40 protein-coding genes and 3 pseudogenes are annotated in these 46,077 nt (G+C 45.8%); 21 read left to right on the top strand and 22 right to left on the bottom strand.

Annotated elements, in window-relative coordinates:
* The first annotated feature begins 153 nt into the window (after nt 1-153).
* Nucleotides 154-760, top strand: a pseudogene (locus tag CIK04_RS13375) (chromosome partitioning protein ParA).
* Nucleotides 753-2,276 carry a hypothetical protein gene (locus CIK04_RS13370; RefSeq protein ID WP_176463335.1) on the top strand — a complete coding sequence of 508 codons (1,524 nt, stop codon included), beginning with the start codon at nt 753-755 and terminating at the stop codon, nt 2,274-2,276. The pseudogene CIK04_RS13375 and the gene CIK04_RS13370 overlap by 8 nt, the downstream one beginning before the upstream one ends.
* A gap of 51 nt (nt 2,277-2,327) precedes the next feature.
* Here CIK04_RS13370 and CIK04_RS13365 read toward each other — a convergent pair whose 3' ends face one another.
* The 9 genes and pseudogenes from CIK04_RS13365 to CIK04_RS13325 all read right to left on the bottom strand — a co-directional run bounded on the left by CIK04_RS13365 (nt 2,328) and on the right by CIK04_RS13325 (nt 11,159).
* Nucleotides 2,328-2,756: a hypothetical protein gene (locus CIK04_RS13365; RefSeq protein WP_097352718.1), complete on the bottom strand. Its 429-nt coding sequence runs from the start codon at nt 2,754-2,756 to the stop codon at nt 2,328-2,330.
* Nucleotides 2,740-3,717 (bottom strand): annotated as a pseudogene (locus CIK04_RS13360) (formate dehydrogenase subunit gamma); the annotation flags it as partial. The pseudogene CIK04_RS13360 and the gene CIK04_RS13365, both read right to left, overlap by 17 nt.
* A 95-nt stretch (nt 3,718-3,812) precedes the next feature.
* Nucleotides 3,813-4,421 (bottom strand): formate dehydrogenase FDH3 subunit beta, encoded by a 609-nt coding sequence (gene fdh3B / locus CIK04_RS13355; protein ID WP_011150292.1) that lies wholly within the window; start codon nt 4,419-4,421, stop codon nt 3,813-3,815.
* 11 nt (nt 4,422-4,432) lie between these two features.
* On the bottom strand, nt 4,433-7,288 hold the full coding sequence (locus CIK04_RS13350; RefSeq protein ID WP_053542030.1) for a formate dehydrogenase subunit alpha: 2,856 nt from the start codon (nt 7,286-7,288) through the stop codon (nt 4,433-4,435).
* A 12-nt stretch (nt 7,289-7,300) separates the two neighbouring features.
* Complete coding sequence (locus CIK04_RS13345) at nt 7,301-7,501, bottom strand: twin-arginine translocation signal domain-containing protein (RefSeq protein ID WP_011080438.1); 201 nt, start codon at nt 7,499-7,501, stop codon at nt 7,301-7,303.
* Between the two features lie 62 nt (nt 7,502-7,563).
* Entirely contained in the window at nt 7,564-8,184 is a 621-nt protein-coding gene (locus CIK04_RS13340) for a molecular chaperone (protein ID WP_017790398.1), read from the bottom strand.
* Nucleotides 8,185-8,193: 9 nt separating this feature from the next.
* Nucleotides 8,194-9,852, bottom strand: a complete 1,659-nt coding sequence (locus tag CIK04_RS13335; protein WP_097352719.1) for a 4Fe-4S dicluster domain-containing protein — start codon at nt 9,850-9,852, stop codon at nt 8,194-8,196.
* 229 nt (nt 9,853-10,081) lie between these two features.
* Nucleotides 10,082-10,705: a DUF3306 domain-containing protein gene (locus tag CIK04_RS13330; protein ID WP_097352720.1), complete on the bottom strand. Its 624-nt coding sequence runs from the start codon at nt 10,703-10,705 to the stop codon at nt 10,082-10,084.
* Entirely contained in the window at nt 10,695-11,159 is a 465-nt protein-coding gene (locus tag CIK04_RS13325) for a DUF3305 domain-containing protein (protein ID WP_038940843.1), read from the bottom strand. The genes CIK04_RS13330 and CIK04_RS13325 overlap by 11 nt, the downstream gene beginning before the upstream one ends.
* A 282-nt stretch (nt 11,160-11,441) precedes the next feature.
* On the opposite strand from CIK04_RS13325, the gene CIK04_RS13320 reads away from it, so the two are divergent.
* Both CIK04_RS13320 and CIK04_RS13315 read left to right on the top strand, forming a co-directional pair.
* On the top strand, nt 11,442-12,269 hold the full coding sequence (locus tag CIK04_RS13320) for a formate dehydrogenase accessory sulfurtransferase FdhD (protein ID WP_038969470.1): 828 nt from the start codon (nt 11,442-11,444) through the stop codon (nt 12,267-12,269).
* 126 nt (nt 12,270-12,395) lie between these two features.
* Entirely contained in the window at nt 12,396-14,258 is a 1,863-nt protein-coding gene (locus CIK04_RS13315; RefSeq protein WP_097352721.1) for a methyl-accepting chemotaxis protein, read from the top strand.
* A 112-nt stretch (nt 14,259-14,370) separates the two neighbouring features.
* On the opposite strand, the gene CIK04_RS13310 is transcribed toward CIK04_RS13315, so the two are convergent.
* A complete protein-coding gene (locus CIK04_RS13310) occupies nt 14,371-15,963 on the bottom strand; it encodes an ABC-F family ATPase (protein WP_080532848.1) in 1,593 nt (530 codons plus the stop codon).
* Between the two features lie 223 nt (nt 15,964-16,186).
* On the opposite strand from CIK04_RS13310, the gene CIK04_RS13305 reads away from it, so the two are divergent.
* The gene (locus CIK04_RS13305) at nt 16,187-18,532 is read left to right on the top strand and encodes an ATP-binding protein (protein WP_097352722.1); all 2,346 of its coding nucleotides are present in this window, start codon (nt 16,187-16,189) and stop codon (nt 18,530-18,532) included.
* A 1-nt stretch (nt 18,533) separates the two neighbouring features.
* Nucleotides 18,534-19,415: a mechanosensitive ion channel family protein gene (locus CIK04_RS13300; RefSeq protein ID WP_039448628.1), complete on the top strand. Its 882-nt coding sequence runs from the start codon at nt 18,534-18,536 to the stop codon at nt 19,413-19,415.
* A gap of 76 nt (nt 19,416-19,491) precedes the next feature.
* Here the strand turns inward: CIK04_RS13300 and CIK04_RS13295 are convergent, their stop codons facing one another.
* On the bottom strand, nt 19,492-21,525 hold the full coding sequence (locus CIK04_RS13295) for a cache domain-containing protein (RefSeq protein ID WP_097352723.1): 2,034 nt from the start codon (nt 21,523-21,525) through the stop codon (nt 19,492-19,494).
* Nucleotides 21,515-22,969, bottom strand: a complete 1,455-nt coding sequence (locus tag CIK04_RS13290) for a sigma-54 dependent transcriptional regulator (RefSeq protein ID WP_017420127.1) — start codon at nt 22,967-22,969, stop codon at nt 21,515-21,517. Before CIK04_RS13290 ends, CIK04_RS13295 begins: the two co-directional genes overlap by 11 nt.
* A 302-nt stretch (nt 22,970-23,271) precedes the next feature.
* On the opposite strand from CIK04_RS13290, the gene CIK04_RS13285 reads away from it, so the two are divergent.
* From CIK04_RS13285 to CIK04_RS13260, 6 genes are all read left to right on the top strand, one after another.
* Entirely contained in the window at nt 23,272-24,090 is an 819-nt protein-coding gene (locus CIK04_RS13285) for a substrate-binding domain-containing protein (protein ID WP_039547199.1), read from the top strand.
* Nucleotides 24,091-24,096: 6 nt separating this feature from the next.
* On the top strand, nt 24,097-24,795 hold the full coding sequence (locus tag CIK04_RS13280; protein WP_011150304.1) for an ABC transporter permease: 699 nt from the start codon (nt 24,097-24,099) through the stop codon (nt 24,793-24,795).
* An 8-nt stretch (nt 24,796-24,803) separates the two neighbouring features.
* Nucleotides 24,804-25,523: an energy-coupling factor ABC transporter ATP-binding protein gene (locus CIK04_RS13275; protein ID WP_017790387.1), complete on the top strand. Its 720-nt coding sequence runs from the start codon at nt 24,804-24,806 to the stop codon at nt 25,521-25,523.
* Nucleotides 25,501-26,088: a molybdenum cofactor guanylyltransferase MobA gene (gene mobA, locus CIK04_RS13270; RefSeq protein ID WP_045590157.1), complete on the top strand. Its 588-nt coding sequence runs from the start codon at nt 25,501-25,503 to the stop codon at nt 26,086-26,088. The genes CIK04_RS13275 and mobA overlap by 23 nt, the downstream gene beginning before the upstream one ends.
* Complete coding sequence (locus CIK04_RS13265) at nt 26,085-27,863, top strand: bifunctional molybdopterin-guanine dinucleotide biosynthesis adaptor protein MobB/molybdopterin molybdotransferase MoeA (RefSeq protein ID WP_097352724.1); 1,779 nt, start codon at nt 26,085-26,087, stop codon at nt 27,861-27,863. Before mobA ends, CIK04_RS13265 begins: the two co-directional genes overlap by 4 nt.
* A 63-nt stretch (nt 27,864-27,926) precedes the next feature.
* The gene (locus tag CIK04_RS13260) at nt 27,927-28,193 is read left to right on the top strand and encodes a DUF2960 family protein (protein ID WP_011080421.1); all 267 of its coding nucleotides are present in this window, start codon (nt 27,927-27,929) and stop codon (nt 28,191-28,193) included.
* A gap of 95 nt (nt 28,194-28,288) precedes the next feature.
* Here the strand turns inward: CIK04_RS13260 and nagK are convergent, their stop codons facing one another.
* Both nagK and CIK04_RS13250 read right to left on the bottom strand, forming a co-directional pair.
* Complete coding sequence (gene nagK, locus CIK04_RS13255) at nt 28,289-29,200, bottom strand: N-acetylglucosamine kinase (protein WP_038940853.1); 912 nt, start codon at nt 29,198-29,200, stop codon at nt 28,289-28,291.
* A 175-nt stretch (nt 29,201-29,375) separates the two neighbouring features.
* Nucleotides 29,376-30,131 (bottom strand): tRNA-uridine aminocarboxypropyltransferase, encoded by a 756-nt coding sequence (locus tag CIK04_RS13250; RefSeq protein WP_176463334.1) that lies wholly within the window; start codon nt 30,129-30,131, stop codon nt 29,376-29,378.
* A 117-nt stretch (nt 30,132-30,248) separates the two neighbouring features.
* Between CIK04_RS13250 and CIK04_RS13245 the strand changes: the two genes are divergently transcribed.
* Nucleotides 30,249-31,055, top strand: coding sequence for a sterol desaturase family protein (locus CIK04_RS13245; protein ID WP_097352726.1), 807 nt, complete (start codon nt 30,249-30,251; stop codon nt 31,053-31,055).
* Nucleotides 31,056-31,081: 26 nt separating this feature from the next.
* On the opposite strand, the gene CIK04_RS13240 is transcribed toward CIK04_RS13245, so the two are convergent.
* Nucleotides 31,082-33,109, bottom strand: a complete 2,028-nt coding sequence (locus CIK04_RS13240) for a methyl-accepting chemotaxis protein (RefSeq protein WP_097352727.1) — start codon at nt 33,107-33,109, stop codon at nt 31,082-31,084.
* 105 nt (nt 33,110-33,214) lie between these two features.
* Between CIK04_RS13240 and CIK04_RS13235 the strand changes: the two genes are divergently transcribed.
* A complete protein-coding gene (locus CIK04_RS13235; protein WP_013571749.1) occupies nt 33,215-33,682 on the top strand; it encodes a C40 family peptidase in 468 nt (155 codons plus the stop codon).
* Nucleotides 33,683-33,732: 50 nt separating this feature from the next.
* Here the strand turns inward: CIK04_RS13235 and CIK04_RS13230 are convergent, their stop codons facing one another.
* From CIK04_RS13230 to CIK04_RS13220, 3 genes are all read right to left on the bottom strand, one after another.
* Nucleotides 33,733-34,077, bottom strand: a complete 345-nt coding sequence (locus tag CIK04_RS13230; protein WP_011080415.1) for a DUF3802 family protein — start codon at nt 34,075-34,077, stop codon at nt 33,733-33,735.
* Nucleotides 34,078-34,234: 157 nt separating this feature from the next.
* Nucleotides 34,235-35,197: a diguanylate cyclase gene (locus CIK04_RS13225; protein ID WP_038940858.1), complete on the bottom strand. Its 963-nt coding sequence runs from the start codon at nt 35,195-35,197 to the stop codon at nt 34,235-34,237.
* Nucleotides 35,194-36,159 (bottom strand): response regulator, encoded by a 966-nt coding sequence (locus tag CIK04_RS13220; protein WP_038969485.1) that lies wholly within the window; start codon nt 36,157-36,159, stop codon nt 35,194-35,196. Before CIK04_RS13220 ends, CIK04_RS13225 begins: the two co-directional genes overlap by 4 nt.
* A gap of 227 nt (nt 36,160-36,386) precedes the next feature.
* Between CIK04_RS13220 and CIK04_RS13215 the strand changes: the two genes are divergently transcribed.
* Nucleotides 36,387-37,253: a fructosamine kinase family protein gene (locus tag CIK04_RS13215; RefSeq protein ID WP_026130772.1), complete on the top strand. Its 867-nt coding sequence runs from the start codon at nt 36,387-36,389 to the stop codon at nt 37,251-37,253.
* Nucleotides 37,254-37,486: 233 nt separating this feature from the next.
* Nucleotides 37,487-37,690 (top strand): CPXCG motif-containing cysteine-rich protein, encoded by a 204-nt coding sequence (locus CIK04_RS13210; RefSeq protein WP_011080411.1) that lies wholly within the window; start codon nt 37,487-37,489, stop codon nt 37,688-37,690.
* 27 nt (nt 37,691-37,717) lie between these two features.
* Here the strand turns inward: CIK04_RS13210 and CIK04_RS13205 are convergent, their stop codons facing one another.
* Nucleotides 37,718-38,338: a riboflavin synthase subunit alpha gene (locus tag CIK04_RS13205; RefSeq protein WP_097352728.1), complete on the bottom strand. Its 621-nt coding sequence runs from the start codon at nt 38,336-38,338 to the stop codon at nt 37,718-37,720.
* A gap of 235 nt (nt 38,339-38,573) precedes the next feature.
* Here CIK04_RS13205 and CIK04_RS13200 point away from each other — a divergent pair, with 235 nt between their 5' ends.
* Complete coding sequence (locus tag CIK04_RS13200; RefSeq protein ID WP_097352729.1) at nt 38,574-39,944, top strand: MATE family efflux transporter; 1,371 nt, start codon at nt 38,574-38,576, stop codon at nt 39,942-39,944.
* A gap of 99 nt (nt 39,945-40,043) precedes the next feature.
* Here the strand turns inward: CIK04_RS13200 and CIK04_RS13195 are convergent, their stop codons facing one another.
* Nucleotides 40,044-40,667, bottom strand: coding sequence for a TrbC/VirB2 family protein (locus CIK04_RS13195; RefSeq protein ID WP_097352730.1), 624 nt, complete (start codon nt 40,665-40,667; stop codon nt 40,044-40,046).
* A gap of 16 nt (nt 40,668-40,683) precedes the next feature.
* Complete coding sequence (locus tag CIK04_RS13190) at nt 40,684-41,253, bottom strand: hypothetical protein (protein ID WP_232708656.1); 570 nt, start codon at nt 41,251-41,253, stop codon at nt 40,684-40,686.
* A gap of 1,184 nt (nt 41,254-42,437) precedes the next feature.
* Between CIK04_RS13190 and CIK04_RS33315 the strand changes: the two genes are divergently transcribed.
* From CIK04_RS33315 to CIK04_RS33305, 3 genes and pseudogenes are all read left to right on the top strand, one after another.
* Nucleotides 42,438-43,517, top strand: a complete 1,080-nt coding sequence (locus CIK04_RS33315; RefSeq protein ID WP_232708654.1) for a hypothetical protein — start codon at nt 42,438-42,440, stop codon at nt 43,515-43,517.
* Nucleotides 43,518-43,681: 164 nt separating this feature from the next.
* Complete coding sequence (locus tag CIK04_RS33310) at nt 43,682-44,506, top strand: hypothetical protein (RefSeq protein ID WP_232708655.1); 825 nt, start codon at nt 43,682-43,684, stop codon at nt 44,504-44,506.
* 247 nt (nt 44,507-44,753) lie between these two features.
* Nucleotides 44,754-45,050 (top strand): annotated as a pseudogene (locus tag CIK04_RS33305) (IS3 family transposase); the annotation flags it as partial.
* Nucleotides 45,051-45,273: 223 nt separating this feature from the next.
* On the opposite strand, the gene CIK04_RS13175 reads toward CIK04_RS33305, so the two are convergent.
* Nucleotides 45,274-45,642: a VOC family protein gene (locus CIK04_RS13175; protein ID WP_026050325.1), complete on the bottom strand. Its 369-nt coding sequence runs from the start codon at nt 45,640-45,642 to the stop codon at nt 45,274-45,276.
* A 255-nt stretch (nt 45,643-45,897) separates the two neighbouring features.
* Between CIK04_RS13175 and CIK04_RS13170 the strand changes: the two genes are divergently transcribed.
* Nucleotides 45,898-46,077 (top strand): helix-turn-helix domain-containing protein (locus tag CIK04_RS13170; protein ID WP_142994993.1); only part of this gene is annotated, 180 nt, incomplete at its 3' end.

Here is a 46,077-nt window from a genome sequence, read left to right as displayed (position 1 = left end):
CGTGCAACAACAATCGGTTCACGTTAAATGCCATCATTTGGCTTTGATACAAACACGATAACACCTACTAATAACGGTATAGAAAATCATAATTATCATTATTAAAATCATCCACTTACACTGCATGCTTCTTAGTTTACTTGAGGCATAACAATGACACGCACTCTAATKACAATGCTAGTTGTAGCCAGCATTGCTGGTTGTAACTCATCCGGCGATAGCCGCTCTACATCACCTTCCCCAGCTACGGCAACGCCATCCATTCAAATTGATAAAACWGAATGAGCTGATTGCAACACTAAAGAGCCAGAAAACCATTAACGACCAGATAATGGTGATTTATGAGCGCTATGAGCCTTTGTTAGATCGCTCTGATTCGTTGACAGGACCAGATACTAACCAAGATGGCATTCGAGATGACGTCGAAGCGTTTATTGATGCGTTAGAAGTAACAGAGCCTGTTCGTAATGCTCTAAAGCAGGATGCGAGATTTACACAAGAAAACTTATACTATGACTTTAGCGTTCCAAGTGACGAAGCTACTGACCGAGCGCTTAGAATTGCCAAAAAAAATTATAAAGTGTTAGCGTGTAAGGACTATGTAGGAATCCCGGTTAGAGATATAACGAATACATCTAGAACAATTACTGCGCTAACTTACAACACAAAAGCTCGAACTTTAGCCTATCTGTCATACAATCGACTGCTCAATGGCTCTGGTGGAACATTACTTGAGGCAGAGGAAGAACACTGTGAATAAGCTTTTATTAATTTCAATATCTGCGTTTTCTTCTCTGCCACCCGCCTCGGTACTCGCAAATAACTGCCAAGTGGCTGGCTATACTGTTGGTTTTTTTAATGGTGTGGCTACTACGAGAACACAGGCAGAAAATGGTTTACTGGAGCTAAAAAAATCTCTTGCCATCCAACAATATCGAGGTCAACCAGTTGAGTTCACTCTGTTCTACAACGACTCTAATTACGAAGAAAGGGGTATTGATGTACTAGCCGACTTTGCTGAGACCTTCGATCAACGAACCAACGAGCTCGAACAAAAGCAGTTTGAGCGATGGGAAGCTTTTTGGGATGTCGTAAGCGGTAGAAATAACAGCCCAATCATCAAAAAAATTGACTCACTAGTAAAAGGTTTCCTTGCCTTCGTGAATGATACCTTAAGCCGAGGTATCAACGAGATTATTCACGAGTTTTTGGAAGGTTTGGCGTCTTTAGCGGGGAGTGATATCAACACTGACGAGGTTCGAATGAAACATCGTCTTCGTAATGACTCACAGACTTGGCAAGGTAAAAAACTGATTTATTTGGCCCATTCACAGGGCAACCTTTGGGTGAATGAGTCATTTCATTATGTCAATCAGCGTTTGGGCTATGATGAAACGAATATTAAAGTTATCCATATTGCCCCCGCTTCACCGACGCTTAACGGCGACTACATTTTATCGGACAAAGATCATGTCATCAACGGATTGAACTTTACTGGAATTGGTTCAGTACCGTTTCCAAACATAAGTATTCCGACAAGTGATCAAGATAGTTTGGGACATGGATTGGTGGAAATATACCTTACCAATCAACAAACCAAACAGATGATCAAAGACGCGGTAGACAAAGCGCTGGATAGCGTCAAATATCCAGCAATGGAAGATTACCTATTTGATATTCGCTTCGAATACTCAGAAAACTACTTGAAAGCGCATCGTCCACCGAAAATTGCCTTTGTCGACAGTTTAGAAAGCAGGGACTATTGTGGCTTATCGAACGTAGATTATTTTTTCGATTTCTATGGTGCATGTGGTAACTACTATCGAGCGGTTGAAGATGCTGGTAGTCCTTATATCACTAGTGAGAGAGAACTTGTTGTCTCCAAGAAGAATCCTGTACTTATTCCGCTCACCATACCTGATGGCCAACAGCCGTATCACCTTCAAGTGCAAGAATGCCTTGCTATTCCGCCAGCGGGATCTTTTCTGTTGGGTGAAATTGCAGGCATTTACGATCTTGAAGCACCCCTCGATCTTACCGCTAAACTCGTGGTTACTGATCGATTTGGACGAGAGTATGATATTGATGACAGAGATGTCAGCCCGCACATAGAAGGTGGGTACCTTAAGTGTGCTGGTACCGGGTCTTTCAGTGAACTGGTAGCGATACAATCTGGGTATAGCGATGATGAAAAACGGTACCGTAAGACCGAGCAGCTTACTGGTACGTATGAGTTGAGTGCACAAAAAATCTGGCATCATTGCGGAGGACATTGAAAAAATCCCCTCAGTTGAGGGGATTTTGCTATTTCTCTGTTTACTCTTTTTCTATAAGTTTGGGCCCGTCGATGGTCTATGTGGTTGATTGTTGCTTAGCTGAACCATGCCTTGGTACATGCGCAAGAACCAAACCAATATCGCGAGTGCCGCAAACAGCATACCCACGTAGGGAATCGCGTAGGCAACGCTGTTGAGTACGTTGTCCAAAACCGTACTGCTGACCCAGTATTCACTGACGCCGACCAGTACACCGTTCGAGGTTGCTACGGTGACGATCAAGACAACGAAAAACGTGAGATAAAGGAAGAAGGTTCGAATTAATCCATAGTAGTGTGAATTAACAACCTCACCATCTTGGTTTTTATCCAACCGATACCCTGCATAAACAATCGCGATAACGCCAGAGAGTAAGAAAGTAAATGGCGTTAAACAGCTTAGGATGTAAGCAATCCAAATGCCCTTATGAGGTTTGTTCACGATGACCTCCTACCTTCGTTTGCTCGTTGGTGCGAGCGGTTTGAGAGCCGCTCTGCTGCTCTTTCTCCATCATTTCTGCATACCACAGATCATGATGTTCTTTGGCCCATGTTTCATCCACTTCACCGGTGACCATGCCTTCGAGAGCCCCTTCCATCCCAAACAAGCCAATGTAGATATGGAAGATAAATCCGCAGATAAGGATCAACGCCGAAATCATGTGCACAAGGTTAGAAAGCTCCATATCACGGCGTGTTTGACCAAAGATGGGGAAATCTAGGATCAGGCCACTGGCCGCGACAAACACACCAAAGAAAATCAATAACCAGTAGATCGCTTTCTCACCACCGTTAGAAAAACCTGCCGATGGATGGGTGCCTTTGTGTTTGCCTACCATGCCACCGAGCTTCATAAACCAACGTACATCCGTCATTGTTGGAATGGATTTACGCCACCATTTCAGCAAGATAAAGGTCAGCAAAATGAAGAACAATGGCCCCATGTAGTTGTGATATTGCTTGGCAAGCAGAATAACAAAACCCCAAATTTCAGAAGGAACGTAAGGTTTTAAGAAGTGCTTGCCATACACCAACATTAAGCCACTAAACGCAAGGGTGAGAAAGGTAAACGCCATGCTCCAGTGAAGCGCGCGATCCCATCGTGACCAACGTTTGATCTTTTTCCCTGTGCGAGGTTTGCTGAGCATCAAAGGGCCAACAAACACATACGCCATGATCACCATCGCAATGCTGCCAAAAATGGCGATTGCCCCAGCAGGCGACATCCATTTTTCTTTTAACAGATACCAAGTTTGACCTGGAGTACTGATAAGCACGCCATGCTCAGGAAAGGTCGACGTGGTGTAACCCGCCTCACCTGCCCTAACTTGACGCCAAAAATCGGCCCCGGCTAATTGCGTCATTTCCGTTTGATCGACAGAGTTCTCTTTTTCTTGTGCTACCGTGGTAAAGCTTAAGGTCAACAGCAGTACTGTCCAAAAAGACAGTACTGCAAGAGAACCACGTTTAAGCGCTTGTAACATGACTCTCTCCAAACTTAGCTGCGAGTTGCATCGTAGGATAGATCTTCACCGTTGGTCCAACCGGCCTCTTTTGCACCACGTTCTACGACACGTTGACGGAAGATGTCGGAGATTTTCTCAGCATCACCCGCCAAGAGGGCTTTGGTTGAACAAAGCGAAGCGCACATCGGCAGTTTGCCTTCAGCAATACGGTTGGCACCATACTTCTGACGCTCTTCTTCTGAGCCCGGTTCAGTGTTTGGACCACCGGCGCAGAAGGTGCATTTGTCCATTTTGCCACGCTCGCCAAATGAGGCTTGTTTCGGGAACTGAGGCGCGCCAAATGGGCAAGCAAACAGGCAGTAACCACAACCGATACACAGATCTTTGTTGTGGAGCACAATGCCATCTTCGGTGTGTTCAAAGCAGTCTGCAGGACAAACCGCCATACAAGGGGCATCGGTACAGTGCATACAGGCCACTGAGATGGAGTTTTCGCCCGGTTCACCGTCGTTTAAGGTGACAACACGGCGGCGCTGAATGCCCCACTCTAATGCGTCGTCATTTTCATTTTTACAAGCGGTCACACAGCCGTTGCATTCAATGCAGCGTTTGGTGTCGCAGAGGAATTTCATTCTAGCCATTTCAAGACTCCTTACGCTTTACGAATGTTACAGAGGGTGACTTTGGTTTCCTGCATCTGAGTGACAGGATCGTAACCGTAGGTGGTGGCGATGTTTGCTGATTCGCCAATCACGTACGGATCAGTACCTTCTGGGTACTTATTGCGTAAGTCTTCACCTTGGAACTTGCCGCCAAAGTGGAATGGAATGAATGCCATTCCTGGTCTTACACGGCGTGTCACCATGGCTTTAACATGAATACGGCCTTTCTCTGCCCCTTCAACCCAAACCATGTCGCCATCTTTAAAGCCCAAATCGTTGGCGTCTTTCGGGTTTACTTCCACAAACATCTCTTGCTGCAATTCTGCCAACCAAGGGTTCGAACGGGTTTCTTCACCGCCGCCTTCGTATTCCACCAAACGGCCAGAAGTGAGGATGATCGGATACTCTTGCGACTTATCTTGGTCTTGAATCGACTTATACAGCGTTGGCAAACGATAGATTGAAGCGGCGTCATCCCATGTTGGGTAATCGGCAATTAAATCACGACGTGGCGTGTAAAGCGGCTCGCGATGCAGTGGCACACGATCTGGGAACTCCCACACGATAGTACGTGCTTTGCCGTTACCAAAAGGTATACAACCATGCTTGATGGCAACACGCTGGATACCCCCCGAAAGGTCGGTTTTCCAGTTTTTGCCTTCCGCGAGCGCTTTCTCTTCTGCAGTCAGATCGTCCCACCAACCCAGTTGTTTTAGCAGTTTGTCACTGAACTCTGGGTAGCCATCTTGGATTTCACTGTCTTTCGAGTAGCTGCCATCGGCCAGCAGGCTCTTACCTTCAAACTCAACGCCGAAACGTGTACGGAAGGTGCCTCCACCCAGTGCAACAGGTTTCGATGTATCGTAAAGAATGTGGGTTCCCGGGTGCTTCATTTCTGGAGTGCCCCAGCATGGCCAAGGTAAACCGTAGGTTTCACCATTCGCCGGTCCGCCTTCTGCTTCCAACGTGGTTTTGTGGAAGGTGTGCCAGTTTTGTTGGTGTGCTTTTAAGCGCTCAGGGCTTTGGCCAGTGTAACCAATGGTCCACATCCCTTTGTTGAACTCACGCGTGATGTCTTCAATCACTGGTTGATTATTGACAACGCGAACGTTTTTAAACAGTTGATCGGCAAAACCCAGCTTTTTGGTCAACAGATACATGATTTCATGATCAGGTTTGGACTCAAACAACGGTTCGATCACTTGATCGCGCCATTGAATGGAACGGTTTGACGCCGTCACACTGCCATGGGTTTCAAACTGAGTTGTGGCAGGAAGCAAATAGACACCATCGGTGCGATCGTTCATGACGGCAGCGACGGTTGGATATGGGTCGACAATTACCATCATGTCGAGTTTTTCCATCGCCTTTTTCATTTCTACGCCGCGGGTTTGCGAGTTAACCGCGTGGCCCCAATAGAACATGGCGCGAATGTTATCGTTTTGCTCGATACTGTCTTTGTTTTCCAGTACACCATCGATCCAACGAGACACAGGAATGCCCATGTTGAACATTGGTTGTTTGCCGTTGTATTTGTTCTGGTCAAAGCGGTTTTTCAACCATTCGAAATCGATGCCCCACACGTTCGCCCAATGTTTCCATGAGCCTTCTGCCAAACCGTAGTAACCCGGAAGCGTGTGCGATAAAACGCCAAGGTCTGTTGCGCCTTGCACGTTGTCGTGACCACGGAAAATATTCGCACCACCACCAGATTTACCTAAGTTGCCGAGCGCCAGTTCAAGCACGCAATAAGCACGCGTGTTGTTGTTGCCTGTGGTGTGCTGAGTGCCGCCCATACACCAAACGATACAACCTGGACGATGATCAGAAAGCAGTTTCGCTGTTTGGTAAACGTCTTCTTCACTTACGCCGGTAACGCGCTCAACTTCTTTCGGGTTCCACTTCGCCACTTCAGTGCGAATCTCGTCCATGCCAAATACACGTTGGCGAATGAATTCTTTGTCTTCCCATTTGTTGTTGAATACATGCCAAAGTACGCCCCAAATAAACGCGACATCGGTACCTGGGCGCAGAGAAACGTAGTGATCCGCTTTAGCTGCTGTGCGCGTGCGGCGAGGATCCGCAACGACGATCTTACAGCTGTTTTTCTCTTTGGCGATGAGGATGTGCTGCATGGCAACTGGGTGGGCTTCGGCAGGGTTTGAACCAATGAACAACATCGACTTACAATTGTGCATGTCGTTGAAGGAGTTGGTCATCGCGCCGTAACCCCAAGTGTTTGCTACCCCAGCAACCGTGGTGGAGTGACAGATACGCGCTTGGTGATCGACGTTGTTGGTGCCCCACATCGATGCCATTTTACGGAAAGTGTACGCTTGTTCGTTGTTGTGCTTAGCACTGCCCAGCCAGTAGACAGAATCCGGGCCAGATTGCTCACGAATTTCCAACACTTTGTTGCCGATCTCTTCGATCGCTTGATCCCACGAAAGTTTTTTCCACTTACCGTTTTCCAACTTCATTGGGTATTTTAAGCGACGCTCACCATGGCCGTGCTCGCGTAATGCCGCGCCTTTGGCACAGTGACCACCAGCGTTAAATGGGTGATCAAACGCGGGCTCTTGACCTGTCCAAACACCGTTTTGCACTTCTGCGTAAATACCACAGCCTACAGAGCAGTGAGAACAGATGGTGCGTTTCACTTCGATAGGCGCGCTTGCATCGACACTTTTCGCTTCCGCTTTACGGATCATTCCTGGCGCAAATAAGCTTGCGCCGGCAATTGCGCCACCAGCAGCAAGTGAACTATTGCGCATAAATACACGACGGCTAATACCGAGCTGTTTTTGCTCTTTCGTGACGCTGTCTGAGCGTTTAATTAGTTTCATTGAGGACGGCTCCTACAGAGTTTCGTAATAGTCGCGGATATGCTGGGTTTCGTGATATCCCTTTTTCTTCGCCTGTTTTTCTACAGGAGTAACTTCTGAGGCTGAGGCCACTTGTGTGGTGCCAGCAACGACGGCGCCTGCTACTGCTGCCGTGGCGATACCTTTTAAAAGGTCACGACGGCTTTCGTTAATTTCATTTTTTTCTTTCATCATTGCTTCCTTACCTGTCAGGTAGTTTTTTGGAGGCTTAAGCCTCTCTAAAAGAGATCGCTTGGCTAATCCGCCAAGTTTTTAATCTCAATTTTTAATTTGGTTTTGTTGTCCGGCGTGATTTGCGCCAAACGTACTTTTTCCAGATTGAAAAAGGCGCCGAGCAATTGGCTAACCGCCAAGTAAAATCCGGCGTGTTCGGCTTGATCGATTTGTTTGGTGAGGGAAACATACCAAGTTGCGAGGTGGCGGTTGAAAAACGCCTGTTGCAGCGCGTCGGTTTCTTCCATCAGCGCCGCCATCACCTCGCATAAGGCTGAAATATGATCTTCCGGCTCTTTGACATGCTCTTGGCGTTCAAAACCAAGGCGAGCAAGATCTGTACGGATCTCTGCCAGTGGCTTTTCCATCAAAGAACCCGTGAGGTGCCATGAGGCAAATGGCACCACTTCCCCACGGCCAATCCCAATGAAAAGGTGTTGGTACTCTTCTTCAAGCTCTGCGTCGGAGTAACGGCCTGCGGCCGCTTTCAATTGCAACCACGCATTTTGCATTTCACTGTCATCCGCTACGGTGTCTAACAATGTCAATAACTCAAGCAATGCTGGAGAGGGAGCTTGGCGAAATAGAGTCGATAGCAGCAAATAAATATCGGCTCTTAATGACGATTCTGGTTGGATATCCATTCGTTTGCCCTAGTAATTCAGTTGGTTTTCTGGGTTTACCGCCATCGATTCAAAAACGTCGATGACACGGCAGTCTTCACACATTGCAATACGATTAAGCGCTGCATCATTTGCAAAGTGAGAGTGACCACGTAACTTATCTTGTAGCATAGTGATCATGGACTGAGGTGCGAAAGGCTTATGGCAACGCAAACATTCCGCCGCTTTTTCTTGATGGATGACCACCGCTGCTTGACGGCTCTCTTTATCCCAATTCATACGAGGAGTTAGTGTCAGCACTTGCTCAGGACACGCTTTGATACACAAACCGCATTGCACGCAGTCTTGCTCGACAAATTGGAGCGATGGGCTTTCTCCATCCGTGTGCAAAGCGCGAGTTGGACAAACCGCCACACAACTCATGCACAAGGTACAGCCCGTTGTTGCACACGACACGGCGCCATAGGGAGCATGACTGGAAAGTGCGACCGTGTTTTCTACTGGAACACGCGAGGTTGCAAGCGCATCGAGTGCAGTAAATAAGCGTTGACGTTTGTTACCTTGCAAATCGCCAAGAGCAAGATCGAAATGTTCAGTACAGAGGACTGGTGCGCCTTCCATCAATGATTCGAGATAGAGAATATCGATACACTCTTTGGCAATGCCTAATTGACCAAGCAGCTCTTGCGCGATGGCCACTTCGCTGTTCAATACGCGCTGAATCGTTGCGGGCATGCGGCGACTTGCAGCAAACAAGACTTGCGTTGCACCATTAACGAGTGCAGCAAACCAACTATCGATGCCGACAGAGGGCAGATCTTCCACCACAATCGGAATCACATTGTCGGGTAGCGCCTTGAGTGCCATGACGTTGTACATTTCATGACGTTCGCTGCAAATCAGGATAATGGGGTTCACACCACCAACGCTTTCATAGTTTGCCAGCGTTCTTTCAATGAACTTTTGTGTCTCTTGTGGTTTAGGTAATGCGTAATGAATCGCTTCTGTCGGACAACTGGTGGCACACGTCCCCACCCCTTGGCAGAGATACGGATTGATCTCAATTCGATGCCCTGTTTTTTCGGAGCCTTGGCTGCTTAACGCACCAGCCGGACAAGCATCAACACAACGCTCACAACCTTTAACGCCACGGGAACTGTGCGCACACAGATCGGTATCTAAGCGGAAATATTTGGGCTTATCGAACGTGCCCATTAAGGTTGGAATTTCTTGCAGCGCATCCGTTAGCTTCGGATAGCCACGCCCAACAGGATAATAACCAGGGACGGGCACCTCCTCCGACATGAGGCCGTTAAGTGACAAATCCAGTACCACATCAAAAACATCGTGATTGATGGCCACCTTCGCCAGATTCAAACGTTGGCCTTGGTTTTCAACCAGCACCGTAAAGGTGCCCAAAAAACCACTCAACTGAACGGAATCAGCGTAATAGATTTGTGCATCGCCTTTCTCGCCATCGGTTGAAAGCAAAGTTAGCGAAGTCATTTGGCTCAATTGTGCGGCTGCACTTTGAATAATGGCACTAGGGCCGACGATGAGTGTATTACCACCGCTTTCATAGCTCACGGTAGGCGGTATCAGATTCCCCAATTCAACGGTGTTTTCAAACGCATAGAGTCGCGCTTTGCCATTGGTTGAAGTCGATTGTTGTAATAGTTGTTTTATCATTGCTCTGTTCCACACTGGCCAACACTGCGAAGGATTGGCAGGTCATACTGATAATTCAGTTATTGTTGTGGAGCATTAGCAAGTGCTATACCAACTTTTATACGCTTATTATTCAGTCGGTTAGCGTGGGTTTTGTTGAGTATTACGACACTATTGATGACAAGAAATTCAATTGGGACATTTTGTCCCAATGTCATTTTCCCTGCACGCGTCAAAATGTACCTATTTTTTATGTGGGATCTTTTGTCTCATCTCGTGTTTCATTTGGAGGAAGATCGGATGGAGATGAAGTCAGGGCTTGAGTCTCAGATTGCGTTAGAGTGTCACTGTTCGCCTCAATACTTTCATTGTTATCAACGGCTACTGAACCATCCGATGTGCAAGTTGCACTACCAGGCTCTACCTCAGTCAATGCTTCCTCTACTGGCTTCATCCATTCTCTTAACGTCTGCGCCACATTGGGCGCGAGAGCACCAATAGAAGACTTGTAGTCGTGATCGTAATCATTGAGCCTATCCACCACGTTAAACTCTTCACTGTGGAAAAGCTTACGTAGAGCGGCCTTCTTGACTGCTTCGTCAGCATTGCTTGCGAGTAAGGCTGAAATGGGTGCGTTTTCGCTTTTGTTCTCTAGCTCTTTCTCGCCATCTGCTGCAGTTGAGCTTGATTCTAGCCGCGTTGATTCTGCGTGCTTTGGCTCTATTTGCTCTGCTTCTGTGTTCATCGCATCGGGGGCGATGCAGTGAGTCCCCCTAGAGCTCTGCTCTGGCGTCTCTTGAGTGGGTAACGACTCTTGCTCTTCTATTGCAGCGCGCTTTCGCTCAGACCAACGCGAAAAAAAATTAGTTGCCACTGGCTCTTCCCGCTCCTTTGCGCTTCTTACGACGCTCTTCTAACAACTCTCCGTGGCGTCCAATAAACGCTTCCATCCATGCCTGAATTGGCAATGGCATTTCGCAAGAAAGCACTAAGTAGTCGCCATCCATGTACTGGCCAGCCACTGATTGTGATGCCGTGACGGTTGTTATCTTTGGTGTGTCCGTTTCATCAATGTTCTCAAGCACAACGAAGAGTTTCGGATTTTGCGAGCTGAGGTTAAAACGGTAATCGGTTCGCTCGTCACGGAACAGCTGAAGCGTGACGACATGGCGATGTTGGTTTTCTGGCTTTAACTCAAAACCCGTTAACTGCCACTGTGTGGTCACCCAAATACCAGTGGCAATTTCATGGGCAACGAGGTTGCAGCCTATAGGCCAAAGGTATTCATTTTTTTCGATATTACTTTGTGCGTCTATTGAATTTGACATGGTTCACCCATCATGTTGCTATGCGATTGTCTTTTAAACATACATTAGTCCTATTCGAGGCTTTGGTGCATACTTGTTTCGTCGCTTTGTGCCGTTTAATAGCAAATTCTAAGCCAAGGTTATAAAGCGAATGTTTCCATGTGTAACATGTGTTAGATGTGAGACGCCGTACGGTAGATGACTTTGGAACGGTAATTGCTTTTGAATTGTTTTCGTTCCCCGCCTTTGGCAAACGTGTGTCTTCGGTGATTTTGCTATCACCTATTCAAGCAGGAAAAAGAAGTGGTCAAACCCAACATTATTAAAACCAGTGAAAACCCTTTGCAAACCATTGAAGTGGAAGTATTCGATGAATATGGAGAGAAGTTAATTAAGCAAATTGCTTGTGAGCGCCCTTTAACCGTTCTTCTGAACTGGAAAGAAGTGGTAACGCTAATGACACTGGGATCAAGACCCGAAGCACTTGTTTTGGGCTACCTCAAGAACCAAAGCTTCTTGTCGGAAGTTGATTCTCTTGAATCGGTGATCATCGATTGGGAAACCAACAGCGCAGCGGTAGTGACAAAAGAGAATGTAGAACACATTGAACAGGCTTTGAAAAAGAAAACCGTTACCTCAGGGTGTGGCCAAGGCACCATGTACGGCAACGTGATGAAACAACTAGAGCACTATCAAGTGCCCCAAGTGACACTTAAACAGTCGGATATTTACAAGACCTTAGAAGCGCTCACCCACTACAACGATACCTACAAAAAAGCAGGCGCAGTACACGGATGTGCGGTGTGCAAAGGCGATGAAGTGCGTTCATTTGTCGAAGATGTTGGCCGCCACAACGCAGTGGATACGCTTGCCGGTGAAATGTGGCTAAACCAAGAATCAGGCGCGGATAAGATTTTCTACACCACAGGCCGTCTCACTTCAGAAATGGTGATCAAAGTGGCTCAAATGGGTATCCCCGTTTTGCTCTCTCGCTCTGGTGTCACGCAGATGGGTTTAGATTTAGCACGTCAATTTGGTATTACCACTATCGCTCGAGCAAAAGGCTTACGCTTTCAAGTCTTTACCGGCGGTGAAAACATCATTTTTGATGTCAAAGGCCAAGAGAGTTAAATCGCCTTACTTGCAAAACGCCTCCCATGCGCTAATAGTTGAATATTCCCTGCAATAAATTTGAAACATTAATGAAACAAAAGCAGAGATAGGTTAACTACGTCACTGGCTAAATGGGAGGTATCCATGTCCGGATCACCTGTTCAAAAACGTTTTTTCTTTTCATTCTCTATTCGAGCCAAGCTTTTACTCATCAACCTGACATTGCTGTTAGGCGTTGCTGCCTACGCGATTTATGAGAACAACAGCGCAAAGCATTTATCCTCTTTGGAGCACGCCTCAACAGAAAACTTAAGCAGCTCCCTTGATTTATTGATGCTTCGCCGACACGAGAAAGACTATTTGGCACGTCGCAGCGAAAAATACCTGACGAGTTTCGACAATACCTATTCTCAACTGCAACAGCGCATTGAGCACTTATCAGACGTTCTTGCCAGTGAGTCGATTGCCATTGATAGCCAACGTCAGCAAATTGTCTCCACCCTATCTCAGTATCAAACTCAGTTTCATCAATTGGCGAATCATTTAGCAAGTATTGACGCGCTGCAAAGTGAGCTATTTGCAGCCCGCAGCGTGCTCAAAACCAATGTACTTAGCGCCAATGATGGAGAGCTTACCGCGCAGTTCTTGCGGTTACTTGACCATGACTTCACTTTTGTCACCGAACCGACACAAGAATACAGCTCCGCACTTCTCGAAGGGCTTAGCCAGTTTTCCAAGTTTGATACGCGCCTGTCTCCCGCTTTTACTCATTATTCTGACACCTTAACTCGATACGTTAGCGCGATAGAAACGCTTGGTCTGAGCGAAAACGAAGGCCTAAAAGGCGCGTTGCGTAGCAATGTGCACAAAACTGAACAGGCGATTGCCGATCTACAAACCACCATCAAACAGAGTGTTGAGCAAAGTGCAACCGATATTCGCCGTCGCTTACAGTGGATGGGCGTGGCGATCGTCGTGCTGTTGTCGTCCCTGCTCTATGTCATTGGCCGTAGCATTCTGTCGAGAATCAAAGCCATTAACCTCTTGATGGACGACATCGCAAATGGTAGCGGAGATTTGACGGTACGAATGAATGCCAAAGGCAGTGATGAGCTTGCGCAGTTATCCCGTTCATTCGATCTCTTTATCAGCCACCTGCATGACAACATCAAAGAACTGGCCTCTGTGATGAGCGTTCTCGGTGAGAGCTCCTGCAGCTCAGAGCAAGCAGCGCAAAAGAGCATGGAGAACGCGCAACAACAAAAATTGGAATCCGAATCGGTTGCGACCGCTGTGAATGAACTGGTGATGACCACTAATGAGATCACGGCCAATATTGAATCGGCTGCGCAAAATGCACAACGCGTGAATACCGAAGCCGATAAGGCACTGCAACTGACCCATGCGACAGGTAAGCGAATCGATACGTTGGCGATCAGTATCGAAGAATCACAGGCACAGATCCAAGCACTTGAATCACAAAGCCGCGAAATCAATGCCGTTGTCTCTGCCATTCAAAGCATTGCTGAGCAAACCAACCTGTTAGCATTAAATGCCGCCATCGAAGCGGCGCGCGCCGGAGAAAGTGGCCGAGGGTTTGCTGTGGTCGCTGATGAAGTTCGTCAGCTCTCTCGCCTAACCAATGATTCCACCTTGCAAATTGAATCCACCGTACAAGCCCTGACGAAAGGCATCACTCAAACGGTCAACAAAATGGCAGAGAGTGTCGATCAAGCTCGGACGACGAATGTGGATACGCGCCACGTGGTCGAAGCAATTGAAGGTATCAGCACGCAAATCACCGAGATGTTTGATATGAACACGCAGATTGCGACGGCGTCAGAAGAGCAATCAATGGTATCAGCAGAAATTGACCGTAATATTACCCAAATTGCACAGCTTGCGGGGGATACCTACGAGATCGTCTCTGGCTCTGTACGATGCAGCGAACAAGTGTCCGATGTTAGCCACAAGCTGGAAAACATCGTTGCCCAATTTAAGTATTGAACGCCCTAACCTACTTGCCCCCATCGATTGAGTGAAGATAGGTAGCGGCAAAAGCAAAAGAGCCTCACTGAGGCTCTTTGTTGATCTTTTTAGGCATACAGCGCGAAAGAGATTAGCTTTCTACACCGCGTGATTTTAGGTACTCAGAGTAAGTGCCTTTGAAGTCGTTGATTTTGCCATCACGGATTTCAATGATGCGAGTTGCCAGTGAGTCTACAAACACACGATCGTGCGAGACGAAGAACAATGTGCCTTTGTATTGCTCAAGCGCGTTGTTTAACGATTCGATCGATTCCATGTCCATGTGGTTGGTTGGTTCATCCATAAGCAGCATGTTTGGTTTGTGCATCATAAGTTTACCAAGCAGCATACGACCTTGCTCACCACCCGATAGCACTTTCACCGACTTCTTGATGTCGTCTTGACCAAAGAGCATACGCCCTAGGAAACCACGAACCACTTGCTCGTCGTCGCCCTCTTGACGCCATTGGCCCATCCACTCCATTAGGTTTAGGTCTTCTGCAAATTCGTGTGCATGATCTTGCGCGTAGTAGCCGATGTTGGCGTTTTCAGACCATTTGAACTCACCAGTGCGTGGTTCTAGTACACCAGCCAGTGTGTTTAGTAGGGTTGTTTTACCCACACCGTTCTCACCGATGATCGCAACACGCTCACCCACTTCAAAAATGGCGTTGAAGTCTGAGAATAGGTCATCGTCAAAACCTTGGCTTAAGTTTTCAACAATCAAAGCGTTACGGAACAGCTCTTTTGACTGTTCGAAACGAATGAATGGGTTTTGACGGCTAGATGCTTTTACTTCATCCAGTTTGATCTTGTCGATTTGCTTCGCACGCGATGTGGCTTGTTTTGCTTTCGATGCGTTTGCAGAGAAGCGCGCTACGAAGGTTTGTAGCTCAGCAATCTGTGCTTTCTTCTTCGCGTTATCGCTTAGTAGACGTTCACGTGCTTGTGACGCCGCTGTCATGTACTCGTCGTAATTACCTGGGTAAACACGCAGCTCACCGTAATCCAAATCCGCCATGTGGGTACACACAGAGTTTAGGAAGTGACGGTCGTGCGAGATGATGATCATGGTGCAGTTACGCGCATTTAGCGTCTCTTCCAACCAACGGATTGTATCCATATCCAAGTTGTTGGTTGGTTCGTCAAGCAGCATGATGTCTGGGTCGGCGAATAGAATCTGTGCTAGAAGCACACGCAGTTTCCAACCTGGTGCTACGCTGCTCATTAGGCCGTAATGTTGTTCCATTGGAATACCCACAGCAAGAAGAAGCTCACCCGCTTTCGCTTCTGCCATGTAGCCATCCATTTCCGCAAACTCGACTTCAAGATCCGCAACACGCATGCCATCTTCTTCGCTCATTTCTGGCAGCGAGTAAATGCGATCACGCTCTTGCTTTACTTTCCACAGTTCTTTGTGACCCATGATAACGGTGTCGATAACCGTGAACTCTTCGTAAGCAAACTGATCCTGATTCAGTTTTGCAACGCGTTCATTTGGGTCGTAGCTGACGTTACCACTCGTCGGTTCAAGTTCACCACTGAGGATTTTCATAAAGGTTGATTTACCACAACCATTAGCCCCAATTAGACCATAGCGATTGCCTTCGCCAAATTTAACTGAGATGTTTTCAAACAGTGGCTTAGCGCCAAATTGTTGAGTGATATTCGCTGTAGAAATCAAAGCTTTTACCTTAGTGAGTCAGTAACAAATAGAAAAAACTGCGCAACGTTACTTGTTCACGCCTCAGAGTGCAAGCTTTGATTTTTATGACTGAAATCACAAAACATTGACATTTGAAACGTGAATATGGATAAAGTTTCACAGCAAATTTCTATTTGTCTGAATTATGAACAGTTTTTGAGACTACAATCTTTTCGTTATGTCTAAATAATACGACCCACTTATGCAAAAATTATTACGTCTATTCGTTTGTTTTACTCTGGTGTTTGCGCCAGCAACGTTTGCCCAATGGCAATATGCAGCACAGACGCCAGCTCAGGTTAGTGCGCAGGCATTGAGTATCGAAAGTGACTTAAGTGCCCTGCCCGATCCTCTTTTTATGGGGCCCAAGGAACACATTAAGGTCAATCAGTTGCTCTCCGCTGTGCTCGAATTACAAAAAACGGAGGGCGATGCTTTTAAAGCAGCGTTAGCCCAGTATCGTAAGGCCCCTACTGCGCCACAATGGTTGTTGGTCGAGAATCAATATCTCACGCTAAACAGCCTTGGCAGTAGTAAAGCGCGCTTACTCCAGCTTACGGATTCGGCTAGTAGAGAGCAGCTTACCGGCTTTGGCCCTTATGGTGTGACTCAGTTTCGCCAAGAGCTTGCGCTGACCAAACTTAACATTGAGTACCTGGTCCATTTCCAGCTACGCAGTTTCCGTGCTCTGATTAAGAACACGTTTATTTCACCTGTACCGGTGATCTGGACGGGGTTAAAAGTGTTTGCAGTTTACTTACTTTTGGTTTGGTGGATGGCCAATAGTAAACGCATCATTACACTCTTTCGCGAAAGCCAACTTGAAACCAATACGGCACCACCATTATGGGTTAAGTTTATTTGGTACATAAGCCGTGCCAATAAAGCCATAGCTTGGTTGATAGCGATTACCGTGTCGCTGCGTATTCTCGCCTCGCTGCCAAGCTTGCAGCATTTGGTTTATTTGGAGATTTTCACATGGTGGATATTGGGCGGCTCCATTGCCATTAGTTTTATTCTTGAGTTTGCTTATCGTAATAGTCGCAGCTCGAACAAAAAGGTGGTCGCACTGCGTCTATCTACCATTCGACGCTATGTATGGAGTGCGATTGTTGCTGGAGTGATTCTGCAAATTTCAGTGCGCACGTTAGGTAGAGGAACGATTTACTACTGGATCTACAGTGCACTCTATTTTTGGTTTGTGTTGGTCACCATCTCTGTTCTGCGCTTATGGCGTGCGACCGTGTTTGACGTGGTCGATCGGCTTTCCGAACGACCTGTTTGGGTCCAGTGGGCAGTTAAACAGAAAGATGCGCTGATCCTTAGCATTCCTGCCACGGCCATTGCGGCAGTGTGGATCATCGCTCATCACTTCAAACTACGAATCATTGGAGTGTTGTCTAACTACACCATGTTTAGCCAAGCGCTCGCCTATTTATTCCGGATAGAGGTCGCAAAACAGACCAGTAATCGTGATGGCAACGATGCTCTGGTGCGGATCCGAGGCGACGCGGCGTTTCAGTATGTCTTGCCGCCACAGCAAGACAGCGAGTGGATTGACTACGCCAGTGACGAGATTCAAAACCTCTCTCGTTATTTGTTGACCGATAGCCCAGCGATTTGTGTGTTGTCAGGTGAGCGTGGTGTAGGGACCACATCGGTGTTGAAGAAAATTCTTGGCAAAGTGAAAAATGCCACGCCTCTTTACCTCAATTGTCCTTACGACGGTTATCCAGAGCTGTTGAAACAGTTGGCAACAGGATTAGGCTTGTCAGAAGAGTCGACAGAAGTGCAAATTTTAGCGCTCTTGCGTAAAAGTGAAACGCCGTATCTCATCGCAGTTGATAACGCACAGCGCTTGGTGAAGCCGATGGTTGGTGGTTTAGCTGGATTAATGAAACTGACGAACCTGCTACGCCGCTCTAAACAAAATCACCGTGTGGTGATGGCGATTGAAAAAGCGAGCTGGCGTTTTGTCGATCGCGCTCGTGGCGAGCGACTGCTGTTTGACTGGGTCTCCTTTTTGCCTCGTTGGAATGAAAAGCAGATCTCTGCCTTACTCGATAGCCGCGTGAATCAGGATATTGAAAATCCGCTGAGCTTTGATGGCCTTGTGGTACCTAAGCAGTGGGATCAAGAAGAGACTTCAGAGGAAGAAAGAGCCAAGCAAGGCTTCTACCGAATTTTATGGCATTACTCCGATGGTAACCCAACCGTTGCGCTGCGATTCTTCCGTTTGTCGTTAAGACGCAATAAAGAGTCTGAAAGCGTCGTGGTACGCTTGTTCCATGCACCGGAATCCAAGGAGCTGGAGCAGATGCCGAAACCGATGCTGGCGGTGTTACGTTCGATTGTACAACTTGAAGTGGCCTCTCCCGAAGAGCTCTCTGAGTGTACTCAGCTCAGTATCGCTGAAGTGATTGGCACACTGCGTTTCTTTGAAAGCCGCGGTTTTATTGCCTGGAATGAGGATAAAGCTCGCGTCTCGGACCATTGGTTCCGCTACATTACCAACGTTCTCGATCGTCAACATTTGCTGGTGAAGTAATATGAATAAGAAACTCTACGCGCTATTCGCCGCGACATTAATCTCGGCACCGGCTTTCGCAACGGAAGAAATCGCCAATATGGAAAACATCCAGCAGTTTGCCAGCTTGATCCGCTGGAGCGGTGTGTTCTTCTCTGTGATTATCATCGCCGTTACATGGTTGCTGTTGAAGTTCATGAGCTCGATGGTAGAGAGCATTGGCGGCCAGTTTGCGCAGTATCGAATGCTGTTGCAGAAAACCCAATCGTTCCTGCAGTTCTTCATCTACTTAACCGCTGGCCTAGTGGTGTTTATGATGAGCTTTCGTATCAATGACCACATATTGGCATTGATTGGTGGTACGTTGGCGGTGTCGGTTGGTTTCGCGTTAAAAGACTTAGCCGCGTCTTTTATTGCCGGATTGACAGTGATGATTGATCGCCCATTTCAAGTGGGTGACCGCGTCACGTTCGAAGGTAATTATGGTGACATCATCGCGATTGGCCTTCGTTCTGTGCGCATGAGAACACTCACCGATGACATCATCACCATTCCAAACAACAAATTTCTCAATGAAGTGACGGTCAGCGGAAACTATGGCGCACTCGACATGCAGGTGGTGATCCCCTTCTATGTCGGTATGGATGAAGATATTGTGCTTGCGCGTGAGTTGATTCAGGAAGCGGCTTCGTCTAGCCGTTACATCCATCTACCGAAACCAGTGGTGGTGCTGGTGAAGCAGACGATCACGGACAACTATTTGGCTATCCAGTTAACCTGCAAAGCCTACGTGGTGGATACTGCGTATGAAAAACTGTTTGAATCCGACATTACTTTGCGTGTCATGAAAGAGTTTAAGAAACACGGCATCAAACCACCGAGAATTGCATTCAGCGGCCAATAAGCAGTGCATCAATAGACCACTCAAACAAAAAGCTCTGTCGCATCGACAGAGCTTTTCTTTATGCCGATCCATATCGCTACTGAATCAGTAAGGTGTCACGCAGTTTGGCTTCATTTTTTCTCGGGAGGTAAACACTAAACGTGCTGCCAATCCCCAGTTGTGAACGCACTTTGATCTCCCCACCGGATTGGCTAAGCAAACTCTGGCTAACAGAAAGACCAAGGCCAGTTCCATCACGTTTAGTGGTGTAAAACGGGTCAAATATTCGGCTCAGTTTTTCGGGTTTGATGCCGCAACCTTGATCTTCAATGTGGATGACCGCGCCCACGCTTTCCCCATCTTCCAACCAATCTTCACTGGTGATGGTCAATCGGCCCTCGCCGTTCATTGCATGGATGGCATTCATTTGTAAGTTAACCAAAATCTGCAACAGTTGATGGCGATTCACTTCAACCGATGTATGCGCATTGAGCTCAGTGACGAACTCGATGGTGCGTTTTTTAGAGCCGGTTTTCACCAACGTAATGCTCTCTTCGATGATCGGATTGACGTGTTGCCAGATGATTTCATCCTGCACCCCGCCCTGTCGGCTGTATTGCAGCAAACTTCGCGTGATGTTTCGAATACGGTCAATCTGCGCCATCACCGTTTCTATCTCCTCCTCTACGCGTGTGGCATCCTCACCGAGTTCAAAACGAATCAACTCGACGTTGCCCAGTATCACGGCGGTTGGGTTGTTAATCTCATGGGCGATACCAGCGGTTAACTCGCCTAAGGCCGCTAGCTTTTCATTGACGATCAGTTTGTCGCGCGTTTGATTGAGTAATCGAATGTGGTGTTCGAGCTGCTCGGTTTTCTCATTAAGGCTGGCTGTGCGTTCCAACACTTTTTGCTCCAGTTCATTGGCCGCTTGTTTGATCTGCTCTTCACGTGTTTTGAGCAGATCGAGCATGTTGTCGAACTGTTTGGCCAATTGCGCCAGCTCGTGGTTTTCATCTAACCCCAACGCACCAATCCGCTTGTCTTTGCCCAGTTGCACCAATTTTACCACTTTATGAATGCGTTCAATTGGACGGAAAAGATCTCGAGAGCCTCGGTAAACCAAAAGGCCGGAGACCACCAGCAAGGTCAAAGTGATAACGCTGATTTCCACTATGTTGGTGAGGTACGCTTTAACAAATGGCCACATCAGATAGCCGGTATAAAGCATACCGATGGTGTTGTTGTATTGGTCGCGAATGGGTTGATAGGCGGTGATATACCAAGCGTCATACACAAAAGCACGATTCACCCATTGCTTGCCCTCGATGAGAACCGATCTATTTACTTCGCTCGACACTCGTGTACCGATCGCACGGCCAATCTGATCTTCGCTGTCTAGCGGCACATTGGTGCTGACGCGGAGATCTTCCATGAACAGCGTCACGGTGCCGATCGGTCTGAGAGAATCCTCATCTCCGATGTAAATCAAATCTCGGATTTGGTCGACGAGCACGGTGCTGTTGTTAAGCAGTAGCCCACCATCTAGAAAACCAATCAAATCATTACTTTGGTTAAACACTGGAATCACAGTTCGACTGATGAGGCCGCGCGTTTCAATTTTGCCCGTTTTCAAAATCGGCACTTCAGCGCGTTTGGCCAAGTCTGGATCAAGGCGTTGTAACTCCGTTTCGCTCAACACATCAAAAAAGGACTCTCGTTTGGTTAAATCGAGAAAACGAAACTTTTCCTCTATGGTGTCGACACGATGAAAAGCGAGAAAATCGAGCTGATATTGCTTTTTCTGTTTGTGTACCCATTGCTGAAGATCGTCTTGATCCATTGGCTGATTGATACGAGTACGAAACTGATAGCTTTCAGCGAAGGCTTTAACGTAATTAGCCTGCTTCTGTTGCAATAGAGTTATGCTGTTATTGGCGACTCCAAGGCGTTCAGAAACATCAATCAGTGCACTGCTCCAAGTGTAATGAATCGACCAATAGACAGAGATCCCAATCAATGCAATCAAGGTGAGGAAAATCGGCGCAGAGGTTAGAAACAGCAACCGATAGCGCACCATACTTTTAAAGCGATAGCGCCAAGTTGACCAAAGTGTTTGATCACTCTGCATAATCTGTTTCCTCGGTTTCCCACTCTTTGTATTTGCGCTCTAACGTTTTGCGTGCCACTCCAAGATCGCGTGATGCCGCCGATTTATTGCCATCGTAATAATTCACCACTTGTTGGATATGGGCTTTCTCTACATCTCTCAGAGTCCAATTATTAGGATAGCCAGCACCCGAGTACTCAGGTTTGCCTTCTTTAAATGTTGGCACTTCAGCGCTGTGAGAAACGGTGATCGAAACGTTTGGCAGGTTCATAGAGCCATTCAGTTCGCGCCAGTAATGCGCTGGTGGTTTGCCAAGGAGAATACAGCGTTCAATCAGATTGCGTAGCTCACGTACGTTACCTGGCCAGGCGTAATCATGCATGGCTTCGATGTCTTCATGCGCCCATTGCGGGGCAGACATTGCAAGCTCACTTGAGAGCTGTTTTGTGAAAAATGGTACCAGCTCTTGCAAATCAGCCTTTCTTTCTCGCAGCGGCGGTACTTCAATTTTCAGTACGTTGAGTCGGTAATAGAGATCTTTACGAAAACGCCCTTTTTCGACTTCTTGCTGTAAATCGCGATTGGTTGCCGCGACCACGCGGACATCGACGGGAATTTCTTTTTCACTGCCAACAGGACGGATACTACGCTGCTCTAACACTCGCAACAAAGACGATTGCATCGCCAGTGGCATCTCACCTATCTCATCGAGAAATAATGTGCCGCCGATGGCCACGCGGAAAAGCCCTTCACGCGCTTTTTTCGCCCCAGTAAACGCCCCAGATGTGTGACCAAACAGTTCACTTTCCAGCAGTTCTGGCGCAATCGCACCACAGTTTAGTGGCACAAAAGGACCGGTTCTGCCGCTGGCCAAGTGAACACCGCGAGCCACCAGTTCTTTACCCGTGCCAGACTCCCCTTCAATCAGCACACACGCTTTTGATGGGGCAAATTGTGTGACCATGTGCTTTAGCTGGCGAGTTTTGTCGGAGTTCCCGACCATTTCAGAGATATGATTGCGTTGATAATCGCGTTTGAGCGCATATTGCATGCGTGCGTTGAGGCGACGATCCATGCAGCGCTTTACCGCTTGCAGCATCTGCTCGAGATTAAACGGCTTAAGAATAAAATCTGTTGCGCCCAGTTTTAGCGCGGTAATGGCGGTTTCGAGATCGGCATATCCGGTCATAAAGATGACATCGGCTTTTCGCTCGGGATCATTAAACGCTTCTTCCCATTCGATCCCTGAACGACCGGGCAAATTGATGTCGAGCACAATCAGGTCGTAATGGTTGGTCACTCTGAGTTTTTCAGCCTGTTCGATACTGCCTGCTGCATCCACTTTTGAAAACCACTTACCCAACGCTTTTTTCAAAATGGCCTGCATGCCGACTTCATCATCGACAACTAACACGGAAAACGCTTGGTATTGGGATACGGAGTTGGGGTCCAATTGAATAGACATACTTTCCTCGAGACAGAATGACGTATAGGACATAGTGTACCAACGAATCATTTAATCTCCTTATAAAATGTGCGACATTTTGTCTCACATCAAACTATTCGATGTTTAACTGCATGATATAAGGCTTATTTTCTCAATTTAGTACTGGTGTTTTGTTGGCATCTTGTTTGCAATAGGACCATCTGCAATTGCAAACTGGCATTAAACCACGCTGGCCGATGAAGTTTGACCGAGTGGTGACGCGGTTTGTGTAACTGCAATGGCCTATTTGCCCAAGAATGATTTGAAGGAATAAAAATACAATGAACAAAGTAGCTCTTACTTTGGCGGCAACGTCGATTACGCTGGTGAGTTTCTCCTCTTTCTCTGCCGATGATGTTCACCGTGTGCGTTTAGCAACCACAACCAGTACTTATCACTCTGGCCTGCTTGATTACCTACTGCCTGAATTCGAAAAAGACACCGGTTATAAAGTGGATGTGCTGGCCGCAGGAACGGGTAAGTCACTGAAAATGGGTGAAAATGGCGATGTGGATTTAGTGATGACGCATGCTCCGAAAGCCGAAGCGACCTTTGTCGAAAAAGGCTACGGCGTGCTACCTCGCAAGCTCATGTACAACGACTTTATCGTCGTGGGACCAAAAGCAGATCCAGCGAAAGTTGCTCAAGACAGCAGCGTGCTTGAGGTGTTTAAAGCCATCGCGAATAACAATGCCACCTTTATCTCACGTGGTGATGATTCGGGTACGCATAAGAAAGAACTGGGCATTTGGGCACAAACCAAGATGGAACCCAACTTCGGCGGTTATCGCTCTGTTGGTCAAGGTATGGGTCCAACACTGAACATGGCGTCAGAAATGCAAGGTTACACGTTAACAGATCGTGGTACTTGGCTGGCGTACAACAACAAGTTGGATCTTGCCGTACTGTTCGAAGGTGATCAAAAACTCTTCAACCCGTACCAGGTAATTTTGGTCAACCCAGAACGTTACCCGAGCATCAATTATCAGGGCGCCAAAGTATTCAGTGACTGGTTGGTCAATCCTCGTGGTCAAGAGCTGATCAACAGCTTCCGCTTAAATGGCAAGCAACTGTTTGTGGCAAATGCAGATCAGAAGTAGTCATCAATGAGCCTTTGGCAAACAACACAAGAGGCTTTTGCCTTACTGTTTAGCTTAGACAAAGAACTATGGGAGATCGTTGCGGTCTCCTTTAGCGTTTCTCTTACCGCCATATTGTTGGTGCTTTTGCCTGCGACTTTTTTGTCTTTTCTCCTCGCCTACACCAATTTTCGCGGCAAGTGGCTGCTGGTTTCCTTTGTCAATACGCTGCAATCGGTACCCACGGTGGTGATTGGTTTGCTGCTTTACATGTTCCTCTCACGATCCGGTCCGCTCGGTGATTGGCAAATGCTGTTTACTCAAAAAGCGATGATCCTCGGGCAAATGCTAATTTGTTTTCCTGTGCTGGTTTCGATGATGTATGGCGCGTTGCAATCGAGCGATCGCCGCGCGTTAGAAACCGCATTAACCCTTGGAGTGTCTCTGCCAAGACTAAGTGCGACGATGATTTGGGAAACCCGTTTTCCTCTTATGGCGGCCACCATTACCGGTTTTTCTCGAATTGTGACCGAAGTGGGTTGTTCGATGATGGTGGGTGGGAACATTATGGGCTTGACGCGAAACATCCCGACCGCGATTTCGATGGAGAGCCACAAGGGCGCCTTTGCTCAAGGGGTTGCGCTTGGTATTGTGCTGCTCACCTTGGCACTCGTGTTGAACTTTTTGCTGTCGAGTATGCGTGGCAAAGGCTATTTGCGAACTTAGGAAGTGATATGACGATTAAAATTACCGCTCGAGATCTTTCCATGCGCTTTAAAGAGCGAGTGCTGTTTCACATTCCTCAACTTCAAATCGGCCCGAACGATGCTATTTACCTCAAAGGGGACAATGGTGTAGGCAAAACGACCTTGTTGAAGATCTTGGCTGGTTTGGTGCATCCGACGAGCGGTAAAGTGTGTGCGCAAAATAATGGCTGGCTGCGCCGCTGGTTTCCTTCACTTGGCCGTCGTGATGTTGTTTATCTTCATCAGTCCCCTTACCTCTTTGATGGCACCGTCTATGAAAATGTCCTTTACGGCATCAAATATGATGGTGGCAGCACAAAGGAGAAACGAGCGGAAGTGATTCACGCGCTGCGTATGGTAGGCTTAGAAACCTTAGCCGATGAGCATGTGTCAGTGCTGTCTGGTGGAGAGCGTCAACGGGTGGCAATGGCCAGAGCGTGGATCCTAAAACCTTCAATCTTGCTGATGGATGAACCCAGCGCGTCGGTTGATCAAGAGTCGATCGAACGTTTAGTGGTGTTAGCGCAAGATTTATTAGCGAGGGGTTCCAGCATTGTGGTCACGAGCCATCAAACCAACGCGCTTACCGATTTGTGTAAAAAACAGTGGTGGATCAAAAACAATACTCTGGTAGAGTCGCCACTCTTGTATGTCATTACAAAAGAGTTATCCCAAGAGAATACCTATGCTACAACCAACACTCACTAGTTGGGTTATTTTAGCTGGCGGCCAAGCTAGCCGAATGGGCGGTAAAGACAAAGGCTTAATTGCCTTAAATAATAAGCCGTTGATTGAGTACGTCATTGAGCGGCTAACGCCGCAAACTCCAAACATTCTGATCAATGCCAACCGCAATCAGGATGATTACCAACAATATGGTCCCGTGTTTGGCGATCATTTTCAAAATTTCCCAGGTCCTATGGGCGGCATTCATGCCGGATTGATGCACGCGAATACCGATTGGGTTGGGTTTGTCCCTTGTGATTGCCCCCGCATCAATGAAGACTTGGTGGAGCGTTTTTGTCGTGCGGTGACGGATGAAACCGACATTTTGGTTGCCCATGATGGCGATCATCAGCAACCTGTCTTTACCCTGTATCACAAACGCGTCTTGCCTAAACTGACGGCATTTTTAGAACGTGGTGACCGTAAAATCATCCTACTCTACAAAGAGTGTCATACACAGTATGTGGATTTTAGTGATTCTCCAGACTGCTTCGTCAACCTCAATACGCCTGAAGAACTCACCCAATTTGGACAACTAGAATCATGAGAAACACCATCACTTTGCCTTTACTTGGCTTTGCTGCTTATTCAGGAACAGGAAAAACCACCCTATTGGAAGCCTTGTTGCCCAAGTTGACCGAAGCCGGTCTGCGAATTGGGTTACTGAAACACGCTCATCATGATTTTGACGTGGATAAACCAGGTAAAGACAGCTATCGCTTACGTAAAGCGGGGGCCTCACAAATGCTGATTGCTTCTAGAAATCGTTTTGCCTTGATGACAGAAACCCCTGAAGCGGAATCAGAATTTGATTACCTGCTTAGTCGCTTCGACCAGCAAACCATCGACGTCATTTTGGTCGAAGGCTGCAAGAACATCGCGTTTCCCAAAATCGAATTGCATCGTGAAGACGTCGGAAAACCGTGGTTGTACCCTAATGATGAAAACATTATCGCCATCGCTTCAGACAGTGGCCCGTTAGAAAGCGCGCTCCCTCAACTCAACATCAATGATTTGGATGCGATTTGCCAATTTGTCCTCGATTACGTTCATCAACATCAGCACGTTGCCACGCAAAATGCGCCCGCTGCCTGCTGTGATACGCTTTCTCCGGCGTTTCTTTCTGTGGCCCAAGGGCAAGAGAAAATTCTCTCCCTCGTCTCTACTTTGAGTGATATTGAGTCATGCCCGATACAACACGCTTACGGGCGCGTGCTGGCTCACGACGTGATTTCTCCAGTGAATGTGCCGCAATACACCAACTCAGCGATGGATGGATACGCGGTTCGAGGTGATGACTTACAGCGAGAAAGTTACCAGATCGTGGCTGAAGTGCTGGCCGGTTACCACTACGAACATCCGTTAGAATTGGGTCAAGCGGTCAAAATCATGACCGGTGCGCCAACGCCCATCAACGGAGATACAGTGGTGATGCGTGAACAAGCGCAGCAAGATGGTGACAGGGTCACCTTTAATGGTGCCAATATCAAAGCCGGACAAAACGTACGCCAAGCGGGTGAAGACTTAACCATTGGCAGTAGCGTGTTTACCGCGGGGACTCGCTTCGCCTCGCCTGAGATGGGCATGATGGCTTCTCTTGGTTTCGCACAAGCCAATGTATTACGTAAATTGAAAGTAGCGGTCTTCTCCACCGGCGACGAAGTTCAGGCGCCTGGGACAGAACAAAAAGCGAACTCTATCTACGATTCAAATCGTTTTACCATTATGGGCATGCTTGAGAAGCTCGGCTGCGACATCTTGGATTTCGGCATTCTAGAAGATAACGAGCAATCGATGATTGATGCACTGGAAAGCGCCGCGCAACAAGCGGATGTGGTCATCACTTCTGGTGGTGTCTCCGTTGGCGATGCAGACTACATCAAACTGGCTCTCGACAAGCTCGGACAAATTGATTTCTGGCGCATCAATATGCGTCCTGGGCGCCCATTGGCATTCGGTCAGATCAATGAAAAGCCATTTTTTGGCCTTCCGGGCAACCCTGTTGCCGTGATGGTGTCATTCATCAACTTTGTTGAGCCTGCTGTGCGTAAAATGCAAGGCGAGCTAGGCTGGAAGCCATTGAAAGTCAGTGCGATTGCCAAAGAAGATTTGCGTTCTCGCCAAGGCCGCACAGAGTTTAGCCGCGGTATCTATGAATTGGATGAAACTGGCCGTCTAACCGTTCGCACAACTGGGAAACAAGGCTCTGGCATTTTGCGTTCGATGAGTGAAGCCAACTGCTTGATTGAAATTTCTCCCGCGGTTGATAGCGTAAAAACGGGAGAAAGCGTGACAATTATTCCACTTCAAGGCAGAATCTAGCCCTGTTGTTGTTAGAAACAGATACAAGGTCAGCGCGTCTGACCTTTTATTTTGAGAGATTTCATGATTCGTACCATTATTTACACCTATAAGGGTGTTGAAAAAACTTTGCCATTTTCTTACGAAAAACACCGTAATATTCATGAAGCGGTTGCAGAAGCGGAAGGAATTGATATTCGCGACTATCTGAAAATGGAACAGCAAATTGAAGCGATTTCTGATACGAAAGCCGTGCGCAACTACCGCGATAATCACTTTAAAAAGCTTGGCTTTGGCGTGATCACGATGAAACAGAAAGAAAACCTAGGCGTAGGTAAGAAGAATAAGTAATTCGCTTCTGCTTCGAATTTCCCGTGATGGAATGGGTCTAAAAGAAAAGGCTTGCATGATTGCAAGCCTTTTTCATCAATGGGTTTTGCAGCAAATTAGCCTTTGATGTTCAAGAATGCTGCACCACGTACACCGCCTGAATCGCCGTGTTTTGCTTTGATGATCTTCGGACACTTAGCGACAGAAAGCAGATACTTAGGCACACGTTTTGGCATCTCTTCATAAATCAGTTCAAAGTTCGACAAGCCACCACCGAGAGCAACAACGTGTGGGTCATTCGCGGTGAAGATGTTACCAAAACAGATCGCAAGAAGTTCCATAAAACGCTCGACATGCTCTACGGCTTTCTCATCGCCCGCGGCGTTGGCCTTGATGATGTCGATGGCTTTCTTCTCTTCACCGTAGTAATGCGCGTAAAGCAGTTCAAAACCACGGCCAGAAAGATAACTGTCTAGACAGCCTTTTTTACCACAGCCACAACCTAGCAGCGGCGCGTTGTCGCCTAAATGGAACCACGCATCCAATGGCAAGCGCATGTGACCAAGCTCACCAGCAACGTTATTGCGACCTGAGAAGACTTTGCCTTCGTAGATCAAACCGCCACCAAAGCCCGTACCTAAGATCAACCCCATCACTGATGGCGCGTCTTGCAATTCTTCATCCCATGCTTCAGAGAGTGCAAAACAGTTCGCATCGTTTTCAATTTTTACGCTACGACCAATTTTGGCTTCCAGATCCGCACGTAACGGCTTACCTTTTGCCGCGGGTACGTTAACCGTCAGTACCGTTGCATCATCAGCATCTTCCATGCCTGGTAAACCAAGGCCAATTTTGCCTTCACAAGCAAACTCTTGGTCGTATTTTGCGACAAGACCTGCGATGGTTTCTAACAATAACGGATAATCGTTGGTTGGTGTCGGAACACGTTCTGTTGCCACGCGCTCTAGTTTTTCGTTAAACGCACCAAATTCGATTTTAGTGCCACCAACATCAAAGCCGTAATACATGAATTTCTCTCCTGAAATTGCTGCATGGAGCCAAAAATGAGCCCCTAAAATAAGCATAAATTATGAAAACTTGCGCCATTATCCATATCTCTACGCCTGCAAACCGTGACATAGTCGGGATTTATCCGCTCATGACGTCTGTTTGCGCAAGTTGCCAGCAATCAAATAGCAAAGCTTAGAGTGAACTCTCGCTTTTGTAATGGGTGATGAAATGTTGCAAGGCCGGGCGAGAGACATCACCTTTTCCACGACTTTTGCTGAGCAGATAACTTTCTCTAAACGTTTGAAACCACGCTTGTAGGCAATCTGCAGCCTCTTGTTGACCAACTTGCTGCAAGACCAAGGATGCCACTTCCACTGTCGACAAATGCTGTTCATTCTCTGAGCGGCGCATGAGGTATTCTGAGACATGATCTGGAGAAACAGACAGTACAGGGAGAGACTGTAAAAATTCAGAACGTCGGAAGATTTTTCTCGCTTCACGCCAACTGCCATCGAGAAACACAAACAGCCATTTCGCTTTGTCACCATTCGCTGGGGTTTGCTGACTGACTTTGGCAATGTCAATCAGACGTGAAGCATCATCGACATAGTCTGCGGGAAAGACAATCACTGGTCGATAATTGGCATCATTAAGAAGTGCCAGCATTTGGGGATCTGGCTCGGTTCGATTCCATTGATAGACATGGGTTTCTTTTACCGTGTCAGCAATCAGACGCCCAGTATTACTCGGTTTAAACACTTCGTTGTCCGACACAATCAACATGCAGGCTACATCGGTCTCTATATCGGGTTGGAACTCGCACAGGCAATGCGTTTCAACCACTTGGCAATAGACACACCGCTTAATGTTGCATCCACGAGCGTGAAAAGGTTTTGTTGAGATTGACTGACGGTATTGATATAACCGATGAAAAGCGTGAATGCGCATGAAGAGTATCAAGTATAAAAATGGGTGCACGATTTTATCGGCAGTTCTCTTATACGACAAGCTCTCACTGACTTACCCTCTCCGTCACCCGAATCAATAACCAGGTAGGGAAATTCCATGAACCAAACCGCCATGACCGATCCGTCTCTTATCCGCATGGGATTTTTTATTGGAACCTTGCTGCTGTGTTTACTGTGGGAGAATAAACTGCCACGTAAACCATGGACAGTTTCACGTTCGTTTCGCTGGCTGAACAATCTCTCGCTTGTGCTGCTTAATAGTGTTTTAGTTGCGTTGTTGCTTCCAATCGTCGCATTCCAAGCGGCAATCTTGGCCCTGCAGCATCAATTTGGTCTTTTCCATCTGCTCGGTTTGAATGACATCGTCAATATCCTATTGTCGGTGCTGCTGTTGGATCTCATTATCTATTGTCAGCATTTGTTGTTTCATCGCGTAAAACCGCTGTGGCGATTACATCGAATGCATCACGCTGATTTGGATATTGATGTCACCACAGGAACTCGTTTTCATCCAATAGAGATTTTGCTCTCCATGGTGATCAAAATAACGTTTGTCAGCTTACTTGGTGTATCGCCTCTCGCGGTGGTGGTGTTTGAAATCATCCTCAACGTAAGTGCGATGTTTAATCACAGTAACGCCAAGCTGCCTTTGACCGTAGATCATTGGTTAAGAAAGTGGATTGTGACTCCAGATATGCACCGAGTGCATCACTCGACGGAGGTGAAAGAGACCCACTCCAATTTCGGTTTTTTTCTATCGGTATGGGACCGTTGTTTTCGCACCTATCGCGCACAACCTAAAGCGGGTCATGAAGGTGTTGTTATTGGCATTCCAGAGATTCGCAATCCTGATGAACAACGGCTGGATAAGATGCTCACCCAGCCGTTTAGAAACCATTTCTGAATCCACTAGAGAAGAGCGGTGGCACGTCACGTAAGTTGGTAGCTGTGCAGCATCTCTTGTTGTTTGGCAGCGATGTTCGATACTTGTTGTGAACTCTCCACCATCGCCTCCAGCTGCGCACGGGTTTGCTCACCTTGGTCAGAGATATGGGCAATTGCACGAGTCACATCGACGGTTGCTCTCTGCTGCTCTTGAGTGGCATGGGTAATTTGTTCAACTCTTGCTCGGATCTGTTGCACCACCCGTTCAATATCTGAGAACGCACATCGAACCTCACCGCTTGAAAGCAGCGCTTGTGACATCCCTTTACGCGAATCTTCAACCGCATGGCGACTCTTATCCGCCGCTAACGTCAGTTCATTGATCATTTCGCTAATATTCCTGGTTTGCTTTGAAGTATCGGAGGCAAGTTTTCGCACTTCATCAGCCACAACGGCAAAGCCTCTGCCCTGCTCGCCCGCTCTCGCAGCTTCAATCGCCGCATTCAAAGCAAGCAGATTGGTATTGGCTGCAATGCCACTGATCATGTCGACCATCTCGCGTATCGCATCCACCCGCTGATCAAGCTCACTCATCGCTTCTTCGTTAACATTGAGCGACAATCGCAGCGATTCCAATCGCGCTAAACTCTCTTCGACCACATCGACACCATGCGTTGTACTTTGCGCCGCTTCGTTTGCATCATAGCTTGATGCCGACGTCATTTGTGCGATGCTGTCGATAGAGGCTTCCAACTGCGCGACGGTAGTCGCAATGGTGGCTAGGGAGTCGTTTTGATTGGCTAAACTTACACTCGAGTGTTCAGCGGCGTAATGGCTGGTTTCTGCACTTTGATAGAGCGATTCACAATTGTTGGTCACGATACTCAGCGATGATCGTGTCGAGGCAATCACTTGATTGAGTTTCATGCTGATTTCTTTCAGCTCTCTTGGCCCAGCTGACACAATGTCATTTCGGTAGTCGTTATCGGCCATCGCGGACAAACCACCGAGTGTATTGCGTAAGCCGCTGTTGACCCATGCTCGGAAACGAATTCCAGCGACAACAATGACGATAGCGACGACTGCACTGCCAATGACAAGCAGTGAAATCAGTCGTTCGATCGTTTGGTGGACAATCTGTTCACTATCGTCGATGAGTGCCATTGAAGAGGCGGAAATCTCATTGAGCAAACTGAGCGTGTTATTAGACAACACGGTTGCCTTCTGGATATCGAACTGCTGGGCTTGTTGGCGTTCTACCCTAGTCATTACTAAAGAAAGCAAGCCATTTGGTTTGAAGCCATCCAGCACGATGTTATAGGGCGCACTAAGACTGCTAAACTCCATGACATCAGGGTGCCAATCTTTAAAGTCGTCAAACGCTAGTTCTATACCGGCGATGCGGTTTTTCATTTCTTGGTATTCTTTCTCTGCACCCGTCAGATCTTGTTGCATCAGCAACATCAAGAACGTACTTTCCATGGAACTTGCCCCTGCACTAAAGCGGTTAGAGGCATCTTGTGACTCAGGATTATCGATGGCGAGAAAAGAGCTGATACGTGTCATTTCAGGGCCAATCGAACTTAACCCGTAACGAAAGGTGGAGATGCTTTTATCAAGCTCCTCTTGTTCACTGATCGTCTTCACTTGAGACTTAATGACGCGATCACTAAGTTGTTGAAGGCGGTTAGCATTCTCAAGCAAGATGTTTTTTTCATCTTGAGTGACGACATGTTCAAATCGTTCACCCATTTCCGTCACTTGAGCGATCAACAAAGCGATGGTGTCATTCAGCTGCACAATCCTAGCTCGCGTCGCATCTAGTTCAGTGGCGCTTTTCAGTGTCGAGCTGTAATTGAGTAACTTTATTTGCTCGAGAATATTTTGGGTAAGTTTGGCATTATTGAGTGCTAAAGGGAGAGCTTGCTCTGATAAGGTATCAAACTGTACACCGATTTGATTGACACCACGGTAACTCGATGACGACAATGCAATAACAAACAGAAGGAAAGTAATGAACAAACCACTGATCATTTGGATCAGCGACAAAGAGTAGCGTTTATTGAAAGACATAGACAAACCAGCAAATCCATTCACAGAAATCAGTATGTGATTGGGGGTGAGTCTATGAGATGGCTGTGACGCTTACGTGACAAATATAAGACAGCGAGATGACAAGTGGCTCAATGTAACCGATTCATTATTATATCCATTTTTGCGTTGCTGAGTGGCTGTAGCCAAAGCCCTAAAGCCCCAGAAACATCAGCAGCACTTTGGGAACAAAACCGAGAGTTAAAAACCTTCTACGGCGAATGGTATGGCACGCCCTATCAGTTTGGTGGGAATACGAAAGAAGGGATTGATTGCTCTGCTTTTGTACAACAAGCGTTTCTCCACGCCTATCAACGAGCACTACCAAGGACGACATTGGCACAGTTTAATGCTTCCCAGCCAATACGTTGGGAAGAGAGGCAACAAGGCGATCTGCTGTTCTTCAAAACAACGAAATCCGATTATCACGTGGGGATCTATCTTAACCACCAGCAGTTCATGCATGCGTCAACTTCAAAAGGAGTCATCATATCGCGAACCGATAATCCATATTGGGCGAGTAAATTTTGGCAAATAAGAAGGGTTACAATGTAACCCTTCTTATGAATACTGCGGACTAAAAACAAATCAGCGAATATTGCGGCTTAGTCGTATTTTGCTACAGCGGTATCGAACAGATTTTTTACTAAAGCAATATACTCATCTAAAAAATTAATCTGCTCATTAGTGGCTTTTTTGAGCCATACCCCAGCCAGAACTTCTCCTAGATCTTCCGCTACTGAATCCGCTTCTTTTAACAGTTTGAAGCGAACGCTAGAATGCAGCTCTGGGTTCTGTTCAAAAATCGCCATGATGTTTGAGGCGATCATGTCTGTCACCACATCTTCAATGGTTTCTGTGCCCGTATCGCCAACGTCAGACGCGAATACATCAAGATTTAAGGCAAGGTGCTCAATAAGAGCTAAGTATCCATCGGTTTCAACAACCACTCTTTTTCTCCGTCTGAATGCTTACTTACTGTGTAAGCTTACATCTTTTTTCTCTCTGTTAATACTAAGCCATGTCGAGAAAATTTCATCCATTTAATCAATTATAATTGCCAGAATTTGACTATATGGCGGACTTTGCACCAAAAGCGAACAAAGATCACTCTTCATGAACGGTCGTTTGGTTCCTGCCGCCTTCTTTTGAGTGATATAACGCACTGTCTGCTGCTTTTAGCCACTCCGTATGAGAGGTAAATTTTGCATCAAATTCACAGACACCCAAACTGATGGTGTAATTAATCGCAAATTTTTCCACGCAAACAATTTCTTGTTCAATACGTTTTCGTAACCGCTCTGAAAAATAACGCGCCTGATCTGCGCTGGTATGAGGCAGCAAAACCGTAAACTCTTCGCCACCAAATCGACCACACAGATCACTGTTTCTCGCGGTTTTCTTCAGTAAAGACGCGGTCCTACGTATTACCTCATCACCGGCGTGATGCCCATAGGTGTCGTTGACTTTTTTAAAGTGGTCAATATCAAAAATGACCAAAGAACTCGGCGTGTCCAAGAACTGCATCCGAGAAAACTCTTCTTTGAGCGATTGCTCCCAAAAGGCGCGGTTAAACAGCCCTGTTAAGCCATCGCGACGGCTGATTTCAGATAAATGGTGATTGGTTTCTTTCAAATGCGTTTTACTGCGTGCAATTTCAGAGACATCATTGATTTGAATGGCGACATGACTAACGTCACCATACAGTGAGCGCAATGGTGTAATGACAATATCCTGATACATGTAGGTACTGCCATTGGAAACAGGTGAAAAGTTGTGAAACTTGAAAAGATAAGGGCGGTTTTCCCAACTCGAGAAAGAGCGAGTTTCCAATATTGCGGCGGTATTAACCTTAGTTTCTAACCAAGTGCGCGGTAAATCAGAAAAAAACTCAAAGAGATTCTTACCCAAGATTGTCTGAGACATAACGCCACTATAGGATTGCATAAAGCTGTTCCAAACGCAGACGTTGTAAGAGCGGTCAATCACCACCAACCCAGAGTCCATAGTATCGAGTATCTGCGTCACCCAGTGAAAATCGGCGATATTTAACGTCAGATCAGAGTTCATAGTGACTCCATAATTTCGTAGATAATACCAACGGAAGGTTTATCAATGAGAAATAAAACTTCACATTCGAAATCCAGTGATTCAGCAAAATAGGTGTATTCGACCGTAAAAAGCTCTTGAGACTCTTTGTCGCTGTCTCCTATGGCTGAAAAACTATCGATAATGGCCGGCTGTCGTAACGAAAATTGCTTGTCGAGTTGGCTACCAAGTGAGGTCAAAAAAGACGACACGAGTAAGTTAGAGACGTTAAGGATGATCTCGTTGTGAGTGGTAAAGTCTTGGTGATAACCCAACTTTTGGCCAATCACATCAATATCGCGTCCCCATAAACAAACTAGTGCCTCGCCATGGATACCACCACCGACAAAACGCTGTGAAACCGCAACGGCACCCTCTCGTTTAATCACGTCCACCATGGTCATGTAAAGTTCACCATAGGTCAGCGGGCCAACATTCGGCACAGGCAGTTGAATAAACTCGTTAAGGTGATCGGCCATAATGGCGGCCCCTTTGCCAAGTGCAATGTTGGTGATCTCTTTAAATTTCGAAAATGAGGTGAGTTTAGGATCGGCGGAAAGTTCTGGTTTTGAATGTGGGTCGGCGTATTGCAAGCCAAACTGGCTAAAGAACGGTTCTATTTCTCTTTTGGAAAACGGTTTAGATACAAACGCGAACGCACCTAACTCAAGGCAACGTTGTTTCGCTTCGGCTTGAACATCTCCCGAAATGACAATGACATCAGTGTGATGTTGGCTGACAGGGAGCGAAGCGAGTAACTCGAATCCATCCATGATTGGCATCGTGAGATCAAGAAACAAAAGATCGATATTTTGCTCCATCATGATCTGCAAAGCTTCGTAGCCATCTCGAGCTTCGATTAGATGAATCGCTCTGTCGCATACAATGGAGCGACTGATTGATTTTCTGGCTACTGCCGAATCGTCACAGATTAGGATTTTCATACCACTATTGGAACCAACATCAAAAACTGAATGATACTTGTCGAATAATAAATGCTCTAGTGCCGAAGCCACTAAATTAGCAATGACTAAGCGACTCGATTCACAGTTGTGTTAATTCGCGAATCAAAATAATCACAATGTTTGAAAAGTTTGTCAGTTAACCAAATCCGAAATTGAGTTATGAATTAAACTATTAGATGTGCGGTGATCAAAAAGAGAGGACGACTATGTGGCAGGCCATTTCTCAACAGCTTTCTGAAACCTTAATGTTTTCCTACGATATCGTTGAAAAAGTGCATTTGTCTGGTGGCGACATCAACGAATGCTATATGATCAGCGATGGTGAGCAGCGCTATTTTGTTAAGATCAACTCAAAAGACTTTTTAAGTAAGTTCCAGGTTGAAGCGGAAAACCTTCGTTTGCTTCGCCAAACCGACAGCGTCACCCTACCAGAGTTGGTTTTGATTGGTAATACCAAATCCAACGCATTTATCATCCTTAATTTCCTCCCTACAAAGCCCCTTGAAGACCCCGAAAACAGCTATAAATTTGGCCAACAATTAGCGTATCTTCATCTTTGGGGCGAACAGAAAGAGTATGGCTGTGATCAAGACAACTACTTAGGTGCGACTTTGCAACCCAATGCGTGGCATAAGAAGTGGTCTACCTTTTTCTCAGAGCAACGAATAGGCTGGCAATTGCAACTTCTGAAAGAAAAAGGGGTCACATTCGGAGTGATTGATGAGATTGTTGAAGTTGTTGCTCGGCAGTTACTTAACCACAATCCCCGCCCCTCTCTCATTCACGGCGATTTGTGGCATGGTAATGTGGCTTTATCTGCCTTTGGGCCTATTTGTTATGACCCAGCCTGTTACTGGGGAGATCGAGAATGTGACATTGCGATGACGGAACTTTTTGGTGGATTTAGCGCTGAGTTTTATTGTGGCTACGAAGATATTGCACCACTTCCTTTCGGTTATACTCAGCGCAAAGAGATCTACAATCTTTATCATATTCTCAATCACTGTAACCAATTTGGCGGCCACTATTTAGAGCAGGCGCAAAAATCGATCGACAAAATTCTTTCCTACTAACGTTATTTTTAGATGTGCGTCATGCAATTTTCGACGCACATCACTATCAACTCTAAGAAAGCGTTTCAATATTGAGTTAATAGTCAAGTTTCGTACTTAATTCGGCCCAAATAGCAACTTCTCTGCCTACTATGAAAACGAACACCCAAGCTTGGTATGTCGTGGTATAGGAAGCACTAAATCTAAAGCGTAGCTCCCTAAGTTAGACAGGTTAGACGTAAGGAATAAGATGTATGCGTAACTACACTGAGAAGAAATTTGCGTGCCCACACTGCGGCCATAAAATCGGAATTACTCTAGACGCCAGCAATGGCGACCAGGAGTTTTATGATGACTGCCCTGCATGTTGTCATGCCATTCATTTAAACATGATGGTGGATGAACTGCACGACACCATTAATCTCATCGTCGATGCCGACGACGAGCAAGTCTTCTAGTTACATGGGCTGGTGGATTGGTGTCGCTTAAGCAACGACACCTTTTGACAAAAGTACACGTTCAACAGTGTCAACAATCGCTTGGGTTTGCGGATCAAACTCGATATTTACACTTTCCCCAACGTTACGCTGACCAAACAGAGTTCGATTTAATGTCTCCGGAATGAGATGCACACTAAAACGATCTGCTTCGACTTCCCCAATCGTTAACGAGCATCCATCTACGCCTATGTAGCCCTTCGCCAATATGTATTTCATCGCATCATCGTAAGGCAGTTTGAACCAAATGGTTCTGTTATTTGGTGTATCAATGATCTGATCGATCGTTGCCGTAGTACTGATGTGGCCCGACATTGAGTGACCACCGATTTCATCCCCAAACTTAGCCGCTCTCTCGATGTTGACTCGATCGCCAACACGAAGCGCTCCTAAGTTGGTTAATTGGAGTGTTGCTTGCATTAAGTCAAAGCTGACAAGCTCATCGGCTATCTTTGTCACCGTCAAGCAGCATCCATTATGAGCCACTGAAGCACCAATGGCCAAGCCACTAAGCATCTCGCCACATAATCGAATGGTATGAGTTTGGAGTGACTCTTTTGCCTCAATGATAATAACCTCTGCCGTACCTTGTACTATGCCTGTAAACATCTAAGTGACCTTCTTTTCTGTAGCCTGAAATATGAGATTCCATTATTATCACGGTGGAATATGCCTTAAGCGCCATGCACCGTCGGATTTCCATACTGCCCCCTTAGTTTAGGTTGTGCAACTACTGTTTTTTAGCGCCTTATAAACCACTTTTGTGGCCTTTGCCGATCGAAAACGTCCCAACGTGCGTCGCACGCTTAGCATATTTATCTTTTTCTTAAACATTGGAGTTAACGTGCATCGCTATAAAAAAGAAGCTTCTAGTTTGATTAAGCTCGCCACACCAGTTTTGATTGCATCTGTTGCTCAAACCGGTATGGGGTTCGTGGACACCGTGATGGCGGGGGGCGTCAGTGCAACAGACATGGCTGCAGTTTCAGTCGCTGCAAGTATCTGGCTGCCTTCAATTTTGTTTGGTATTGGACTATTGATGGCTCTGGTCCCTGTTATTGCTCAGCTCAATGGGGCTGGCAATAGAGAGCAAGTTCCGTTTGAAATTCAGCAAGGCGCTGTTATGGCCCTATTGATCAGTATCCCTATCATTGCCGTTTTGTTTCAAACTCAGTCGATACTCGGTTACATGAATGTCGATGCGGTAATGGCAACCAAAACCATTGGCTATATACACGCTGTGATGTTTGCTGTACCTGCTTTTCTATTGTTTCAAACACTACGCAGTTTGACTGATGGCTTGTCTTTAACAAAACCTGCCATGGTGATCGGTTTCATCGGCTTACTATTGAACATTCCACTGAACTGGATGTTCGTTTACGGTAAATTGGGTGCGCCAGCCCTTGGTGGTGTAGGTTGTGGCGTTGCTACCGCCATTGTGTATTGGATTATGTTTTTGTTTCTACTGCTTTATGTGACAACGTCACAGAGACTAAGGCAGATTCAATTGTTTACTACGTTTCATCCACCTCAGCTAAAAGCGCAAGTTAAGCTATTTAAACTTGGGTTTCCGGTTGCTGCCGCACTTTTCTTTGAAGTAACTCTGTTCGCGGTCGTCGCTTTGTTGGTTGCACCATTAGGTTCTACTGTCGTTGCCGCACACCAAGTTGCCATTAACTTTTCTTCATTGGTGTTCATGTTACCTATGAGTATTGGCGCAGCGACCAGTATCCGTGTCGGGCATATGCTAGGTGAGAAATCGACAGAAGGCGCACGCATTGCTTCTCATGTTGGTATCTTAGTTGGTCTTTCAACCGCCGTGTTTACCGCTTTACTGACGGTTGTTCTGAGAGAACAAATTGCTCTCCTCTATACCGACAACCGAGTAGTTATCACCTTAGCAATGCAGTTGTTGATCTTTGCCGCTATTTATCAATGTACCGATGCGATACAAGTTATCGCGGCTGGTGCGCTACGTGGTTATAAAGACATGCGAGCAATATTCAACCGAACATTTATCGCCTATTGGTTACTTGGTCTACCTACTGGGTATGTTCTTGGTCTTACCGATTGGATTGTTGAACCTATGGGGGCACAAGGCTTCTGGGTAGGATTCATCGTCGGTTTATCTTCCGCGGCCGTTATGTTGGGAGTTCGCCTACACTGGCTTCACCGCCAAAATGATGAAATTCAGTTGAATTATGAAGCGAGATAGCTACTAGCCCTCGCTTTCAGTCGACAAGATTCAACAAATCGACGAAATAAAGCGCGACTTTTCTATCGCGCTTTATTTTTATCTCAAGATTTTAGACTCTTAAATGCCACAGTCTTCTGGCCTAATATTATAGTAGTTAATACGTTCTTGGTTCTTGTCCAAATAGAGATAATTAATACTATAGCCCAGCTCAAAAAGCATTCTTAACTGCTCATTCGTGCAGGTAGTCGGTTTGATGTCGACGTCAAAGACTTCATTCAACACCTCGACATCAATATCCATTTTTGAGTGTCCAATCAGTGATAAATGCAAATTGTACCCTTTGCTCTCGTGATTCACCGAGATCTTATCCAGTTGAGTGTATTCATCCAGCATCATTGGCAAAGTTTTGTTTCTTTCCACCACCGATCTATCGATAGCACGATCTTTCGCAGTAACGTAACTTGCCAAAAAACTCGCGCCAAAGAAAACCACAGCGCCAACGATCATACCAAGCAGTCCGAACCAAACTTCACTTCTCTTTATTAACATGGCTCCCGTACTGAAGAGTGCAATATAACAAACCACAGTTCCTAAGAGCGAAGATAAATTGGGTAATTTTCCATTCATTGCGGGGAGGTAGATTGCGCTCGTCTGGCCGATAACCACCACACAAAATACAAACACAACGACCTTTAGAATTATTGAGCTTTTCCGCGTTTTCTCATTAAATGCTGTATCCATGTTTTCCCTACTCCACTCACAATGACGAATTGGACAGTTGTATTGAGGCCATGATTTGTTTGCCGATCGGCAACCATTGTTCAGATTGCTCTACTGTTGTATTAAACGCGACAAACAAAAGCCTGTTGTCTATGGAGGTTCCATAAATGATGTTGTGAATTTGAGTGTCTATTGCCGGAGTAATCAACTCCATGATGATAAATTCTTGACCGTTTAGAGTACTGACTTCATCTCTGAACCAAGTCGCTGAGGGATATCTATTCTTAAACATATTAGAGATGACACCATGCGCTTCTCTGATTTGATTCGGTGAAAGTGCATTTTGAGTATGATTAAACGCAAGAGTCACACCACCTGTCGAATCACTCAACACGTCGGTGGGTCGGTTGGAGTTTGGAAACTTAACTTCAATCAACTCTTGAGGCATTGTTTGCAATTCTGTTGGCACCTGAATAATTAACTTACCGGCTAATACCTGTTTTGCTTCTAATTCTTTAGCACCAACTCCGGTGCTCATTGCCAACATACAAAGCGTAATAAAACAATATGACATCGCCATTTGCTTGTAATTCCTTACCATGCTCATCACTTCTCATTCCTTATATCGGTTAACTGCCGGTAATTAACCCTATTTGCGCAGGCATTTCTAATAAAAGCGAAGAAAACACAGTTGCATATGGTGTTTTTTAGAAAAAGCTTGAATAAGGAATGTGCGAACTTGAAATTTGTCTAAAATTTGCAACAGCACCCCATTTGTCACAAAGGGCTGGATTCAGGTAGGAAGTGCGGCACGTCTGAAATCATCGCCGCAAATGTAAGCACGGTGAAGTGCTCCCCAAATTGTTCAAACAGGCGCGACAAAGAATCGTAGAGATATCTAGTGAATAGTGTGTATGACACTAAGTTGTGAACCGAAGCGATTCTCATTAAACGAGCCAAACAGTGAATTCCATCGAGATAAGTGACAACTCTTATGGAACATGGTCATCCTCGCAATTTAGCTGTCGATCACCAGCAGCTATATGGTGCAAATAATCATAGGAAAAATAAGTATGGCCACCATACACGTTCGCTTTCAGAGACGGTGATGTTCTGCCAGATTAAGAAATGACAACGGCCAAGTTGGCTAGAACTACTCCATGCTCAAAACATTGGATGGGCTTACGAGGCTAGGTATATCTGGAACGAAACTAATCACCTTACAATTAGCCATGCTAGGCGCGTTTTTAATTGAACTCGAATTTAGAAACAAAGCCGCAGTAAGCACCAATTGCAGGATATAAAACTTTACGCAACCCGTCTCTTAATTGCGACATTTTTTATATGGCCTTTCGTTGAATTTGCTTTGATAATGTCGATCAGATGAATTTTCACATCCAACCAAATTAACAAACTCATCAATTACCAATGATGATCAATATATTTTCTAACGTGAATTAAAACGCTACGGTTATATTTATTGGTGGAATTATTTTCATCCTATTATGAGCTATATGAAACGTAGATGTGATCACTTTTCTATTAGGATTGAGATATCTTGGGTAATTTTATGGATGTTGATTAACACGGAAATTGCGTATTTGCTTCTATCATTGGTTGAAAATTGATAAAGACAACAAATGCTCAACATAAAAAGGACTTTATATTTACATCTATGAACTTGCCATCATAATAAAAATATTTCTTGTTTTTAGCTTAATCAATACACTATTCAATAGTAGTAGTGATAAAGAAGCAGCCTTAAAAGAGCGTCGGACTAAGTTGCTAAGTGTGAAGCGTGATGCAAACCTTTCTGAAGAAGAGCGTTCCGCCCTCTCAGAGTTATATGGCTTTGATGTCGGATATTCTGAGGTTTATTACATCACTGAACCTTTTGAGGTGCATGTAATTCCAGATGATGAAGGAAAAACGAAATTCCTCGCTTTGGCAGATTATCCGGTAGCAATATCCGATAAAGCGATATACTTCCTTGATACTGAGGATCAACTTGCTGAAGTCGTTGTGGTTGCCGAGACAATTCTAGTCCTTCGTCTTAACGATTACTATATTGTCGATGAAATCAATAATACTCTTGCAAATGCGCCATCACTCTTCTCTAAGGGTGCTGAAGCATATGCGCCAAGCACAACACAACCTGTAGAGCAAGGTATGGGGCCAGCAACGCACACTGCCCCTCAAACCGTGTTAAAGTCTAAACGACCCGCCACCCAAACAGAAGTTTTGTATCTATCACCTCCCTTTTACAATTTTCCCGTACCGCTAATTATAGTAGTGGCTGCGAGTATTTTTACGTACATCAACAAGATTGATATTGCTATTGAACCTATATGGCTTGCTCCAGTAGTTCTGCTTACGGTAACTGTTATTGCAGTACTGATACTTCTTTTAAAGACAAAGCCAAAATATGAACCCAGCAATATAGTGATAACGAGGTATTTCGGCAAAATAGAGTCTCTAGAGAGCTCTGATCGAAAAACTTGGTTGACATTCACTGAACCAAACGGGAAAACAAAAAAGGCTTGGATGCCAAGCTATTGGCAAAATACGGTGAGTATTAATAAAAATGTATACTTTGAAATTGAACAGAATCAATCGGCCGTTGTGCGAATAGGTTTAAACGAAATTTCAGAACGAGATTTTTCGAAAAGAAAACCACAATATCTTGCTGCTTCTGTGGGATTACTGTGCGCTAGTTTAATCATCGCTTTCAACACAAAATTGGAATGGCGCGATGCGGCTTTTGCCATGCTTAAAAATAGCGCATCCTATCAAATTAACACCTTTCAAGATTGGGCATCGAGCGATTTAAAAGTTGGCGATCATTTATCAATCAACCCCGTTTATGTTTAGATAGCTTTTCAAAAGATAATGCTCTTCTCTATTGCAACGTATTTAAATATGCGTTGACGGATGAAGACTTTCAAGTGGTTCCTAATACTGAGTTGGTCGAAGAGTATATAGATTTTATCAGCAATGAGCCAGATTATACCCCCGACGTCTCAGAAGGAGACTACATGTTGATGATGCTGGCTTTTGAAGTGAAAAAGTCGTATTCAGTCGATAATTTAGTCATGTATAGGCGAAGTGAATTAGCGATATTTACTGTAAAGAGCTTAATGGAAATCGCTAATCATTTAGCGAAATACTGCCCAACTGATGCAAAGAGTGAGGGTGTTAAAACGGATAATACATTAGCTACAGGAAGCTCAACTAGAAGTACAGATTCATTAGCTGCAGATTGTTCAGCGTTCAAACACGAGTTTTCAGTATTATGGCGAGAGGCAACAAAAAGCCACTGTAGCGACTACTGTTGGGACGAAGCATTACAAGGTGGCGAGTTTGCGAATGAAAAGTTACTTAAAAATAGTGATAGCCTTAAAAATTATCAAGGTAAATTACATAACCTGAGAAGTACAATATGGCGAAACAATCATGCTTCATTGAAGTTACCAACCCCAAAGCAAAACATTCTTTCTATTCAGTGGATGGGGCCAACGAGTGCTGATTTGCAAGAGATAGCCATGATGAGAACAAATCCATATCCTGTCCATGACGATGTTAAAATAGAGACATTGAATAGGTTAATCCAAATGCAGGTTGAAGTTGCTTATCAACGCGTTGATGCAACTATCTTGAAGGCAGTGAATAACGACGAAGGACAACTTACGCTCATTTTAGCTCCCCGCATTCGCTCTAACCAAGCGATGGAGACAGTCATCAATCATGCATTTATGGCATTGTTTGGTCTAACGATGTTGCTCCTACTCATTATGTATTGGCTTAGTAGCAGATCCCATAACAAGAGGCGAGTTAAATCGGAAAATGCCTGGATTAGCTAGCTGTAGTAATCCAGACTTAATCTGGCAGTATTTCATGCTCCCTGATATGAATCACGTCCCTTAAGTAGTATGCCCACCATATTTATGGCACGCTTTGATGTTATTGACGCACCGCCCTTCTAACATTGCTGTACAGCACGACTGGTACAGCATTAGGATCAGGAGTAAAAGTCATGTTCACTAAAGTTGTCGGTATAGATTTTCAACCGCACCAACAGTTTGGACACTGAGTTAAATGATTACAATCACTAATATTGGGCAATGAGAGCAAGAGTTTACCGTTGAGTTAGCAAAGCTAAAAAATCAGTAGGCGGAGCAAGCACAGGAACTCAAAATCGTAAAAGGCCGTCATCTACTTCACGAAAAAACTAAGTTACTTTCTATGAATTGATCCTCGAACACCTGCTGAGTTTTAGCAGTATCTGGATTGCTAAAGTGTTCAGAGTTTTCGGAGTGGATTTTGTTACTGGATTAGGCATCGCCAAAAGGCGATTTACCAAGACTCGATAACGAGGCCAAAGAAACCGTTGACGCTAGCAAAGGACTGATCAGTTTACTAACTTGTTGAGTAATTAAGAGCCGTAGGTTTTCATGGATGTCTAACAATGACGTTCGAAAGATAAGTTGAACATAACGCCGCGTTAAGGGGCGCAGGCACGTAATACAAAAGCTACCGCATAGTGCCGTAACCACTAAACCCAACGCAAATTGAAAATGCCACGCGTGCTAAGTCCCGCTTTAACGCTTTGTTATATGCGTTGTTTTAACTACATAAAGACTGCTTCAACTTTGTTTCCATCAGCATCGCGGACAAATGCCGCATAGTAAGTCTCACCGTACTCTGGACGTAAGCCAGGCTTACCTGCACACGAGCCTCCAAGCTCTAATGCAGTAGCATAAAACAGGTCAACAGCTTCTTTACTTGGCGCATTGAAAGCGATGTGAGTTCCGTTACCAGAAGAAGCTCCATTTTCACATGGACAACCTACCCAAAACTCAAAATTCTCACCGTAGGCAGCCGCCACATTTTCAATGTAATGCGAACGCTTTACCGATAATGCGGATAGAACTGAATCGTAAAAAGCCACAGCAGATGCCACATTTGAAACACCAACTGAGACGTGATTTAGAATCATTTTAAGCTCCTTTTTACTCACAGATTTTGAAAGCATATAACGCCGCGTTAAGGGGTGCAGGCACACAATACAAAAGCTACCGCACAGCGACTTAATCACCGAACCCAACGCAAACCGAAAATGCCACGCGTGCCAAATCCCACTTAAACGCTTTGTTATGGGGCTTGGATTCAAGTACGAAGTGCGACACCTCTGAACATAAAAACAGTAAGGTGCGATAATCATGAACTTTGCTCCCGCCAAGAAGTAAAAAACATGAAATACACACACCTCACTGAGAACGAAAGGTATATGATTTCTGCGCTCAGAAAGCAAGGAATTAGTACCGCTAAAATAGCTAAACAACTGGGGCGCCATAAAGCCACTATCTATCGAGAAATTGAACGCAATTGTCGTTACAACAAGTTCTTCGATAGGTACTCTTATCAACCACGG

It is taken from the genome of Vibrio sp. 03_296 (assembly GCF_002265885.1).
The sequence above is the reverse complement of the archived record's forward strand: the minus strand, read 5'-3'. Positions and strand labels throughout refer to the sequence as shown.

What these genes read in the sequence shown, in the direction of transcription:
- fdh3B (WP_011150292.1), bottom strand. Translation starts at nt 4,421, where the DNA reads ATGGCTAGAATGAAATTCCTCTGCGACACCAAACGCTGCATTGAATGC.
- CIK04_RS13350 (WP_053542030.1), bottom strand. Translation starts at nt 7,288, where the DNA reads ATGAAACTAATTAAACGCTCAGACAGCGTCACGAAAGAGCAAAAACAG.
- CIK04_RS13345 (WP_011080438.1), bottom strand. Translation starts at nt 7,501, where the DNA reads ATGATGAAAGAAAAAAATGAAATTAACGAAAGCCGTCGTGACCTTTTA.
- CIK04_RS13340 (WP_017790398.1), bottom strand. Translation starts at nt 8,184, where the DNA reads ATGGATATCCAACCAGAATCGTCATTAAGAGCCGATATTTATTTGCTG.
- CIK04_RS13335 (WP_097352719.1), bottom strand. Translation starts at nt 9,852, where the DNA reads ATGATAAAACAACTATTACAACAATCGACTTCAACCAATGGCAAAGCG.
- CIK04_RS13325 (WP_038940843.1), bottom strand. Translation starts at nt 11,159, where the DNA reads ATGTCAAATTCAATAGACGCACAAAGTAATATCGAAAAAAATGAATAC.
- CIK04_RS13315 (WP_097352721.1), top strand. Translation starts at nt 12,396, where the DNA reads ATGTCCGGATCACCTGTTCAAAAACGTTTTTTCTTTTCATTCTCTATT.
- CIK04_RS13305 (WP_097352722.1), top strand. Translation starts at nt 16,187, where the DNA reads ATGCAAAAATTATTACGTCTATTCGTTTGTTTTACTCTGGTGTTTGCG.
- CIK04_RS13300 (WP_039448628.1), top strand. Translation starts at nt 18,534, where the DNA reads ATGAATAAGAAACTCTACGCGCTATTCGCCGCGACATTAATCTCGGCA.
- CIK04_RS13295 (WP_097352723.1), bottom strand. Translation starts at nt 21,525, where the DNA reads ATGCAGAGTGATCAAACACTTTGGTCAACTTGGCGCTATCGCTTTAAA.
- CIK04_RS13290 (WP_017420127.1), bottom strand. Translation starts at nt 22,969, where the DNA reads ATGTCTATTCAATTGGACCCCAACTCCGTATCCCAATACCAAGCGTTT.
- CIK04_RS13285 (WP_039547199.1), top strand. Translation starts at nt 23,272, where the DNA reads ATGAACAAAGTAGCTCTTACTTTGGCGGCAACGTCGATTACGCTGGTG.
- CIK04_RS13280 (WP_011150304.1), top strand. Translation starts at nt 24,097, where the DNA reads ATGAGCCTTTGGCAAACAACACAAGAGGCTTTTGCCTTACTGTTTAGC.
- CIK04_RS13275 (WP_017790387.1), top strand. Translation starts at nt 24,804, where the DNA reads ATGACGATTAAAATTACCGCTCGAGATCTTTCCATGCGCTTTAAAGAG.
- mobA (WP_045590157.1), top strand. Translation starts at nt 25,501, where the DNA reads ATGCTACAACCAACACTCACTAGTTGGGTTATTTTAGCTGGCGGCCAA.
- CIK04_RS13265 (WP_097352724.1), top strand. Translation starts at nt 26,085, where the DNA reads ATGAGAAACACCATCACTTTGCCTTTACTTGGCTTTGCTGCTTATTCA.
- CIK04_RS13260 (WP_011080421.1), top strand. Translation starts at nt 27,927, where the DNA reads ATGATTCGTACCATTATTTACACCTATAAGGGTGTTGAAAAAACTTTG.
- nagK (WP_038940853.1), bottom strand. Translation starts at nt 29,200, where the DNA reads ATGTATTACGGCTTTGATGTTGGTGGCACTAAAATCGAATTTGGTGCG.
- CIK04_RS13250 (WP_176463334.1), bottom strand. Translation starts at nt 30,131, where the DNA reads ATGCGCATTCACGCTTTTCATCGGTTATATCAATACCGTCAGTCAATC.
- CIK04_RS13245 (WP_097352726.1), top strand. Translation starts at nt 30,249, where the DNA reads ATGAACCAAACCGCCATGACCGATCCGTCTCTTATCCGCATGGGATTT.
- CIK04_RS13240 (WP_097352727.1), bottom strand. Translation starts at nt 33,109, where the DNA reads ATGTCTTTCAATAAACGCTACTCTTTGTCGCTGATCCAAATGATCAGT.
- CIK04_RS13225 (WP_038940858.1), bottom strand. Translation starts at nt 35,197, where the DNA reads ATGAACTCTGATCTGACGTTAAATATCGCCGATTTTCACTGGGTGACG.
- CIK04_RS13220 (WP_038969485.1), bottom strand. Translation starts at nt 36,159, where the DNA reads ATGAAAATCCTAATCTGTGACGATTCGGCAGTAGCCAGAAAATCAATC.
- CIK04_RS13215 (WP_026130772.1), top strand. Translation starts at nt 36,387, where the DNA reads ATGTGGCAGGCCATTTCTCAACAGCTTTCTGAAACCTTAATGTTTTCC.
- CIK04_RS13210 (WP_011080411.1), top strand. Translation starts at nt 37,487, where the DNA reads ATGCGTAACTACACTGAGAAGAAATTTGCGTGCCCACACTGCGGCCAT.
- CIK04_RS13205 (WP_097352728.1), bottom strand. Translation starts at nt 38,338, where the DNA reads ATGTTTACAGGCATAGTACAAGGTACGGCAGAGGTTATTATCATTGAG.
- CIK04_RS13195 (WP_097352730.1), bottom strand. Translation starts at nt 40,667, where the DNA reads ATGGATACAGCATTTAATGAGAAAACGCGGAAAAGCTCAATAATTCTA.
- CIK04_RS13190 (WP_232708656.1), bottom strand. Translation starts at nt 41,253, where the DNA reads ATGAGCATGGTAAGGAATTACAAGCAAATGGCGATGTCATATTGTTTT.
- CIK04_RS33310 (WP_232708655.1), top strand. Translation starts at nt 43,682, where the DNA reads ATGTTGATGATGCTGGCTTTTGAAGTGAAAAAGTCGTATTCAGTCGAT.
- CIK04_RS13175 (WP_026050325.1), bottom strand. Translation starts at nt 45,642, where the DNA reads ATGATTCTAAATCACGTCTCAGTTGGTGTTTCAAATGTGGCATCTGCT.